The following is a 57,671-nucleotide window of genomic DNA, read 5'->3' as shown; positions in this document are numbered from 1 at the left end:
CTTGGCGTACTCTTTCTCAAAGAGCGTATTCAATTTTCGACCACTATGTGTATCGTGCTTTGCTTAATAGGCTTGGGGGTGATGGTTCAACCGAGCGTGCAAACAACCGATAGCTCAAACCTCCCACTATTTAGCGTGATGATGGCACTGCTCGGAGCGTTTGGCAGCTCTATTGCTTATGTTATTGTCCGTCGATTAAGCCAAACAGAGGACAGTTCAGTAATTATTTTCTACTTCCCATTGATGGCCCTACCTACTTCTATCGTTTTGCTCGGCGATGATTTCGTCTGGCCCAGTCTATTTTTGACCACGATGCTAATTCTAGTCGGTGTTTTCACTCAGATAGGTCAGCATGGTTTAACCAAAGCGATGCAAACTCAGGCTGCGGGTAAAGCTTCGGCCTATTCCTACGTACAAATTGTTTTCTCTGCACTACTTGGTGCCTGGATATTCAATGAAGCACCTTCTAACTGGACCTACTTAGGTGGCTCACTGATTGTTATCGGTGCATTAATTAACGTTTTCGGCCATCAGTTCAAGCCATCATTGCTTCGAGTAAAATAGCTTCAAATCAATACACGGGGTCTATACTTATGTGAGTCAAGACAACCAAAGCGCCCCATGATGAATCTACCAATATGTTTTTGCCTGCTGATTGTGCTAACAGGCCTTAACAAAGCATTAGCGACTACTTCGGAGTTAAGGAATGAACATTTAAGTATTTGCGGAGATTCTATTGACTGGCCTCCCTATACTTACCTAGATGGAGAAGATGTGAAAGGTTTCGATCTAGACGTTCTGAACCACGTTTTGCTACCGCAAAGTATCACATTTAATTTTACCATGACATCATGGAGCCGCTGCCTCAAAGGGGCGAAGAGTGGCGAGTTTCAAATAGCAGTCAGCGCATCGCACTCAGAGGAGCGTGCCAAGCATTACCTATACACCGATTGGTACTACAATATAACGCCATACTACTTATACAAAAAATCTCGATTTCCAAAAGGTCTATCCATCGATGATGTTGCAGAGCTAGACCAATACAAGGTGTGCGGCATTCATGGCTATAACTACGGCGACTTCCAACTTAAACAAGTTGAACAGTACACACACAGCATGCACGAGCTCATCACAGAACTGAAACAGCAGCGATGCGATGTGATCCTATCATGGAATGAGATACTCGATGGAATTCAAAGCGTTTGGGGCATCAATTACGTCAGCGAAGACATTGAGTCTAAGCCCATTCCAAATATGGCTAAGCATAAATTTCACATGCTGATTTCGAAACAGTATGAACATGCTTTGTCGCTTAAGAATCTCCTCGATAAAGGCTTAAAAAAATTCCAAACCAATTGAACTGGACGCAGAAGCGAAAGATATAGGCGAGTTTTCGTCAACCATGGTCTCTGTTGTGGTATCACAGCGACATCAGATGGTCTTACGTAAACAAGGCAATCGGGCAGCCTATATTTGCTGCCCAGACTTATTTTATCTACAGTAATCGCCTTCTCAACCCCGCTTTTTCAAGGATACGGGTTGAAATCTCTTCCACCGACAGTGATGAGGTATTGATGTAAGGAATGGCTTCACGTCGGAATAACGCCTCAACGCTCTCCAATTCATTGATGCACTGCTCGGTGCTGGCATATTCACTGCCCGCCAAGCGGTTCTCTCGAATTTCGGTCAACCTTTCAGGATCAATCGTCAGGCCAAACAGTTTATGACGATGGATTTCGAATTCTGGTAATAGTCTTAGGCGACGAATGTCTTCTTCAATGAATGGGTAATTCACGACTCTTAGGCCAAATTGCATCGCCATATAAAGACTGGTTGGTGTTTTGCCGCTTCGAGAAACACCCAGCAATATAATATCGGCTTCGTCCATGCCCTTGAGCGTAATGCCATCATCATGCGCCAAGGTGTATTCAATCGCCGCGATACGATCAAAATAAGTATCTGAATCTTTGCTCACACTACGAGAACGCTGTAGTTTGGGTTTGGGCTCAAGCTGAATGTCATCTTTGACTTGTTGGACAATACTCGCCAGCACATCATAACTAAACGCGGGCGCTGTCAATAGTTTCTGCTTGATCTCTGGGATAACGATGGAAAAAAACACTAAAGGCTTCACACCAGTGTCTTGATACGATAGTTCAATCTCCTTCAGCAGATCCGCTAATTTGTCTTCACTTTCAACAAACGGAAACGTTTTCTCGTTGGTGTTCAACGGAAATTGGCCCAAAACAACATGGCCTAATGTCTCACATGTGATGGCTGTTCCGTCAGAAACATAGAATACATCACGACTTTGAATATCAATTTGCATGTTTTATTTAAACTTTAAAATTCTTTTGAGTAGGATGGGCAACATAATATCGATAATAAAACCCGGCTGACAATTACGCCCCCCACAGCTTTGAAAATTTGTTGAGAATTTTTTTAAGCCTTTGCGTAATCGTTTGCTTTATCCCTACAAAGCTGCAATGTTTCTGGAGAAAGACATGCAAAAGAACACCCTCTGGTTCAATAGCCTATCCATGGAAGATGTCGACAAGGTCGGCGGTAAAAACGCTTCACTTGGAGAAATGGTTTCAAATCTATCGAATGCTGGCGTTTCAGTACCGAATGGTTTTGCTACTACTTCTTACGCGTTTAACCAATTCCTTGATTATGAAGGTCTGGATGAACGAATCCACCAACTGCTCGATGAACTAGACGTTGAGGATGTAGAAGCTCTGCGCAAGACAGGTGCCACCATCCGTCAATGGGTTTTAGAAGCTCCCTTCCCTGCTGACCTAGAGCAGGATATTCGTAGCGATTACCAACAACTGATTGAAGGTAATACAGAACTTTCCGTCGCCGTTCGATCTTCAGCAACTGCTGAAGATTTGCCGGATGCCTCATTCGCGGGCCAGCAAGAAACATTTCTTAATGTAAAAGGTATCGATGCTGTACTTGAAGCAACGAAACACGTTTACGCTTCTCTGTTTAACGACCGCGCTATCTCCTATCGTGTGCACCAAGGTTTTGACCACCGTGGTATCTCGCTGTCTGCGGGTATCCAACGCATGGTGCGTTCGGATAAAGCCTCTTCTGGTGTTATGTTCACGCTAGACACTGAATCTGGCTTTGATCAGGTTGTGTTCATCACTTCCTCTTGGGGTCTAGGGGAAATGGTCGTTCAGGGCGCCGTAAACCCAGACGAGTTCTACGTTCACAAGCCAATGCTTGAAGCGGGTCAGCATCCGATTGTTAAGAAGACGTTCGGCTCTAAACTTATCAAGATGATCTACTCGACCAACCAAGAAATTGGCAAGCAAGTCGACATCATTGATACCTCGACACAAGAGCGTGAACAGTTCTCTCTCAATGACGAAGAGATCAAAGAACTGGCAAAACAAGCGATGATCATCGAAAAGCACTACCAGCGTCCGATGGATATCGAGTGGGCGAAAGATGGTATTGATGGCAAGCTTTACATTGTTCAAGCTCGCCCAGAAACCGTATGTTCTCAAAGCGAACAGAACGTGATTGAGCGTTACGAGCTAAACAACAAAGCAGAAGTTTTGGTTGAAGGCCGTGCTATTGGTCAGCGTATCGGTTCTGGCCCAGTACGTCTGGTTGACTCGCTAGACCAAATGTCTTTGGTTCAAGATGGCGACGTACTAGTTACTGATATGACTGACCCAGATTGGGAACCAGTGATGAAGAAGGCCTCAGCAATCGTTACCAACCGTGGTGGTCGTACTTGCCACGCAGCTATCATCGCACGTGAGCTGGGTATTCCAGCAATCGTTGGTTGTGGCGATGCCACATCAAAGCTGACAGACGGCGCGACCGTGACGGTTTCTTGTTCTGAAGGTGAGGCAGGCTATGTTTATCAGGGTGAACTTGATTTTGAAGTCAAGCGCTCTGCAGTTGACGAACTGCCACTGCTACCGACCAAAGTGATGATGAACGTCGGTAACCCAGATCGAGCCTTCGACTTCGCGCAGATTCCAAATGAAGGTGTTGGCTTGGCTCGTCTGGAATTCATCATCAACAAGATGATTGGTATTCACCCGAAAGCCCTACTGAACTTTGACGCACAAAGTGACGAGCTAAAAGCAGAAATCACTCAGCGCATTCGTGGCTATAAAGATCCTATCGATTTTTACGTCAGCAAGCTGACTGAAGGTATCGCGACTATCGCTGCGGCATTCTGGCCAAAACGCGTCATCGTCCGTATGTCTGATTTTAAGTCCAACGAGTACAGCAATCTAGTTGGTGGCAAAGGTTACGAACCACATGAAGAAAACCCTATGCTGGGCTTCCGTGGTGCGTCACGTTACATCTCACCTGTATTTGAAGACTGCTTTGAACTAGAAACTCAAGCGATTAAGCGTGTTCGCAATCAGATGGGTCTGAAGAACGTTGAAATCATGATCCCATTTGTGCGCACTCCGAGCGAGGCGGCCTCGGTCATCGATCTTCTTGCGAAGTTCGACTTACGCCGCGGCGATCAGGGCCTGAAAGTCATCATGATGTGTGAACTACCATCTAATGCTGTGCTAGCAGACGAATTCCTCAAGTACTTCGACGGTTTCTCAATCGGCTCAAACGATATGACTCAGCTAACACTCGGTCTAGACCGAGATTCAGGCGATGTCGCTCACTTGTTCGACGAGCGCAATCCTGCTGTAAAAGCGATGCTGCAAATGGCTATCGATGCTGCGACTAAAGCCGGTAAATACGTCGGCATTTGCGGTCAGGGCCCATCTGACCATGATGATCTGGCTGAATGGTTAATGGCGCAAGGCATCAGTTCCGTCTCTCTCAATCCGGATACTGTGATTGATACTTGGCTCAAACTTGGGCAGGTAAGTGGCAAATAGTACTGAGCAATAATCGAGCAAAAACCGCCTATTTTGATTGGGCGGTTTTTATTTTCACAATTAAATCACTGGGTATATTTTCTTGATACGCCGAATTGCTCGATTTCGATATTTTTAAGTTCTATCCACTCTAAAACCACTTAACACCCTATCCAACCTAGTGTCTTTAGGACCAAATTTATGGGTCCTAACTCTATTATTCAAAATAAAAACAAACAATACACTTAATTCACGGTTGCAACATTATTTCAATCAAATTAACATCAACAAAACAAAAATCCACCGTTGATTAAAAATAACACATTTAATCATGAATATTTAGCGAATTATATTGAATAGTATTGCAAAGGTATTCGAAAGACAGTAGGCTTGCGCCGGATGATTAAATGCAGATGTATAGTGAATATATATGCCAAGTGGATAGGCCTATCATATTGACTAGTAGTAACACGAGAATTGTAATGCAGAATAACGCTCAATCTATCGAACAGACGAAAGGCAAAGGCAACTTTTGGATGTTCTTTATTCCTTCTTTGCTGGGTCTTTTTCTTTTCATGGCCCCGATCAGCTACGACGGTGATATCACCATTCCAGTCGCAGTACTGGCAAAATCCATACAAGCTGTATTTGGTGATCACCTTGTAGGCATGGTCACTTCTATCATCTTATTTATGGCAGCAACCTCATTGTTATGTCGTATCAAGAATCCTACATTTATTGCTAACAGCCCATTCTTGAACAGCCTGTTTAACCCAAGCCCTCTTTGGTTGGCAGTGCGTGTTATTGGTGGTCTTGCTGTTGCAATGACCTTCTTCCAAGTCGGCCCTGAAGCCGTATGGGAAGAAAATACTGGTGGCCTAGTACTAGAGGGTTTGCTACCAACGCTATTTTCAGTATTTATCTTTGCAGGTTTACTGCTCCCACTGTTACTTAACTTTGGTTTGCTAGAGCTGTTTGGCACGCTGCTAAGTAAAGTGATGCGCCCAGTATTTAACTTACCTGGTCGTAGCGCTATCGACTGTATGGCTTCTTGGCTTGGCGATGGCTCAGTCGGTATCCTGCTAACCAGCAAGCAATACGAAAACAAATTCTACACACAGCGCGAAGCGGCTGTCGTAGGTACAACCTTCTCAGCAGTATCCATTACTTTCAGTTTGGTTGTTCTTGCTCAAGTTGAACTAGAGCACTTGTTCTTGCCTTTCTATGGTGCAATCTGTCTGGCGGGTATTGTGGCAGCGATCATCATTCCTCGCTTGCCTCCTCTAAGCATGAAAAAAGATACTTTCATCGATTGTACTCAGCCCGCAAAAGATGCCGATGCTGTTCCTGCAGGTCATACAAGCGTATCTTGGGGTATGGAGCTGGCACTAGCGAAAGCAAGCCAAGTAAAATCATTTAAGGATGTCTTTGGTGAAGGCGTACGTAACGCGGTAGACATGGTATTTGGTGTGCTGCCTGTAGTTATGGGCTTAGGTACGATTGCTCTAGTGATTGCTGAGTACACGTCGGTGTTTAGCTTCCTAGGTCAACCATTCATCCCATTCCTTGAACTATTAGGCATCCCAGAAGCGGCAGCGGCCTCTGAAACTATCGTGGTTGGTTTTGCTGATATGTTTATCCCAGCGATTCTAGCGTCATCGATTGATAACGAAATGACACGTTTTGTCATCGCTGCTATGTCTGTCACCCAGCTGATTTACATGTCTGAAGTTGGTGCGCTGTTACTTGGCAGCCGTATCCCAGTGAACATCTTTGAACTGTTTGCCATCTTCATTCTGCGTACCTTAATCACACTGCCTGTGATTGCTGGTATTGCTCATCTGATTTTCTAATCTCAGATCGCAAATCAATCTTTTTTCAAAGGCCCTTTCAGGGCCTTTGTTTTATCGGCGAACCTTACGATCCTAAATATCAAATCCTGCTTGGACTATGTGATAAAACCAAGCACACGGTTGAAATGTGGAAACTCCAACAAGTTCCCTATGATAATTGAGTCCTACCAATAGCGCTCAAAGGTGATGTTACCTCCTGTCGCTCGACGGAATTTTTCTAACCCAAAACTTTGCAGAATCTTGGTGGTCTCTTTGATCATTGCTGGGTTTCCGCACAGCATGACAAAACTGTTCTCCTGAGTGAGCTCTGCCTGCGCTCTTTCTTGGATTTCACGCTGATCCAACAGCTGAGGAATGCGGCCATATAGCGTATTTGGGTGCTGCTCTCTCGACACAATAGGCACATAACTCAGGCGACCTTCATATTGATCAACTAACTGCTCAATCAAGTAGCGGTAGACCAAATCTTTCTCATGTCTAACGCCATGCACTAAAACAATTTTTTCATATCCGGGGCGAACATTAATGTCATCGAGTAGCGACAGGAAAGGGCCAATACCCGTCCCCGTTGAAAGCAACCATAAGTCCTGAGTCGATTTAGGAATGGAACTCAAAATCAAATCACCATAGGCGGCAGCGCCTACGTATACCGAGTCTCCCTCTTTCAAGTACTGCAGTTTCGGCGTCAATTTGCCTTCAGGGTTCGAAACAATCAGAAACTCCAGCATATCGCTGCTGTTGAGTGGTGCGTTGACGACTGAATACGCTCGGCTGACCAATTGGCCGTCGTCGTCATACAGGGCCAGTTTAGTAAATTGGCCCGCTTTAAAGGTGAGAGGTGCGCCAGTAAGACGTAAACTGAATAGCTCTGGCGTCCAGTCAGTGCGCTTTTCCACTTTGGCGAGATTAAAACCATCGGGTGCGGTCATTGCAGATCCTCCATCAGGTTACCTCTTTAAAACCTACTCCTCTGATCTTTATAAGTAAAGACGGGCCTTTACTTAGTCATTAAAGATCACATTTTGATAACATTTTTACAAAACCACTTGATTCAGCATTAGAATAAGAGCTCTTTTAAAAACCAATGCAAGGAACACGCATGGAATCGTTACTGAAGGACTTTCCGGTCATCACAAAAATTCCGGTCGCTTGGGGTGAAATGGATGCTCTCCAACACGTCAATAATGTGGTTTACTTTCGCTACTTCGAAACTGCAAGACTCGACTACTTTGAGCACATCAATCTTCTCGTCAACCTAAGCCAAAGTCATATAGGCCCAGTCTTGGGTGAAACAAGCTGCCGCTATAAAATGCCCATTACCTATCCAGATACTCTGATGATAGGGTCTAAAGTCGTCGACATTCAGGAAGACAGATTCACCATGGAGTATCAGGTTGTGAGCAAGAAAGTCGGTAAAGTCAGTACCGTAGGGCGCGCCACCTGTGTGATGTTTGATTTTAAAAACAATTGCAAAGCAAACTTACCTGAGCAAATCAAACAGTCCATTTTAAATTTAGAAGCGACGGCAGAATCCTAATACACCGCTTGACCTTACCCCTGGGGGAAGCTTTATGCTAGCCGAGTTATCGTCATTTTAGGTTACGTATGGGCTTCCCTTCGATTCGTAAATACTGGATTCTATTTATCAGCATGACCGCTATGTTGGTATCCAGTTTTGCTACTAGCGAAACCCTAATGACGTTCGAAATGCTCAGCGATTCCAGTAGCAAGCAGGCTCACTGTGGCATGGCAATGAACATGAGCCCAGCGCTGACAGATTCTTCAATTCCATCAGACCATTGTGAAACCAGCGAAGAGATGGTTCATAACTGTTGTAGCGTGATGTGTGCAACGGTTTTCGCCCCCATTCCCCGAATTGATAAACCTCTACTAATCTCGACTCAGTTGGCTCTGATCCATTCAGATGTCCAAGGTCAGGTCATTACTCGTTTAAGCTCACTCTATCGCCCTCCGATAGCGTAATCCGTTCTCTGTTATCGACTCCCAGCATACTTTGGGAGATGGTTTTTCGTGCCTGTCAGGCACTCGGAAACGGACAATATAGTGAAAATCAAACCAAGGATTCTGGCGCTTTCTGTCAGCGCCGCGGTCTGGTTAGCGCCTGTATCAGCAAGCAACTTGCAAGAGCAGGCTCACCAACCGCAAGTCGTGCTATCACAATTGATCAGCATGGCACTCAACAACGACAGCAATCGAAAGCAATATTTTGCTCAGTCACGAGCTTTGCGCGAGACTGGCGTTGCCAGTGCCACGCTAATGGACCCCAAAATCAAAGTTGGTTTTGGTGGCCTACCTGTCGACAGCTTCAAATTCGACGAAGATCCGATGACGAACATTTCCGTCGGATTGATGCAACAATTTGAGCGTGGCTCAACACTGGAGTTACAACAAAAGAAAAGCAATCAACAAGCGGATGGCGTTGGTTTACAAATCGATGCCCGAGAACTGGAGGTCATTAACAGCATGACCCAACTCTGGCTTGAACTGGGTTATCAGCAGCAGGCGAAAACTATCATGCTGGAAAACCGTCGTTTGCTCAAAGAAATGGAGAGCTTCATTCAGACCAACTATTCGATTGGTAAAAGCGAAGCTCAGGATCTGCTCAATGCTCAGCTTCAAGTCAGCAAACTGGATGAGAAGCTTCAGGCTAATCAGCAGATGCAACAACGTTTAATGGCCCAGCTTTCAGAATGGTTGGGAGCCAATTGGCCTGAACAGATTCAAAACGTTAGTGCATCCAATCAGCTCAACTGGGCCAAGCTCGACCAACAGCTGAACGAGAACCTCGCAAGCTCCGAGTATTACCAGCAGCTCGCCCTGCACCCAATGGTACAAATGGCCAGCCAAACCATATCCACTTCCGAAACTCAGGTTGAAATTGCACAGCAGGCTTACCAACCTCAGTTTGGCGTTGAAGTCATGTACGCCTACCGTCAGGCCAACGGCATGATGGGAGAACCTGCATCAGACTTGGTCAGTGCCTATCTGACCATGGACATTCCCCTGTTCACGGGAAACCGTCAGGACAGAAATCTCGCTGCGGCTCAATATCAGGTCGGCGCGGCCAAGTCCCAGAAAGACACCTTACTGGCTCAGATGAATGCCAAAGTCAACGCCTTGCTTGTCGACCGAACCAATTTAGTCCAACGACTAGAACGGTATCAGTCCACCCTTCTTCCTCAGGCCAACGCACGAATTCGCGCGGTTGAGCGAGGTTATCAGAACAACACGTCTCAGTTTAATGATGTCATTACGGCCTCTGCCGATGAACTTGCTCTGCAACTCGAACAGCAACGTCTGATTGCAGATTTAAACATTGTGAACAGCAACTTAGCTGCCCTACTGGACGGTTTTGATTATCAAGTTGAGCCAGTCACTTTGGCTCAAGGCGAACAAGAATAAGGTATCTGACATGAAAACATTACAAATCGCTGCTATCGCTCTGTTGGTAGGAGGCGCGCTGGGCTATTCCGCTAATCATTTCCTAGCCGGATCTAGCATGGGAATGGACGCCAAGGCTGAGTCTGGCTCTTCTGATTCTGCTGAACCTCTCTACTGGGTTGCTCCGATGGACCCGAACTACAAGCGAGATAAGCCCGGTAAATCACCAATGGGCATGGACTTAATTCCAGTTTACGCCGAAGACATGGCGGGAGAGCAAGATAAACCCGGAACCATTACGATTGATCCGTCGGTAGAAAACAACCTCGGCGTCAAGTCCGAACCCGTTACCCTAGAACCTCTCTCGCCCCGCATTGAAACGGTCGGTTACATCGCGTTTGATGAAAGCCAGCTGTGGCAAACCAACGTACGCGTCGCGGGTTGGGTTGAAAAACTGTTCATCAATGCGATCGGTGAAAAAGTCAACAAAGGCGATGTGTTGTTTACGCTCTATTCACCTGAGTTGGTGAAAGCGCAGGAAGAGCTACTTAATGCCTCTCGAACTGGTCGAACCGGCTTAGTCAAAGGTGCCACTGAACGACTCGTGACACTAGGTGTAGACCGTGCACAAATTAAAGCGATTCTAAAACGCGGTGAAGCGTCACAAACGATTGAAATAAAGGCACCAGCTAACGGTGTGATTGCAAGTTTGAGCATTCGCGAAGGGGGGTATTTGTCACCCGCGCAAGCAGTGATCAGCGCAGGCCCACTGAACAATGTTTGGGTAGACGCAGAAGTGTTCGAACGTCAGGCGCAATGGATTAAAGCTGGCAGTGAAGCCTCGATGACATTGGATGCCATACCGGGCAACAAATGGCAGGGTAAGGTCGACTACGTCTACCCGATTCTTGATCCTAATACTCGTACTCTGCGTGTCAGACTTAAATTCCCTAACCCAGATGGCGAGCTCAAGCCCAATATGTTCGCCAACATTGCTCTTCAACCTGTCAGTGAAGAGTCGGTACTGACTATTCCTAAATCTGCGGTAATACGCTCTGGTGGCATGGCTCGCATCGTTCTGTCACAAGGCCAAGGAAAATACCGCTCTGCTCGCATCGAAACAGGCCGTGAAGCCGGAGATCGGGTTGAGGTTTTGCAGGGCTTAACCCAAGACGATCAAGTGGTGACTTCCGCACACTTTATGCTCGACTCTGAATCCAGCCAGTCTGCCGACCTTGCGCGCATTAATGGTGTTGAACCCGATGAGGAGACCGTTTGGGCGAAAGGGGAGATCACCGATGTTATGGCTGATCATGGCATGTTGACGATCAACCACCAGCCGGTACCTGAATGGGATTGGCCGGGCATGGTCATGAATTTTACTCTCGCTAAAGACGTCGATGCGAATGCCTTCACAACAGGTCAAAGCATAGAGTTTGAAATGCAAAAAACCGAGTCTGGCCAGTACGAAATTGTCGATTACAAAGTCGATCACTCTGTTGTTGCTGGCGAGCTTTGGCTGCAAGGCGATATTTCTATGCTGATGGCCGACTTTGGCATGATCACCTTAAACCACCTCCCTGTCGCGGAGTGGAACTGGCAGGCCGGTGAGATGAATTTCTCGGTTGGTGAGGAAGTGGATCTATCAGGTTTTGAGGAAGGCCAGCGCGTTCGATTTCTAGTTGAACGACAAGGTGCAGATTACCTGCTCAAGCAATTGGCAACGGATGAGGGCTAACGATGATCAATGCAATTATCCGTTGGTCAATCAGTAATAGACTTCTAGTATTGATTGCCACTTTAGCTATTGTTTTTGCTGGCCTTTACAGTGTAAAAAACACACCTGTGGACGCGATTCCTGATTTATCGGATGTTCAGGTGATCATCAAAACCAGCTATCCGGGTCAAGCACCTCAGGTAGTCGAGGATCAGGTCACTTATCCATTAACCACTGCCATGTTGGCTGTACCCGGTGCAGAAACCGTCAGGGGATACTCTTTCTTTGGAGATTCCTATGTCTACATCATCTTTAATGATGACACCGATATGTACTGGGCCCGCTCGCGTGTGCTGGAGTATCTCAGCCAAGTCGCGCCAAACCTACCATCAAACGCTAAACCAACGCTGGGGCCCGATGCCACTGGGGTTGGCTGGGTATACAGCTATGTTCTTCAGGATAAAACCGGACAACACGATTTAGCCCAGTTACGCAGCTTGCAGGATTGGTTCCTCAAATACGAACTGCAAACCGTTGATGGGGTATCGGAAGTCGCCACTGTAGGTGGTATGGTCAAGCAGTATCAGGTCCAGATTGACCCCGCCAAACTGCGTGCTTACAACCTGACATTACAGCAGGTCAACAACGCGATTCAAAACGGTAATCAGGAGACAGGTGCCTCCGTGATTGAGGTCGCTGAAGCCGAACACATGGTGCGCACCACTGGCTACCTGACTAGCATAGAAGATATCCGCTCACTGCCACTTAAGGTAACTGAAAAAGGCACCCCGCTTCTGTTGGGTGATGTCGCGGATATTAGCCTTGGCCCACAAATGCGTCGTGGCATTTCTGAGCTCAACGGTGAAGGGGAAGCCGTTGGTGGCGTGATTGTGATGCGCTTCGGTGAGAATGCCAGTGAAGTGATCGCCAAAACCAAAGCCAAACTGACCGAGCTGCAACGCAGCTTGCCTGACGGCGTCGAAATCGTCCCGACGTATGACCGCTCTACGTTGATCGACTCGGCGGTAGAAAACTTATGGAAGAAACTGGCTGAAGAGTTCATCGTAGTTGCGATTGTCTGTGCTTTGTTCCTGTTCCATATCCGCTCTTCTCTGGTTATCGCTTTGAGCTTACCAGTGGGTATTCTGACTGCGTTTATGATCATGCATTGGCAAGGGATTAACGCCAACATCATGTCATTGGGTGGTATTGCCATCGCCATTGGAGCTATGGTCGACGGCGCAATCGTGATGATAGAAAACGTTCACAAGCACATTGAACGAACTCCGCTCACCGATAAGAATCGCTGGCAAGTCATCGGCAAGGCCGCAGAGGAAGTCGGTGCACCGCTGTTCTTTTCTCTGCTAATCATCACGTTGAGCTTTGTCCCTGTCTTCGCTTTGGAAGGTCAGGAAGGGAAAATGTTTTCGCCACTGGCATTTACCAAAACCTACGCCATGGCGGCCTCTGCTGGCTTAGCGATTACGCTAGTGCCTGTTCTGATGGGCTATTTCATTCGTGGCAAAGTGCTCCCAGAACACAAAAACCCAGTAAACAAAGGGTTAGTCTCGCTTTACAAACCCTTACTCAACCTGAGCCTGAACTACCCTAAAACCATGATCGTCATTGCGATGGGACTTATGGCATCGGCTTACTACCCAACCAGTAAGCTTGGCAGCGAATTCATTCCTCCACTCGATGAGGGTGATTTGATGTACATGCCGACCACCTATCCGGGCATCTCGATTGGTAAAGCACGAGAGCTGTTACAGCAAACCAATAAGTTAATTAAAAGCGTCCCTGAGGTTGAAACGGTATGGGGGAAAATCGGACGCGCCGAAACCGCTACCGACCCCGCACCGCTGACCATGATTGAAACCGTCATACAGCTGAAACCTCGCGAACAATGGCGTGAAGGTGTAACCACCGAATCGCTGCGCAAAGAGTTTGACGATCTAGTGCAGTTCCCCGGGCTAACCAATGCGTGGGTCATGCCAATCAAGACCCGCATCGACATGCTGGCAACTGGCATTAAAACGCCTATTGGGATCAAAATTGCAGGCCCTGACCTTAACGTCATTGAACAAATCGGGGCAGAACTGGAGCCTATTCTCAATCAGGTCAATGGTACGGCGTCTGTTTATGCTGAGCGTGTAGCAGGAGGACGCTACGTCACTATCGATATAAAGCGTCGCTCCGCCGCTCGCTATGGTCTCAATATAAAAGATGTGCAACGCGTAATTTCCACTGCGGTAGGAGGCATGAACGTTGGGGAAACCATAGAAGGGCTGGAACGCTACCCGATTAATGTTCGATACCCACAGGACTACCGTGATTCAGTGGTGAAATTGCAGAACCTACCTCTGGTTACCCCAAATGGCGCTCGTATCGCACTGGCTGATGTTGCTGATATTCGTTACGAAGACGGCCCACCGATGATCAAAACAGAAAACGCTCGACCTAATGGCTGGGTATTCGTTGATATCGATGGACGAGATCTCGGTTCGTACGTTGCAGAAGCACAACAAGTCGTAGCTGATCAGCTCAATCTGCCCGCTGGCTATTCTCTGGCTTGGTCAGGTCAGTATGAATATATGGAACGCGCGAAAGAGCGCTTAAGTGTCGTGGTACCGATTACGCTGGCGATCATTATGCTGCTGCTTTACTTCAGCTTCCGTCGCATTGGCGAAGTGCTGATCATCATGATGACTCTCCCTCTCGCCATGGTGGGTGGCTTATGGCTGATGCATTACCTCAGCTATAACTTCTCGATTGCCGTTGGGGTCGGCTTTATTGCCCTCGCGGGTGTCGCCGTCGAAATTGGCGTCATCATGCTGGTGTATCTCAACCAAGCCTGGCACTACAAAAAGCTGGATGCCCAAGAGCAGAATTACGCCATTACTTCCGATGATCTGTCGATGGCGATACGAGACGGCGCAGGTCTCAGAGTTCGACCTGTGATGATGACCGTTCTGACCGTCATCATAGGTCTTGTGCCAATCATGTACGGCGAAGGTACGGGCTCTGAAGTCATGCAGCGAATCGCCGCCCCTATGATTGGTGGAATGGCATCGGCGCTGCTACTCACGCTTCTGGTATTACCGGCCATTTTCAAATTGTGGAAACAAAGAGAAATCTCACGTCACTCATAACCATAGAACCATGTCCCCGTAGCTCAATGCTTCGGGGCACCCTACTACTTAAGGAAACAATGATGAAAAAAACAATTCTGGCACTTGCACTGACTCTGGCTAGCACTCAAATTCTCGCTCAAATGGATCACTCATCCATGGATCATTCCAAAATGAATATGGAAGGTATGGACCATTCGAAAATGATGGGCGATATGAAGGGGATGGACCACTCACAAATGAACATGGACGAGATGTCCGATGTCGGTATGCCTGCCAAAGGTGCTAAACCGGACAAAGTGGTCCACGTGATCCTAGACGATGATATGAGCATTACATTCAAAAAAGAGGTGGATATAGAACCGAATGACGTAGTTCAGTTTGTGGTCATGAACAAAGGGAAAATCGACCATGAGTTTTCAATAGGCTCAGCACAAGAGCAACTCAAGCACCGTGAGATGATGAAGAAAATGGGCAACCACGCTCATGATTCTGGTAGTACAGTGACGGTTGCTCCGGGCAAAGCCAAGCAGTTACTTTGGCATTTCCATGGTGATAACAAAGTTGAGTTTGCCTGTAACATCCCAGGCCATGCTGAAGCTGGCATGGTCAAATCTTTCGAACTGTAACGTTCCTTGCCTGCCAGCTGTTGCTGGCAGGCCGTTTGACGTGACTAAAATATTTCACCGGATGCGGAAAGTGACCAAGTAATAAATCACCACCTAGTAAGTCAAACATGTTTTGCTATATCAAAGAAAAAGCCACGTATCTTAGACACGTGGCAAAACAAAAAGTGAATGGCAGTGGATTATTCGCTTTTTGTGTTCAATGGCTCCCAAGTTCAGGAGCTAATAGGTAAAGTTTAGACGAAATAGTGCAACTATCTATTCATATGGTTTACTATCAGTATTTTTCAAACTCGCCGCTGTTGTAGTCGCTGATCGCTTGTTCAATTTCTTGCATGCTGTTCATTACAAATGGACCATAATGCACGATGGGCTCGTCAATAGGTTCACCAAGGAGAATCAGTACTCCGCTGCTTTTTGTTGCAACAAAACTCACGGCTTCACCCGTTGATAACAATGCCATCTCACCATGTTGCACGTGCTGTCCATTCAAGCTAATTTCACCCTGATAAACATACAGCATCATGTTAAATTTCAGCGGCGTAAGTAAGTTAATCTGGTGGTTAGTTTCAGCTCGCCAATCGGACACAGATAAAGGGACTCCAGTTTCACTCAACGGTCCTTGCTGAACATGCCCGTCAACCGATACCTCACCCGCTAGAACGCGCAATACTCCGACGCTCTCATCTTGATACTCTGTGATGGTTTCAGGCTGAAAGTCGTGATACTGAGCGGGTTTCATCTTGTCGCGCGCTGGCTGATTTATCCAAATTTGGAAACCATGTAGGTCACCATCTTGCATGATAGGCATCTCACTGTGGATGACTCCACGTCCTGCCGCCATCCATTGAGCGCCACCAGAACGCAATTCACCCACATTCCCCATGTGATCTTTATGTTGGAAGTGACCTTTAAGCATATAGGTCAAAGTTTCAATGCCACGATGAGGGTGGGGGGGAAAGCCGCCTATATAGTCAGAAAGCTGATCGGACTTCAGCTCATCTATCATCAGAAACGGCGAAAGACCTGCGTTGTTAAAACCCGCCACGCGGCTAATTTTGACCCCATCGCCATCGGATGTGGCGTGCGCTGGAATGATTTGACGAATTTCTCGACGTTGACTCATTTTCTTTCTCCTCAAGAGCGATAACTACAGTCTATCGCCCTCAAATCGAATCTTGAGCATAAGAATTCGAGCTATTCATTCAAAATTTTTGAATGTTTGTAAGGCGGCTACCTCTGCCGACCTAATCGACTTAAAAGCCATTTGTGGCTGTATATTAACTATCACGAAACAGCAATGTAACTCTGCCAGTAGCGGTGAAGCGCTGCAATATCTTTAGAGCACAACCATTCCATCGCCCCCTTTAGCTCTTCGTCGTGCCAATGCCACCACTCCATTTCCAATAGCTGCTTAATTTGTTCTTGGCTAAAACGAAACTTGATGTGCTTGGCTGGATTAGATCCAACAACCTCATAGGGTGCCACATCTTTTGTTACCACCGCTCGGCTGGCAATGACCGCGCCATCCCCAATTTTAACCCCAGCCATAATTATGGCCTCAGACCCAATCCACACGTCATTGCCGATGACAGTATCACCTGCTGGCCGAAAGCCATCTTTTGCCTGAGAAAAGTTTGGATCGTCCTGATAAAAGAAAGGAAAAGTGCTTGCCCAGTCAGTACGATGCCCTTGATTTCCAGCCATCATAAACACAGCACCAGATCCAATAGAGCAAAAATTACCAATGATCAACTTATCAACATCATCACGCTCAGCAGAGAGGTACCGGGCACAATCATCAAAACTGTGTTTATGATAATAGCCAGAATAGTAACTGTGCCGGCCAACAATAATATTGGGATTTGTAATTTGTTCCGCAATCGGTTTGCCCGCAAACGGAGAATCGAAATAGTTTTGCATAGTGGAGATACCTGATTGTTTTTCCACCAATTTACACCATCACTAGATATCCCAAAAGCTCTCTTTTCTACCTGAGTAAAATATTACGCAACACTGGCAAGGCACGGCTAAGTAAAATCCAATGGGCAATGTCGGACACAGTCAACTATAGGTAGCTCAGAATTGACTGGATAGGATTGGTTATCGGCTTCAACCAGAGTAAAGTAGCCCAACTTCAGAAAAGGAATTAATAATGAACGCTCAAGCATTTATTGACGCAGGACTAGATTACATCCCCCACATATTCTCAGTGCCACTGGATTACTCAGACCCAGCACAAGGACAGATTGATATCTTTGCGCGTGAAGTGTCTCTCGTTGAAGATAAGAATTCGTCTAAACCGTGGCTGGTTTATTTTCAGGGTGGACCAGGGTTTCCGTCACCCCGCCAAAACGGCAATAACGGGTGGATAAAACGCGCACTGCAAAACTACCGCGTGTTGTTGCTTGATCAACGGGGCACGGGTAACAGCTCGGTTGTTAATCACCAAACATTGGCCCATATACAGCCACAACAACAAGCAGAGTATCTGAGCCATTTTCGCGCAGATAACATAGTGCGAGATGCGGAATTCGTCCGTGAACAGTTCGGTGTCGATAAATGGGCTATCCTAGGCCAGAGCTTTGGTGGTTTCTGCTCTCTGACTTATCTGTCTATGTTCCCAGACAGCTTGTCGCGTAGCTACATCACAGGCGGCGTGCCTTCTGTTTCTCGTCACCCAGACGATGTCTATCGTGCGACGTTTAAGCGCACGATGGAAAAGAACCAAGCCTTTTTTAGCCAGTTCCCGAAAGCTCAGCAGCTATGTCAGCAGATTGCTGATCATCTTTTGCAAAATGAAGAGTTTCTACCCAATGGCCAGCGTTTTACCATTGAACAATTCCAGCAAATTGGAATTAACTTTGGCGTTAGTGATACTTTCCTACCCACGTACTACTTGCTTGAAAACGCATTCATTACAGTGAACGGTAAGCATCAGCTTCGTTATGAATTCCTCAATAGTATGCTGATGGAACAAAACTTCCAGACCAATCCGATTTATGCCATTTTGCACGAGTCTATCTACTGTCAGGGTTTTGCTTCAAAGTGGAGTGCACACCGCGTTCGTCAAGATCATCAGGCGTTTAATTATCAGTCGGGCCAGCCATTTTACTTTACTGGCGAAATGGTATTCCCTTGGATGTTTGACCAATATGTGACGTTAAAACCGCTAAAGCAAGCCGCTGACCTACTAGCAGAAAAGCAGGACTGGTCGCCGTTATATGATGCTGATCAGCTTTCAAACAACAAAGTACCAGTCAGCTGCGCAGTTTACGCCGATGACATGTTTGTTGAAATGGACATCAGCCGCGAAACTCTGGCAATGATGCCCAATGCTAAAGCATGGATAACAAACGAATACGAGCACAACGGTCTTAGAGCTGATGGCGAACGTATTTTCGACAAACTGTTCGAGATGGGTGAACAAACTGCCGCCAATCTCACGCTGGTTTAACGAAATCAAGGCGAACACTGAGATCAATTGTTGGTGTTCGCCCTGTCAAATCGTATAATTTCCTTATTAGTCTGTTATTTCTGGATTCAGAACATGTCTTCAAAATTTATTGAACGAGTTTGGTCTCATGCTTGTGTCACTATGGAAGAAAAGCTCATCTTGCTCGCTCTGGCAGAATTGTCCGATCGCAGCGGTGCAGTGATTACCACCATGGCGGAGTTGCAGGAAATGACCAACGGTTCTGAATCCACGATTGACCATGTCCTTGGCAAACTGGCGGTTGAACAAGCCATTATTTCACTAAGCAAGACGTATACCCGTAAGCAGGGCAACATCAAGTGCAAACTAAACGTTGGCAACCAGCACTCAATTCCTGTGTATGCCACCTCAGAGCCGATTGCCAAAGTGCCACAATTCCATAAAATGCAGGTGAAGCCACTCAATCCATCGGCTTCCACTGGCAAAATGATCAACCTTGCTGAACTGTCACCTAATGTGATCGAGTCGTGGGCAGAAGTCATTATGTTCCGCACTGGTTTCGCCAATCAGACCAACGTCTGGGCAAGCTTTGTGGAAAAAGTTCAGGCCATTGGTCAGCCACTGATGAGTCAGGATGACCTTAATAGTCGCCTTCACGCACATCTGCACACGGAAAAGAGTTACGGACAAGGTAAAGGCTTTAGTAATAAAAAACCTGCAGCAACCAAAATGTCACCCAACCAAGCCTTCAAGAAAAAGATGGCGAACTTCAACTTTGATTTTGACGACTAGGTAAAAGATGAAAGATATCAACGAGATCGCCTCTTCTTGGAAGCAAAAAAGTCAGGATAAGCCCGCTCAAACAACTCAACAGGTTACCAAACCTAACACCCCCGTTGTTCAGCAAACTCAAACTCCTGCAACACCTGCAGCCAGCTCAAACCAAATGCAAGTTAGCAGCGAATTCAATCAGGATTTGAAGGATGTGCTTCGTCCGTACTCCGTAGAGCAACGCAAACACATCATGGGTTTCTTTGGCAAGATGCAGGAGAATTTCTCCACCCAGTTCACTCACATGTACGGCTCAGAGCCGGATGATGAATTTGCGGCGTTTGCCTCTGAGCTTTCGATCGAAGATGTTGAGCGCATTGTTCATCATCTACGTGAGCGTTTGGTAGCAGGTAAAGAGTGGCCGCCCGCGTTGGCCCTGCTTTCTATGCTGAAAGACCTTCCGCTCAACAACGAAATTCTTGAAGCTCGCCATCGAATCCTTATCAAGAAAGATCCGCAAACTCGCGTTGAAAAGTACATCTTTAACCGTAAGAACAGCTACCTGAAATCACTGTCTGAGAAGAATCTTGCCGAAGAATTTAAAGTGCTGTACATCAACGCCTATCAGGAAGTGCAAAACAACCTCGATCTGACACTCGACCAAAGAGAAAAAGACGTTGAGCAGAACGTGCTCAAAGTCGAACCTACGGAAACTGATCGTGAAATTGAGCGTCGAATGAAACAAGGTATAAAGCCGAGTGGAAAAGTCGGAAGTATTCTTTCTCGCATTGATAAACTGCGTGGGGCAAGTGAAAGCGCATCGACTGAAAACACATCGGAAGCCGCCTGGGAAGAAGTGATGGAACCTGCGCAACCAGTTAAACAAGACACGATTGATCGCGAACAGCAAGCTTTGATGAAACAGATTCTACGAGAAACGAACGGCGACAATGAGAACCTTTAATATTCTGAAAAAAGAGCGAGATTTCTTTCTCGCGTCCACTGGACGTTCTCATTGTAAAATCATCATTGACGATTACAGTCGTGACTTGCCGTTAGGTGAAGTTGAGCTGCATGTTGAAGAAGTATCGAACAAATACAAATACTACTCCAACGAAGCTATTTTTAAGCTTACCCTTCCCCTTGAAGAACAAAGCAGCATCGACATTTGCACACTCAGTAGTGGCCGCAAGAATCAATTTCTTTACAAGAAATGTCTGCGACTGGGCGGCAAATGGGAAACAATACTCGGCCAGTGGGTATTTTCCGCGTCAGTGGAAGGTAAAGTGCGTGAACTGGAAAGTATTATTCGTTCTGAAGAACAGTATTTTGAGGTGACATTCAAAGAAACCGTCACTCTGACCAATCAAGAACTGACGTTGTTTGGCTATCCAGTGGTGCTTTCCTCGTCTAGCTCATCGGTCAAAACCATGAAGGGTATCAGGTTACATCGTGGTGATATCGCCGTGATGGGAAATCGAACAGTTGTCGTCGCGGGGACTAAGATCCGACTATTTGTCCCATTGGAGATGAAAAACCACCCTGATTTTCGAGAAGACTATCTCTGTGCGACAGAGGTTGAAAAGAAGCGTAAGCCTAACAAGAAAACGACTTACTCTTGGGAGTAAGATAATTTGCTTCCCTCACTGCAAATCAGAAAAGGGCACTCTGGCCCTTTTCACTGTTACTCTTTACAGAGAGCCATCTCCGTATAAGCTTGCTCGCTCATCAAATCATCCAGAACTTGATTCAATTTGCTTCGGTTGCTCACTGTCTGACCTGCGATAATGATGTGTGCCATACCATTTGCAACCGCAAGATGGTGCTTTCTCCATATGGCTTCAGAAGGTTTGGGGAATACAACGATGGTTGAATTGGCGTTTCGCCAGGCTGGAATATTATGCTGGTTAAGTACCTGAACCGTGTCCTCTGCCAATTCAAGGCAGCTTTGAATTCGTTCTCTTTTTTCTTGTTCGCTGGTACTTCGAATAAACTTCCATAGAAATAAAGGCGTTAAACCATTACGCGAGCCTGTGAGTGTTTTATCTGGCGCAGCAATGTACTCAATCTGATGGCTGATCTTATCGGTGTGCTCTTTCAACGCCAACACCATGCCACATGGAATCGGAGAGCCCAACATTTTATGTCCAGATACTGATATGGAATCAATGCCGTCTTTGAACGAAAATGGGGGTGGGTTGTCCACATAAGGAACAATTAGTCCGTGTAACGCGGCGTCCGCATGGATGTAGTACTGATCGCGACCAAATCCTGCGTTATACAATCGAGCCTGAATCTGCTCTAGATCATCTATCGCTCCGAACATAGTCGTGCCAATATTGGCGAAAATAATCGGTGGTTTATTCCAATTTTCCTTAAGAGCGGATTCAAGCGCGTCATAATCCATCTCACCATTCGCCTGAGACTCTACAACACAGTGCTCAACGTTGAGAAAGCGAACAATCTTCATTACTGAATAGTGGGTATCCTTGGAAAAATACACCACACCGTCAGGAAAGCGTTCGCGTGCCAAATAGCACCCGTACATATTACCTTCAGTGCCACCATTAGTGACATATCCCCAAGCGTTCTCTGTGTTGGTATGAAATAGCCGACAAAAGTACTCAACAACATCCTGCTCAAAGGGAAAGGTATTCATTGGGTAGTTCGACGTTTCCGCCCAGTCACCCACATTATTAATGGAAAACTGGAAGAAAGACCATAGGTCCTGATAGTCGTAATCTGTCGCCACTGGATATCCCAACATCTGATGTTGGCTATCGAGGCATACTTTGTAAAACTCCCTAAGTCTTTGAGTATCATCATAAGAAAGCGGCATGTTCAATCCTTTACGTCCAATTTATCGACGTTTAAATGCCCTTTTCGACAAACAATTACAACAATAAATCGAACGCTAAATTCGGATGTGTGACTGGCGATAGGAAATTACTACATTTAGCTGATGAAACACTAAGAGAACATCCACTTTAAATATTATATATATCAATTATTTGGCATTATAAACATTGACATTTCTACTATTTTTCAATCTCTTACATAATGACTTTGAACAATAGCTGCCAGATAGGTTTCACTCTTATACAGCTTGAAATTCAATGGATTCACTAATTCACCAAACAGCGGTGCGCCTCCACCAAGTAATACTGGAATCGTAGTGATGATCATCTCATCAATCAGGTCTTGCTGAAGGAAGCTCTGTACCGTTTTTCCACCATCAATGTAGAGATTTTTGTAACCCTGACCATTCAATTCCTCCAGTACACTCTCCAGAACACCTTTAACCAAAAAGACCTTGTCTTCGTAACCTTCTGGCACCTTGTCCATTGTATTACTCAATACAAAAACAGGTTTGGAATAAGGCCACTCACCACCAAAGCCTAAAATCACATCCAATGTGTTTCGCCCCATCACGAGCGCATCGATTCGCTTCATGATGGTAGAGAACCCCATATCATGATTATCTGGGTTCGGAACCGAATGTAGCCATTCAAGACCACCTTCTTTATCCGCGATATACCCGTCTAGACTAGTAGCAATAAATACGATGTTAGACATAAAACAGCTCCGATAGTGATAGATAAACGAACTCGACACCATTAATTCTACAGTGTAGAATTAATAAAAATACTATAACGAGATAACAAAATGACTGTCAAGAAGAAACGCGGAAGACCAGCAGGAGAAAAAACTCAATTAGGTGAGGAACGGATTCTTTCGGTTGCAAAATCAATGATGAAAGAACAGGGAAAAATTCCTAGTATACGGGCACTGGCCAGTGAGTTAGATGTCGACGCTATGGCCATCTATCACTATTTCAAAAACAAAGATACGCTGCTGGAAGCCATCACGGTTTCCTTAATTGAAGACATCTATCTGCCGAAAACTAACCAAAACTGGCAACATGAGCTCACGCAGTTAGCAACCAGCTATGTCCAGTTGTTGAAGAGCTATCCAGGATTATTGACCACCTTGCTTAGCATGGAATCTGTCAGCCCAGCGATGGTCTTCGTTGAGCGCTTCAAATCTATTATCGCACCATTGTCTTTGAGCGAGGCAGAGGAGCGTAATGCCATTGACCTTTTGGCGGATTACCTGCACGGGTTTGCTTTAGCCCTTAATTGCAACCCTAACACCGACCTACTCGATGAAAACATGATGACAGGACCACTTTCACTCTATTGCCGCGCTTTAATGTCTGGTCAATAACGCAAGGGCTATGCTGCACAGTGACAAGGTAAGCAGTCACTCATTTCCGATTTCATCCAGTTGATGAATGGCGTACTCAATGGGGAATGATGATCGGCGTCTTGGATGGCAACATAATTGTGCCCGGTGAGAGAAAAGCCCATTGGCGCAATTAACCGCCCCTGCTCGATGTCATGATGTACCAGTGGGTAAGAACCTATAGCAATCCCAAGCCCGTCACTTGCCGCCTGCAAACAAAAATAGAAATGAGCAAAGCTTTGCTGGGATTTTGTTGTGACTCCTGAGAGAGACGAAGCATTTAACCACTCTTGCCACGCTGTTAAACGCGTTTGAGAATGCAGCACCTTAGCATTTTGTATATCACCTTGAATGCTCTCCCAGTATTCTTTGCTACACACTGGACCCGCCCACTCTTCCACCAAAGAAGTTATCTGATAGTGCGACGGGATCGGGAAATCGTCACGACGAATCGCGACATCCAGCCCCGCATTGACCAGATGGATTGGGCCGCCTGCCGTGGATAAGCGAACATCAGTCCCTGTTTGAGAATAGAATTCGTCCAGCTTGGGCATCAGCCAGCGCATGGTAAGCGTGGGTTCACAGGACACTTCCAAAGAGTGAGCATCAAAACTGTTGAGCTTGGCAACACCTGCCGATAAAGCGCCAAACGCCTGCTCGGTATAGCTCTTGAGCAGTTGCCCTTCTTCGGTTAGCACCACATTTCGACCTTGTTTATGAAACAGGCGCTTATCCAAATACTGCTCTAATGTCTTGATTTGCTTACTTACGGCCCCATGCGTCAGATTGAGCTGCTCTGCTGCCTGCGTATAACTGCGGGACGATGCTGCGATGTGGAATGCGTGAAACGCTTTAAGGTGACGCATATGTGAAATTATCTCACAATTCTTTGGCAATAGTTTCGATTATAGAAAGGAGGAAAGCTTCCTACAATAGCTACATCTTATAAACAATATACAAAGGTTCACAATGGAATTTGTTAGTTTAGCCGTACTTGGCTTTTTTATTGTTATTAGCCCCGGGGCAGATTTTGTCTTAGTGTTGAGGAACAGTATTCAACAAGGAAGAGCGGCAGGTGTTTGGACCACCATTGGCATTAGTACCGCGATTACGCTTCACATCGCCTACTCAATTCTAGGTATTGGTTACTTAATTTCACAAAACCTTTTTCTTTTCCAATGCCTAAAATATCTCGGCGCTGCGTATCTGATTTATCTAGGTATAAAAGGATTTTTATCTAGCAGCAACGAATTAGAGCAACAAGCAGGCATGGAAAGCCATCAAGCTCAGTGGCGTTATGCATTGCAAGGCTGGCTTTGTAACGCATTGAACCCAAAAACCATGTTGTTCTTTGTCAGTATCTTTAGTCAAGTCATTTCTCCCAACGGCGAAGAAATGACTCTAGCACTGTTTTACGGTGGCTATATGATTCTGCTCCACGGGCTGTGGTTTAGTTTGGTAGCCGTCCTGCTGACCTCGCCAACCCTTCAAACGCGCTTGCTGAAATTGAAGAAAAAGCTAGAACAAGCCTGCGGCATTGCGCTTGTCTCTTTCGGCGCCTTATTGGCAACCAAAGCATAATAAGAATCAGTCAAGCAGTTGCTTGAGGTGCTCTTCCAACCATAAGAGTGCCGGACCCTTACCTGAACTTTTCAAGGTCGCCACATCCACAGGAGGGCTCCAAGTCTTGTGGTCAATCGAAACACGTAATTCAACCAAGGCACCTGACTTAATAGCAGGATCTACCATGTGAGCGGGCAGATAGGACCAACCTAAGTTGCCGTGCAGAATAGTGTGCTTAATCGAGCTAAAATTGTTTGACCACCACACCTTGGATGCTAACACGGGAAATTGCTGTAAGGTGGCGCCTTGGTTACCACGCGGTAACAACTGACGGTATTTGATGGCATCAGTGATCGTGACCGTATCCAGGTCAGCCAGAGGGTGAGCTGGATGGCAGATCGCTTTAAACGGCAAATGGCCAATAAAGCACGGGTGAATGTCTTGACTAAAATCCAAATCAGTAAACATGATGCCAATGTCTGCCAGACGTGAAGTCAAAGACTCGACGACATCCATACTGGCGGTCGAAATCAGTTCGATCTCTGTTGCCGGAAAGGCCTCCGCAAACTGATGAAGTATCTTCGGTAAACTCGGCACCATGAGCGCATCATCTACAGCAAGGCGAATTAGTTCCTCATCGCCGTTTTCAATCGATTCCACAGAGGCATTCAGCTCTTCCACCTGCAAGACAATCGCTTTGACCTGCTTAAACAATTGACGCCCTTCACGGGTCAGCGTCGGCTTACGCGTCGAACGATCAAATAGCTGAATATTCAGGTCAATCTCTAGATTGTTGATCCCCTGACTCACCGCCGACTGCACTTTGCCCAACTTTCTCGCACTAGCGGAAAAGGAGCCCTGCTCAACGGCTTCAACAAACATCCTTAGTTGCTCAATGTTATACATATCATCATTAGTGATAGTTACTATCTTTATTCAATCATAACTACCGATATTATTTATAGCAAATAATCAGTACATAAGTGAGAGAGAAGCAATGTCACATAAAGAACGCATTCTACATATGGTGCTATTTGAACTGGTTGCCTTGATTGTAATGGCGACGCTAGCAACGCTGATCACTGGAAACGGCGCGGGAAAAATGGCGGGGCTTGCAATCGCACTATCAATGATAGCGATGGGCTGGAACTACATTTACAACTATGGTTACGACAAAGTATTCGGTGCAGACCGCAGTAAGCGAACCGCCAAAGTACGTATTCTGCACGGGCTCGGATTCGAATTGGGCATGATGATCATCTCTTTCCCAGTTCTAATGTGGACACTGCAACTCGGATTCTGGTCAGTGTTAGTCATGGATATTGGCGTGGTGATTTTCTTCGTCCTTTACTCCATCGGCTTCAACTGGGTTTACGACGCGATTCGTCAACGCATTACCACTCAGCGACTGGCTACTTCAGCATAAACGCAGATTCACGGGCTTTGGTTTTATCAAAGCTCGTGGTATTTAGCCGCTATTCGCTTTACACTTCGCTTATTACTCGGCAAATTCACTTCATTAATGCTCACTATTTCAAACACAGTCACGCTTCAGGCATGGGAAATTCAACTTACGGCAATTCGCGCTCAGGGTGCTGGCGGCCAGAATGTGAATAAAGTCTCTTCTGCGATACACCTGCAGTTTGATATAAGGCACTCAACACTTCCTGCGGTGTATAAAGAGCGCTTGCTGGCCTTAAATGATTCACGAATCTCGAAAGAAGGCGTTATCACCATCAAAGCGCAGCAATACCGCACTCAAGAGCAGAACAGAGACGACGCACTTAATCGTCTCGCCGAATTGATTCGCTCCGCTAATGTCGTACAGAAAAAACGCCGCGCGACCAAACCTACAAGAGCTTCGAAAGAAAGACGCCTAAAAGCCAAAGGAATAAAGTCACAAACAAAATCCTTGCGCGGTAAGGTGAGTCACTAAAATATCCTTTGCGCTCCAGCTTGAGATAGTCAATCGACCTAATCTAAGAAAGCGGTATTTGAGATAGAAAGGTAAAGGCTACAAAACAAGGTTTATCCGTCTGCGAGAAAACGTCAATGCAAGTGAAGATCTCTTTCATCAAGATACGAGATTAAACCACAGCTGAAGTACCCTATCTTAGCCGACGACCAGTTTCACATAAGACTCATTCAAGCTTCTCCAGGTGTAATGAATGATCGACGATATAGCCCCGATAGCGCTCTAACGCGCCTTCAGGAATCGCGAACGGCAATCCTCCCCACGACAACTGCGGAACCACTCTTACATAGGGTAAAACACATGCGTCTACAAATTGCTGTTGAGTGTAAGGAAATGATATAAAGTCGGTTTTCCACTGATTAATATTTGCGATCAACTCTTGAACAGAACGGTGTTCCTCACAACCCGTAAGCAACTCTGGGCTAGGCAAGTAATAGGATGTTTTATACCCTGATGCATGAAAATCAGTGAGTGCAGCCGCGTTTTTAGATTCTACAATTAGACGTTGCCTGTCTTCCTTCTGAGTAAAGTAGTGGTTCAGATAGCCTACAATAGTTGGGCTCATTTCAGGCGTTAGATTTTTCAGATCTAACCATAAACGACTGCTTATCGGCACAATATCAACAAGTTGATGGAAGTAGAACGCCATTGATGCGTGTTCAGGATAGTGGTAAATATCCAGCGCCTCTTGGTCCGCATTCCAAACCGCATCAAACTCGAATGCGTGATAATACTTAGCGTATGTTTTTGCCCGCTCAGGACTGTTTGTTCGGTGAGCATAAACATGCTCAGGAATACGATAGCGTTCAAAGAACAAAGATAACGCTAGCGGGTCTTCCACGCCGTATGAATCAGCATCTAACTTGCCTTGTTCCAAAATAGTCACAACGGGTAATTGATCACAGCTTGCTACCAACCCCACTTTCTCGACGACTTTACAGCTGGAATAAACGGCAAAAACCCTGATCGGCCTCAACTTATCGAACGTCAGCAAGATAAGAGCAGATGTAAAAATTAAAACATAAATTAATGAGCGTTGTATCTGCATTGCTGCTGCCCCGGATAATAAAACTCAAATGAAAAGTCACTAGGTAAGGTTTTCGTCACACCCTGCACAGAGTAATAGGTGAATTCACTGGTTGACTCTGGTGGCTCTATTTTCATACCGAGTGTTGATAACAAGACTTCAGGAAAGTAAGCACTGTTAAACAGCAGATGTTGGTTATCCCGGTAACAGTTAATCACCTCGGACATATTTTTTCCTAGCGAGCCAAAGACAAGGTAAGGGACGGCAAGCTCATCTTCGATCCGAATAGGTTGTAGCCCATGCCCTTTGCCAATAACTTCACCATGATCGGAAAAGTAAACCAGTAAGCTGTTGGGTTCATCTTTAAACAACCCAGAAATCAGTGCATCCAGAATCGAGTCTGTGAAATGAACAGAGCTTAAGTAAGCGATTTCAATGGGTGACAGGTCTGAAGCAATAGTGAGTTGCTGCTTGATGGCATCAAAATGAGCTTGAGGCAATGATTCACCATTTCTCATTGAGTAATCAGCGTGCTCGCCAGATAAATGCAGCACAACAAACTGATGCCCATCATCTTTATTTAGCTGCTTTACCACCGCTTTGGCTGCATCAATATCTCGCCAAAGCTGTCCTGGCTCACCAGTATGGATAACATTATCTGAGGAAGTCGCTACTTTAGCGGTGAACGAGTCCCAGCGAGTGTAGAGTGCTTGGGTGGTCACCCAGGTAGTTTGGTATCCCATCATCCGAGCAACATCAACTAAGTTCACATAAGGCAACCCTTGGTACAACATTTGATTCGCCGAAATAAATGAGAACGAACGAGGGACAGATTCTCGAGTATTGGGGGCAGGAGCAAAGACACCATCGACCACAGTGACAAGGTTACTGTCTTCGATATAGCGAGCCTTCAGCTTTGGGCTCGAATTTATCTGACTGCCGTAGAGAGAATAGGATGCTCTTCGTGAAGACTCCCCAATAACAATGACGATATTAGTAGGAATAGTGAGAGAAAAATCAGGCAATACATGCTCTGGCAAATCTTGCCCATAGCTCAAGTGGCTCTGATAACGCTCATAAAAAGCCAAAGCAGCAACTCTGAAAATATTGTACGCGGGCGTGTCCTGATAAAGGTACAAAGTATGGACGTAATCTTCAGTTATCTGCTGTTTGGCTTCAGGGTCAAAGTTCCATTTAAAAACAGGTAAGGCGGTAGCCACAGCCAAAACACTCAACAATAAAGTCATTCGGCGCCATCCCTGAATAGGCAAGTAGGCTTTCCAGAAACAATACAGCCCTATGGCGGTGGATAGAAAGACCGGAACCATGATGTACCAGTTAACGAGTTCAAAATAACCGATAACTTCTTCGCTATGTGTCAGCAGTATTGAGTGGAACGCCCCCGTAGAAACAAGACCTCCCGTCAGAACTAAAGAAACGATGCTGAACAAGCACGATAGAACGAATAGAAGCTTGGTCGCCTTACCCAGCCAGCCTTTAAACGTCATGATCAATAACAGTAGCAGCACGCTCATCAGCGCGAAATAGTAAGTGAATACACTGCTTAACTGCATGGTAAAAACAAGTGGCACGAGAAAAGGAAGTAAACCAACTACGCAGTACAACACAGTAGTTTTATTCATCGCCTTCATAGGCATTCTCCTCTATAACGACTTACGCATTCAATCGATACAGCAGAGAGCATGCCAACTACAAAGTTTTTAAATTACAATGTATTAAGTGGCAAATAGAGTTATTGGGTTAATCTCAAACCTATATTGAGAGAATCATCGCTTTTTGATTCTCATATCAAAAAACACTGTCGAAAACTTAGATATTGAGCTCCCTGCTTAACCAATAGTGTTACTTGTAGAAATTGGATGCCACGGCTCAGCTAGCCGTGGCAAAAGCGTAAAACTATCGCTCTTTTTTACTGTGTTTGCCTTCGAACATCTGATTGATAAACAAGGCTGACAAAATAATGGCGAGCGCTAGCCAAGTATTGCCTTGGACAGACTCATCGGTAAGGAAAACACCAATCAATACACCGACGGCAGGGACCAAATAATTGGTCATGGAAGTGAAAACTGCGCCCGCATTTTTAATACTCATCATATAGAGGTAATACACGACGCCAGCGCATATTACACCTAGGTAAAGCAAAGACATAACTGATGATGTATTCGGGTGAGACTGATTGAGCGGGGCCGTCATCAGGGCGATGACGGTGAGCTGAACACTGGCCATACACAGAACATTACGCGCAACAATAAGTGGGTGCTCACCTTTCACTCGATTAAGTAACAGCAAGGCAACAGCAAAGCAGATAGCAGAGAACACAATCGCTATCGAGCTAACAAGATCGATGCGCCCAGCCCCAGTGGCAAGCTCAGGATAAAACAACACTAACAGCCCGCCGAATCCTACAATCACGCTAATCGCACTGCCTATACTGATTCTTGTACCTCTAATAAATACAGGAGCAAGCAACAATGCGTAGAAAGGCAATGTTCCCATCAATATAGCCGTAATCGAGCTTGATAACTCCTGCTGTGCCCAAGGTACCAAAACAAACGGAATCGCTGCTTCCAGCAGGCCAATTAATGCAAACAGCCCCCATTGCTTGCTCACACTGGTTATACCCGTCATTTTGCATATCAGAGTTAATGTTAGTGCGCCAAGAATAGCGCGGAATGTGCCTATCCATACTGGGTCAAATCCCATTAGAGAATATTTCTGGAACACAAACTGAGAGCCCCAAATAAGACCAATTGTCAGCAGGGTTAAATAGTTTCTAAACATAACGATGGATTACCTAAAATACGTCTTTTTCACTCGATGTGTATCTTGTCGTTGTTGAGTTAAGTTCATCGGCAATATCGCTTACATCGCTTTAAAAGCAATCGCATCTACCTCGATTTTCATCCCATCAAGCGCAAGCCTAGGCACTGGGATCAGTGTACTAGCAGGTAAGCGATCCGAAGGCCAGCGCATAAGCATCTCGTCGCTCCAGACTTGCAGTTTTCTTTCATCGTGATCGACGATTAAAACGGTAATTTTTAAAACATCGCCGAAGCTGAGTGTATGAGCCGTCAAGGCAATCTCCAAGTTAGTTAACACACTCCGCACTTGTTGGCGAAAATCTTCACTCAAGCGGTGCTCGACGCCTTCTCCACCACTTTGGCCCGAGATGTAAACAAGCTGTCCATCAGAGGGAGCAGTGACTGTGTGACAAAAGCCATATGGCGTCGGATTGAATAAATCTGAAGGATTTTGAAACGTGATTGATTTATTTGACATTGTTATCTTCTCAACTTAGTAGGTTCAAATCTCAATCACTGTAAAACCTCAACCAAGATTGAGGTCAAGAGCATTTTTTAGTCGCAAGCAATGTCCGTTCGATACCGCTAAGATGGGGATCCCGATGAACAAACAAAGGCTCTCCTTGTCTACCTCACCAAGTCTGGTTAAAGACTTTATTGCGGCCAAAAATGTTATGTTATAACATAATACACAAGATATTAGGGCACCAGAAAATACACGGTTTGGGTGAGTGTTATGGACACAATCGAGATAATGATTGAACAGGCAGAGAAACGCTGCCGAGCAAATGGAAAGCGGCTCACTTCAAAACGTAAGCAAGTACTCACGGCGCTCCTTCATGCTGATAAAGCGCTGTCTGTTTATGAGTTGATTGACTATGCAAATACTCACTTTGGCCAAACGGTTCAAGCCATGTCTGCTTACCGAATCTTGGAGTTTTTGGAACAAGAGCACTTGGCACATAAGCTCAACGCCTCAAGCAAGTACGTCGCCTGTGCTCATATCCATGACGAGCACGAACATGGCGTCCCCCAGTTTTTGATTTGCCGCCAATGTAACAAGACTCAAGAACAAACTTTAGACCCATCCCTTATTACCAACCTAGAGTCAGATGCCAAGCAAGTCGGATTTAAGGTGTTAACACCGCAACTTGAGATTGATTGTCTGTGCCACGAATGCAGCCAAAGTTCAGATTAACACTCAGTAAACCAGCAAAAGGAGCCAGTTCAACGTTATGACCTCAATACTAATTAAGAATGCTCACATCGTCAGCGACGGTATCGTGAGTCAAATGGATGTGCGTATTGTCGGTCAAAGAATAGAGAGAATAGCAGCAGATATTGTCGCCTCTCCCAGTGACGAAATTGTCGATGCAGAGGGAAGTTACCTACTCCCCGGAATGATCGATGATCAGGTGCATTTTCGAGAACCTGGTCTGACACACAAAGGGTCTATCGGTTCAGAGTCACGAGCAGCAGTCGCTGGCGGTATTACCAGTTACATGGAGATGCCAAACGTCAACCCTTCCACGACCACCATTGAAGCGCTCGAACAGAAATACGCGATTGCAGCCCAGTACTCCTACGCCAATTACGCGTTTTATCTTGGCGCTACCGAGGATAACCTAACTCAAATACAACAGCTGGATCCAACAAAGCACTGTGGCGTAAAAGTGTTTATGGGCGCTTCAACGGGTGACTTGTTGGTCGAGCACCCGCAAGCATTAGAGCGAATCTTCGAGGAATCGCCCACCTTGGTGGTAACACACTGTGAGAGTAGCCCTATCATCGCCCAAAACAGCGAAAAATTACGGCAATCTCATTCGGTATTCTCGATTGAAGACCATCCAGTACTCCGTGATGATGCCGCATGCTTTGCGTCTTCATCATACGCCGTTTCATTAGCTAAAAAGTACCGCACGCAGCTACACGTTCTTCACATCACCACGGAAAAAGAGCTTTCACTATTTGAACCGGGGCCCATTCAACAAAAACACATCACAGCCGAGGCGTGTGTACATCATTTGTGGTTCAGCAATCAGGACTACGCTGAGCGAGGCAACCTGATTAAATGCAATCCAGCGATCAAGTACGGCAGCGACCGAGATGCCTTGATCCAAGCTTTGCACACCAATCGGATTGATATCATCGCTACCGACCATGCACCGCATACCTTGTCAGAAAAACAGGTACCATATGAACAGGCTCCCGCGGGTATGCCATTGGTCCAACATGCCCTACTGAGCTTACTCGATCACGTCGACAGAGGAAGGCTGAGCTTGACTCAGGTGGTCGAGAAAGTATCGCACAATCCAGCACTCAGATACGCGATCAAAGACCGAGGATTTATTCGCGAAGGTTACTACGCCGATTTGGTGCTGGTCGACAGAGACAATTCCACCAGCATCACTCATGACAACAACTTCTATCACTGCGGCTGGAGTCCATTCGCAGGTCACACCTTTTCGTCGAAGATCCAAAGTACTTGGGTGAACGGCAACAAGGTATTCGACGGGAAACAAGTGACTTTTGAGCCATCAATCGCCAGTGCCCTGTCCTTCACACGCTAAAAGCAGTTCCTATCCACTGAGATATTAAAATGTTAAGAAGAAACCCAAACGGGCATATGCCTGTCGTCTCCGAAACGGCATTCATTGACCCAACCGCCATCATCTGTGGCAAAGTGATTATCGAAGACAATGTATTTATTGGCCCATACGCGGTGATACGAGCGGATGAAGTCAACGCCGAGGGAAAGATGGATCCTATTGTCATCAAGCAGGATACCAATATTCAAGACGGCGTTGTTATCCACTCCAAAGCAGGCGCAGCTGTGACCATCGGCGAGCGCTCCTCTATTGCCCACCGCTCTATCATCCACGGCCCTTGTGAGGTTGGCGATGACGTGTTCATCGGTTTCAACTCGGTCGTTTTTAACGCGACGATAGGAAAAGGCTGTGTCATTCGCCACAACTGTGTTGTTGATGGTTTAGATTTGCCTGAGCAATTTCATGTACCACCAATGACCAATATTGGCGCAGGCTTTGATTTAAGTAGCATCTCTAAAGTCCCGCCTGAGTATTCAGCATTTTCAGAGTCCGTTGTATCTGCCAACCACACCCTTGTTAAAGGGTATAGGAGAATGGCAAATGAGCTCTGAACAACCAATCAAAGCGGTTCCGACCAATATCATTACCGGCTTTCTCGGTGCAGGAAAGACCTCCGCAATCCTCAAGTTAATGCAGTACAAACCGGCTGACGAACGCTGGGCTATTCTGGTTAACGAGTTCGGTGAAATAGGTGTCGATGGAAGCTTGTTTCAAGGCCAACATGATCGAACAGAGCAAGTATTTATTCGTGAGGTTCCGGGGGGGTGTATGTGCTGCGCAGCTGGGCTACCCATGCAAATTGCTCTTAACCAACTACTTACCGAAGCCAAGCCTGACCGTCTTCTCATTGAACCGACTGGCCTCGGGCACCCTAAAGAAGTATTGCAAGTGCTCTCTTCTAAACATTATCAAGAAGTACTGTCTTTACAAAAAACACTCACGCTGGTTGATGCGCGACAGCTGTCTGATGAGCGATACACGCACCATGATACATTCAACCAACAGATCGCGATTTCAGACACCATAGTAGGTAACAAAATCGATTTGTACCAAGGCGATGAGAAACAGCAGTTAGGCGCTTATGTAACAAAGCTAGGTGGTTCGGAAAAACGAGTGATTTTCGCCGAATTTGGCAATATTCCTTTTGGTGAATTTGAGGGACCTACTTTAGCCAACGAAAAAGGCAGTCACCATCACTACCATGCTCAATCAAAACCTCTGGCCGCCGATCTACCTATGCCAGAGAGTGGCATCATCAAAGCAGTAAACGAAGGTGAAGGTTTTCGAAGTATTGGCTGGCGCTTCTCACCAGACAAAGTTTTCAGCCGACAGAAATTGGCATTAATGCTACTTGATCTGAACATTGAACGTATGAAGGCTGTATTCATAACCGATATGGGTGTTTTAGGCTACAACATGACGTCAGACGGATTGACCGAAGTGATTCTGGATGATGGTTTTGAAAGCCGCGTAGAGTTTATCTCGGACAACCTTGACGATGCGATTGAAGCCCAATTAATGGCTTGCGTGATAGCCTAAACAACGGAGTCTCAGAGGGTAGGAAATACACCTACCCTATACACAGTCGCTTTACATTTTTACATGTACTTTTTCGGCCAGTGCCATGGCGATATTGCTGGAACAATACGCACTTTCATTGATGAAGTGTGGATAAACCTCCTTCTCTCCTTGCCAATGCACATCATAGCCTAAAAAGGTAGCTAACAGTGGCTCTCCTGGTTCTACGACCTCAAAGTCCCTACCACAAATTGTCGGATGTACGACTGCTAGACGCATTCCATCATGATCCAATGGGAAAGCTACCTCTTCCATGTAGCGAAACGCATCGTATGAAGCACCAGCGATTGCCTTATCTAAGTTGTGCAGTTCAACAAAATCCAATACTGCAGTAAGCATTTGTTTCATTAACTCTAGTGTTTTATACATCAGAGAACCATGTGCTTGAGCCCCTACTTCTATCATGATCCCATATTGCCCTACAGAGCATAAATAAGGTTGCTCAGACCATGGTTTTCGGTCTTCAAACAACACATTCGCTTTCGGCATGCGCTGTTTAATGTAAGCTCCCATCCGAGTATAGAACGGGTCATTGGACAACAAGATCAATGTTGCTCCCATATTGCTAGTCGTATTATGTAAGTCAACGATCAACTGGTTTTCAACCCGAGCATATTCTCTTCGGAAGGAAACCGCTAGTTTCGCTTCTCGTGACTCCTCGACTAAAGCAGCGCTAACAAACTGACGATTGAGATCAACTTCTATGAAACGAACATTTCTCTTCACTGCTTCTGGATTACCGACCACGCTTTTTACTTCAAAGGAAGAGCGCTCAACAGAGTAACTACCAGCTTTGATCAATTTCTGAAGGTATAGCCCCGTCAACTCGTTTCCATGAGTGCCGGCAACAACGAGCACTTGATTCACTTTCTGCACAAATAGGTTCCCCAACAAAAATATTACGTTATAACATAACATTAATTTTTCGTTCTTTGGAGGTCAAAGATCTGGGATTTGAAAGTGGTAGCCATTTGTCGACATCTAGTCAGCCTGACCTTTGTTGATAAATATATGACTTTTCATAAATTCCCGTAAGCGGACACTATCCAATCTACGGGAATGTTGCTGACACAGAAAAGGCCAGTACCGTGGCCTTTTCTGTGTGTATTTATCTTGACTCTAGTGGATAAGAGCGGTAACTCCACATCCCGTAAGTTCTCAAAGCGTCTCGGTAGATACCAAGTAGCTCACTGTCGCTCACCTTGGCCAATTCCTTTATCGGCTTATCTGGATAACCAACAGTATCAAACGTGATGCCTTGTGGGCCTGTTTGCCAGCTTGCGACTTCAAACAACGTTTGCCCACGTCGAACATGGCTCGCAGAGCTGATAATAGTGGCGTGTTTAATACCGTGGCGAGCCAGTGCGTAACTGCTGTACAAAGCATTGCCAACTGTGCTGGTTGCGTAGTTTTCTTCAATGATACGATCGCTACGCACACCTTTTGCAATCAACCAGTCAGCCATGAGTTTACCTTCCGTTTTATGATTTTTTGGCACACCTCCCGTCAGCACGATCAAAGCATCAGGGTTAGCTTTAGCCATGGCTAACGTCGTTTCTAAGCGCTCAACTAATATATTATGCATCGATCCATCTGGATTGAGCGCATACCCCAAAGTGACAATCGCACCTTTATCATCCAACAGCCCTTTGTCCGCCACCTCTTTCAGTGGTGTTGCCAACACGCGATCAACGGTTTCAAAAATACGAGCCAAGTCTGCTGCTTTACCTACATTCAAAGATTTCAACTTATCCATATGCTTGTTTGACTCGACATCATTACCTTTAAAGCGTTGCCAAACCGCAAGGTACGCGTGCAAATCAACATCGTCTGGTGCGACCGACAGTGCTTGCTCGAAAAGCACTATCGCTCTATCAACATTCTTGTTGTAGATTTGCGCATTTGCCGCTGAAATAAGCAAATCTGTACGATAAGGCTCGAGTTCATAAGCTTCCAGAAGACGGTTAGTCACTATTTCCATATTGCTTGGCATTTTTGCAGTAAAGCCAGCATGAGAGATACGTGACGGCGATTTAAATGCAGTGACCGCATCAGCCAACAATTGATCCACCACCTGGCGTTTCGTTATGAACTGAGCGTAGTTAGTGGCAGCTTGAACAGTCGTATCGTTAGCGGCAAGAGAATAAGGGGCTGTCGTTAGCACGCCACCAAGAGCAAGGGCAATGATGTACTTTTTCATGTAGAGGTCCTGATGTTGTTGTATTCGACCTGTGTCGATTGATTTTTTCGCAGTGTAAATTTACTCTCTGGAAAAACCGTGAACCAAGACTCATTTCATGCGCATAACATTGATAGAGCTTTTAAAAAGCGAATTAAAATCACAAATCAACATAAAAAAGCCATTCTAAATACTAATAATTTCAAGCCATCAAATAACCTACCTAAACTACTCAAAGAGTGTTGATGCAGTAATTCAATCCTCTCTGATTGCCCCAAGGAAAGACGGCCGTTACACGATTCTTGCCCGACGGGATGCAATGAGCATGTCGCTCAGCTGAATATAAGACAAAAGTGTGATACTGAAAGGGTAAACTGCATGCAGAACAAACACCGATTCGTACCTAATGCTGATATTCGTAATCTGCCTATAGAGCGCCAAAATAACCAGGGCTGCAACCCATGCATATAGGACCAGAATTTCTACTAGCTGCCATCCGCCAGAAAATCAAAAATGAGGGGCTGTGTTATGGCGAATTGTCTGACAAAACCGGCGTGCCCCTCTCAACCATAAAGCGACATTTGCACAATCCTGCTCTGGGTTTGGATAAGATCCTGATGTACACCAACCACCTTAATAGTGATTTGATGGAACTGACGCAATTGGCGGTTCAACTCCAACGAGACAACGAGCAGTTTCTCTCTGATGAACAAAATGCCCTCTTTGTTGAACACCCTTACCTTCTCGACTTTATCTACCTCATCACCTCACGCAATCAAACACCGCAGCAAATTGCCGAGCAGTATCAACTCTCAGATACCAGCCTGAGATTCTATCTAAGCATTGCTGAAATCCTTGGATATATGGAAGCAAATGGCGACAAGATCGTGTATCGCTCTGGTCGCCGTTTTATCATGGAAGAAGGCACTGCGCTCGATACCTTATTTAAGCGACGCTTCGAAACGATCTCGATGGAAGACTCCACAATTTCTCAGGTTTGTCAGGCACGAGTGCGTTTGACGCAAGAACAAAGTCTCAAACTGGAACAGGAGCTGGACCGCAAAGTCAGTGAGATGCACGCGGCAAATTGCGCCAACGAAGAAGGCGAGTTCACCAATGTCCTATTTCGAATGACACCTGGTCAACAGATCTATTTCTCTGACGGATTGCCAGAAATAAATGGAGAGCTGCTTAAACAAGTGTCTAAAAAATTCCGTAGCCGCTAGGATCAGAAAACATGAACAATTACTATCATCCACTTTCTATGACTCTGGATTCATTATTGGATTTATTTTTGCTCATCATCGTTTCGTAAGACCATCAGTCGATTGTTTATTCCAACCGAAAGATCGCTTTTCTTGTAACAGTCCCCTTATAAAATGGGGAGTTACTTGTCTTAAAAAACATACCCTACACTGGTAATATTGATCTAACAAATAACTCAGAAAAACCAATATTATCGACGGCTATATTGGTTTGGAATCTTCAAATTATGAAATCTCTCGCTATTTTAATCGCCACTTTTTCCCTAACAGGCTGTATCACCACACCACAATTTGAACAAGACATTACAGGTCAATGGCAATGTTCAGCAGACGCAACTTTCGAACTCGCTAACCTCAGGTACAGTGATCGTGTCCATTACTATAACAATGGGTTCTATGAAAAGGACTCTGTGGTGAAAGTCACCAATTTGAATACTGACATCACTTATGACATTAATGTAACCAGCAGCGGAAAGTGGATAAAGCGTAACACTTCATTGCTCGAGGTGATTAATAATCTAGAGACCACTTTTTCAGACAATACACCCGAAGAGTTTCAGGAAGTTTTCACTAATACACTTTCCCCGACAGTGACACAAAAGTGGAAATTGAGCGCAGTGAATGAAAATAACATTTCAATGACGACGGAATCGGGAGACCAACTTTTTTGTCAGAAAGGTTGACGGAAAAGAGTAAATAAACTGAGTATTTACTCTTTTCACCTGAGGCGAGGAGACTCATTACTGAACAATAAAGGTTTGAGTCGCTTCGTCCGCACTCACATTTCCACTATTCACTCCGGTTACCTGAACGACATAGTCTCCAGTCCACCAACTTGTCGCGTTAATATTTCCAGTAGACCAAGTTCCGTCCGATTCTACTGTCACCACTTCATCATGCTTTGTACTACTTAAAAAACTCCGATTCACTTTAACTCTTAGCGTGCCATTGTTTTCCATCCCTTTAGACTGCCCAGTAATGTAAAATTCGCTCACTTCACCGGAATCGATAACATTCTCACCGTTTACTGAGTCGATTTCGATCAATGGCTTAACAAAAAATGCTTCTTCATACACTTGCCCTGCGCTATTGCCTGAAGAATTTTCAAAGTTGTTTAAGACCAAAGCTTCGGTCGCTCTACCCGCAGTCAAAGCAATCTCGCGATTTGTTTGTCCTGTCCATTGTTCCGACAGTTCACTGTCCAAGGTCACTTTAGTAAAGGTCATAGGTACACCAGCAAAGCTTCCCGACAGCCCTTTTACAGGATTATCGAAGTTAACGGTGACACTCACTGCATTGTTATGCTCAGGCTCAGATGGCGAGAGAGATTCCACTCCCGTTACGCTAGCAACAATATACACGCTATCTTCTCTAACAGGATCCGCAGCACCACCTTGTTGGTTCGTACCCGTCACTTCAACACTTACTAACCCTAATGGCCAATCAGACATATTGTGACCGTGTGGTTCTGTTGTCCAACTTCCTGCCTCAGAAATGGGCACTGTCTGCTGCCAATGAAAAGCCGTATTTTCTTGTGAGGTTACTGTAACAGTGATCATTTCCGTATCCCCTGAGAAGCCAACACCAGTGCCATGAATCACAACATGCTCCGCTTCTTGAGAATTAATTTCATTGTTACCTTCTACTGGCTCAAGATACAGTACTGGTTTCACTCCGGTTGCAGTCTCTTTGAAGTCGACAGCAGTATTCCCTGACAGATCCTCGTAGCCTGCGTTCACTCTCGCTACAATCGTGTCTTCATTTGACGACAGGGTGATAGGTGTCTCTGTACTGCCCACCCATTGCTTGGCGGGGGTGTGACCAGAAAAAGCCACAGCCACGCCACCTACATTCGCTGTCACACCTGTCACGAGCTCAGTAAAGTTCACTGTAATTGTCACACTCTGGCCGTCCTCAGGGGCCTCTGGGTCAAAGGCAATCTCCCCCATTATCCCTGGTGGCGTCACATCCGCATAGTCAATAGTAGAGGGTGCAGTCTCCGCTACCTGACCATTCTGGTTATGCCCTGTTACCGTCAGGTTAATATCACCACTTGGCCAGTTGCGGATATTTTGCTCTGAAGTACTCCATCCACCATTTTCTGAAACGTCAACGGTTTCACTAAAATGATATGTGCTTGGGTCTGAATCGAGACTTGCCACAACCGATACTTGATCGCCAGCTTTAAACCCTCGTGCAAATCCAGAAATCACTACCTGACTTGATTCCTCTTCGTCAATCGGCCCACCTCGCGGTGTCATCTCAATCACTGGTTTCACAGGTACTTCACTGGAACTCGATGTACCGTGATTGCCTTGCACATCCTGATACTGCGTTACAGTCACGGTTTTGAACATCTCATTGGCGTTCACAATGACCACATCTGACGTGACACCTTCCCAAATAGTGCTCTCATTACCTTGAGAGGTAAAATTCACATCGACACCGTCCACATTTGCGACGACATTCTTCACGCGCTCGCTAAATGTCAGGTTAACGGACACGACACGGTTGTCTTCGATAGGCACACCTGAGTTAACAGTAATACGGCTCACGTCTGGCGCGATATCATCCTCTAGAGCCACGTCCTGAGACACTAAAGTCGCCGCGTGCCCACCGCTATTTGAACCATTGACCGTGATCGTTAAGGTTCCGCTTTCCCATGATGAGATATCCTCAGGCGCAGTTTTCCATGCTCCCCCGCTCACTGTCACAGTCCCACTGAATGTCTCACCGAGAGGGCTATTATTGGAAACCGACACGCTCAATTGAGCACCATTTTCAAATCCTCGTGCCGTTCCTGAAACCACAAAGGCCCTCGCCTCGCTCGTCGATAAATCCAGAATTTCCGGCATTAGAATAATGGGCTTTACGTCAAGCGTCTTCTCATAGCGAGCACCTAAATTCGGTGTACTCGCCGTATCTTGGTAATTTGAAACGACTAGCTTTGATGTAGAGACATTACTTGGAAGGATAAGTGCAGGACTCGTCCCGACCCAGATTTTAGACACACCTTCATCAGGCTGGTTAAAGGTAATGGCTTGTCCATTTAGGACAACCTCTGGTTGTCTCACCCGCTCGCTAAAAGCCAGTGTCACGGTCGCGATTTCGCCATCAACCAGCATTTCTTCTGAAGCAGTGGTTAGTAACCTTGTCGCAGAGCCAGACATTGATATTTGAGATTGGAGAACTTGAGGAGCAATACTATCCACGTAGCTTGAATCCTTTTCTTGAGCCACGTACTGAGATTCTTCGCTATTTCTACCAATGACCTCAATAGTAAAACTCGACTCTTCCCAAGTTGACATATCTTGATTAGAAGTAGCCCAAGTACCATCTTGATTTACTGTGATCCCTGTCAATTCAAACTTATCAATGTTGGGACGCTTTTCTGAAACCACGTTTACAGACAACTGACTGTCCCTTAAAAAGCCTTTCGTTGAACCACTAAAACTAATGTTTTTAACGTCATCTACTGTGCTGTCAACGACATTATCATCCGTCACGTTATCGATAGTGATCGTCGGTGTAATAATGATATCTTCAGAAAATGCCTCGCCAGCATTATTGAGCTCATCATGGTAACGACTCACCACTAAAGGTTTCGAATTCTCATCAGGATTGAGTGAAACCACATCCGACGTCGTCCCCGTCCAAGATAGCTTGTATTCTTGAGACTCACCAAAATCGATATCTATATCACTAAATGTTGCGGCGACCGATGTGACTGGTTTGTCGAATTGCAAGGTCACCGTGACACTGTCTGCCTCAGTTGGGTGCTCAGGCGTTAAGGTAGTAAGGCTGCCAATAGGTGGTTCGTTATCCACATAATAAGTCGACGCAACATAAGGGCCTTGACCATTTCCTATACCATCTTCCACCTTAGCGATGATTTCAAAGTGTTCAGCGTCTACGAACTCTGGATCTAGGGAGTCAATCGTGAAGGCATAGACTTTTTTATAATCTGTTGATTTATCACGATTAAGAACAAACTCTATCTCCGCCAACGTCTTTTTTTTTGAGCCATCCACCCAATAGGCAGACAGTACCGTTTTCTCCTCATTAACCGTTGCGATATCTTCAATAGTGACTTCTGATTGGACACTGCCAGCAATGTTGTAATCAGTATCATTGCCGACTTGTGTGAATGATCCATGGGCCTGTTCATGATTCGGGACGACACTAACCGTGGGAGCCTGCTGGTCAATACTGCCACCTTGATCACTAAAGATATTCCCACCACCAAAGGTAGGGTTTGCGGTTGCGAAATGGTCCGCTTGATCAAGGGCTTCTTTAGATTCCACACCATGTAGGTCATGTGCCACATCATAGTAGCCTTGAGCGAGTTCTTCACGGTATGAATCGGAAGAGAGAGAATAATGACCAATAGTAATTTGACCACTTTCGCCGATACCATTTGCCAAACCATCATGTTCTAAGTCTTGATAGAAGGCTGACGCGTACTCCACGGTACTCGAATTCGCTGCAGAGTTGTCTTCTGCCATTTGAGTTAAGCTTTCGAGTAAGAAACGGTAGATAAATGGGTCGGTTAAAGGGTCAGGGACAGAGCTTTCCAGCATCTTGTTAGTCGCGTACTTAGTTGAAATAGGATCGAAGCCAAGCATTGAGTGGTCTTGTGTTGCGAGTGCGTCCTTCACTTCAGCTAAGATTCTCTCCGCATTTTCTAACGTTTTCTCACCAGACGTTAGGTTGTCCCACTGACTATCGAACAAACCTGTGTGATAGCTAGAGAATTCTGTAATGTAAAGCGTTGTCTTATCTGCCCCAGAAAAATAGGCGCCTATATTTTCCGTCGGTAGAATATTAACATCAGTTTGTGTATCTAAACTCCACTGGAAGTAATGTGTAGGGTCATCACTTCCAAGTGAAACCTTAAAGAAATGATAATTTTTTGATTCGTAAGCTATGGTGCAACTGGCTTCATCATTGGCCCCATTGACAGCCTTAGTACGGCAGGTGCCCAAGGTATTAAAGTCACCCCTACTTTCATTTAGGCCTAGAAGTCTCACAGGTGCATCAATGAAGGGCGAAACAATGGTTACTTCTGGTTTATCAAACGTGGTTTTGAAATATACTTCGTGAGAAATACTTTCATTACCGGAAGGATCGATCGCTGAGAGAACCAATTTTTGTGAATCAGAAGAAGTGGCATTAACAAATGAAGTATCTAGCACTTCCTTCACGAAAGGAATGTAGTATTTCATTTCAATCACTTTTTCATCGGTTCCAAAATTCAACTCTTCGAAGGGTATACCTTTGTTTTCTTCACTGACGGCATCACTTGCAATTTGCGTCGTCTGGCCATATTGCAAGTAAGAGCCGCTGTCACTTTTCTTACGGTAATACGTCACTTTGAACGTTAAATCGTCTGCTGAAGAGCTATAGGATCCACCTTCGGATGAATCCATTATCGTTGCAGTCACATAGGGCACAGAATGATCGAGTAACGTTTGTTCGCTGAATTGAGTAAAATCAAGCCCAGAAACGGTGGCGTCTAAACCATCCGCTGCAAATTTGTAGTCTATTTTGAGATACTTAGTCGCGGTATCTACCGATGACTCCGTGTATGTCGTATCTGTATACTTGTCAACAAGGTTATCTCCGTTTTGGTTTTCGTAGTTGAACTCCTCGTTTGGAAAACTCAATGTAAGTATTGGTGGGACACTATCTTTGTATAGAGTGAATACTGACTTACCTTGATTACCATGGATATCTTCTGCTGTAATTGTGAAATTTGCACTGTCACCAAACGACCGAGTATCGTAAGCATTTGTCGTGAATTTACACCAGACATTATCCCCACTATTTATCGGCTCACACGTATTTGGAATCGCCTCACCACCAGAGAGAGAGACAAAGGCAGATTTTTGTTTAAGGGAATCAGGGTGCTCTTTAACTATCCCTGTTAGAATATATGTTGTCGCTGAAGCATTAATTGTTTCTGAAGAAGTCACCTCAATGACTGGCGCAACATTATCCCACTCGAATGGGACTTCAACGCCGACATCGTTTTGGTTTTCAAGCACATCAGCAGTCTTTACTAGGAGGTGGGCTTCTGTAACACGACTTTCAACACCCAGAGAATCTAATACTTCCGTATTGACGTAAACTTTGAGTCGAGTTTCCCTTGGCCCCTCTACAAAGTCACTCTTATCGGTCCAACACAGCTCAGCCTCCCTTGAGTATGAAGCATCACAAGACGCCTCCAGCCACTCGCCACTCTCTAAGTGATACTTTAATTGGGATTTTGCAGACTGGACACCTACCTTATCTTTCAGTACAACTTCAATCGACTCTGTGCCCGTAAGAACACTATCTCCCTCCCTTTTTGCTGTCGGAGCATCTTTGTCAATGTCAATCCATTCTCGTGATGGAATCGCGCCTTCATCACTATCATTAGTGCCCAATGAGTTAAGGTTTTCAGCCAGCTTCATATAATCGGAAACGGGTGTCTTGGAGATATTCAGAGCTGGGTTACTAACTACAATCAAAACATGCTCAGCCATACTGTTAGTGTAAAAATCCGAACTTAGTTCATGTGCACCAAAGTTTAGTTTCTGAGGAAAGGCTCCTTGATCGTCAAGTTCATAACCATTGAGCATCCCATCAGCAGCAATGTCTCTATATCCTAAATCTGCCAAATTCATCGATGTATATACACTGGATCCGGTGCCATCTTCATTAATATAATCGAATGAGTATGACGAGTAGGCCGTTAACAACGCTCCATATTTGTGGCCATCTGTCGCCGTGGTGTTATGGCCACCTGTTGTAATATCTATTGGTTTGACCGAGTTTACGTTAAACCCATACATGTTATTAATTGTCTCGAGTGCCTCATCGATCGCGGTAGCAGCCTTTTTCCCCCTACTTATATTGAATTCAGCAAGACCAGAAACTAAATATGTTAAAGGTGTTATCATAACCGCTTGATTACTGCCCTCCACATAGTTAATAACGCTAGTCATCTTTATCGACTTATTTTCACTGACGCGAATGACTTTATTTGTTAATGGATCTAAGTAGCCTCCACCTTCCGCAACAATGTAAAGAGGCATGGACGAAGCATCAACTTCAATTGAATAGGCTCCGGTTGAGTTGGTTGTCGATGTACCAAGCTTGCGTCCTACTTTTCCGCTTTGATATTCATATACGGTCACCAAAGCCTGCGAAACAGGTGCATCAAAAACAATTCCAGAAATCGTTGCATGCTCTCGAGATCTTGGTGATGAATCACCACCACCCCCACCACCGCAAGAGCTCAGCAATAAAATAGTGAAGATCGTCAGAAAAAGCTTAATGATGTATTTATATCTCAAAATGATGCCGATGTGATGTTACCCAAAAGTAGCTAAAGTATATTTTCAGCTTGAATAATCACAACGTGGCAAAATGACTAGATATAATAGAATTAAGATCGACGAATTATATTAAAATAGCAAAAAAAAGATTTATATGTCAGTAAATTTAACTATTAGCATAGTAGAAATGATGGCTATTAAAAATTTATAAAAAAAGATAACTATGATTTTTTTCAAAAAATAGATAGAGATAACAACAAAGCATAAAAAAATAATATAACACAAACAAAATCAATCACAAAACAAATTAATAAATATTGGTTTTTATATTAAAATAGTGAATAACATTCCGTTGGATAATATATAATAAGAAAACAAAATTAATTTGCATGCTATACATGAAACACATGAAAGCACAGTCTATTTTGATAAATACACTCTGCTAAAACTTAATTTCACCACTATTTCTGGTCTTTTCCAGCTCCACACTTTTGATTACAAATATAGAGTTCTTATAGCGGCGAAGTTGACGCTCATGACCGCTCTGCAAGTCATTAATAGAAAGAGCGCATATCGTTTAGAATATGCGCCCTTGAATAGAGGTAGGTTGTCAGTAATTACTCAGTCGGTGCAATGGTGACTGGCTTAAAGGTTGCAACTGCGTTGCCGCCTGCCCCTGGACGGTCAACATAGGTAGTGTTTTGCATCAAGGTGTAATACGTATCGACGTAGTCATCGTCGTTGGTCAGTAAGCCATCTGGAATCACATCAATGATTTTACCAGTAATTTGGGCAATGATAGCATAGCCTTGTACTTCCGGATCGGGAATCATTTTCAGAATATCTTCAGCCGCTTTAACCAATAGCTTGGCAAGCTCTTTATAGTCAGTACCATCATCTTGCTCCATCAGAATCATGTCGACAGCGCCCCAACGGTAACGTGGCCAAAGTATCATAGTTTGCCCTGGGTAGTAATCTTGACCATCGTAGTCAAGGTAAGGCATTTCGACTAAATCAATTTCCGGTTCAACTCGACTTGGATCAACACCTGTAATAATGGCGTAAATCTCAGCTTTTCCTGATATCCAGGGTTCTTGATCATCATTCAAGCGAATTTTAGTTAGCTGAGTGGTATTTAGAGGCTCAACGTTAGCAGCCGCAACCGAACGGCTCATTTTACTCATCTTGGCTACAGGTTTTGGTGCAGATTCATTGGTTGTTAGCTCAGTATCCTGACCTAAGCGTTTCATTTCTGCCTGCATGGCCATCAAACCAGCTCGCAGTTCTTCTGCACCATTGCTGTCAACGACTAAGACCGGTACGTCTGGCATGTCATAAACGTCCAGTTGATGTACCTGACCATAAACATCATACGCTTCAATGTACTGCCAGTTAGAGTCGTCACCTGAGGGTTCAAAAGCAAACAGCGGGCTTTCACCCTCTTTCCAGTTTTTAACCATTGAAGCGTCTGCGATACGTAGCTCCATGATTGAATCGCTGTACTCACTGATGCCTTTCATTGCTCGGTAACTACGGTCGGCTTTTTGCATTTTCTGACTAAACGCTGAATATGGCTGAGCAGACTGAAGTGTGTCCAGAGGTGCGGATAGGTGTTCTTCGCTAATCTGTGACTTGATAGAGGATTCAAGATCAGCATAGCGGGCACTGATCTGTAATGCGATAGATTGTTTCTGTTGTGCAATCGCCTCAGCCTTGGATTGAGCATCTGTTGTGTCTACAACATTCTGCGCATTCGACTGGAAGCCAACCACTGCCGTTGCAAGCATAATGCTAATAGATAGGTTTGGTCTCATAAAAATGATCCTTATTTTAATTTTTATCCTGATGTAGAGCTTTAGCCCTACACATAAAAACCTATCATCAATATCAATAAGTGGAAGTAAAACGATTGCTTTTTGTTTGATTTTTCAGCTCAAGATCACTTTTTGACCAAATTGTATGATATTTAATCTTATATGCATTGGAATATCCAAATTAATAATCCAGTCATTAGTTAATTTATAATATTATTAGCTAAAAGAGCACCTTAGGTGCTCTTTTAAGTTCTAATAGGTGGCGTAAAGTTCGACTTCTCCACCTTGCTGTTCAGCACTCAACGTAAAGTGGACGTAGCCAGCCTCCTCTACCTCAAACTGGACAAACTCATTGCTATCACTCTGCTGCCCAGACACATCAAAGCTCTCTCTTGTTGCCCAAGAATGTTGACCGACAAACACATCTACGTTACTTGGAGTTTCGTCTGCTGCAGTTATCCAAAGCCGAACTGTTGCAGGTCTCTCAACATACATACCCACATAACGTGTTTGCTTTACCTTTAACTGCATTGGTTCGTTCGCTGACATCAGTTTTGGCGTCAGGTCATCTTGCTCAATGTTCGGGGAGCGAGTGACTGTTTTACTTGTTACCCTTACGGATTCAAATGATTCGCGGGCTGTTAAGCTGAAATAGTAGCGCCCCGGTGCAACGTAGCCATTTTCTTGGGGTTGAATCTTGATTGCCTCGTTACTTCCGCGTTGAAAGTCGGAAAGCTGATACTCATAGTAATGCGCAACACTTTGGTAGCTGGCATACAAGTCAGCATCACCATCACCTTCAATCGAAACAGAGAATTCTGTCACTTCAGAGGGGATATCGATGTAAAACAGATGCTCTTCGTAGGCGTTAGCGCTATAGTCTTGGGCGTGGTTTGCGCCAAAACTCACTATTTTTGCTGAGTCTTGTGGCGATGGGTCCGACTCTCCGTCACCGTTGTGCGAACCAGAATCAGTAGATGAGACTGTTTCTAACCACAGTGCAAACTCGGTATTGAACTCAACACCCAAGCGCTTCGCTTGTTCACTCCAAGCCGCGTAGTCTCCTTTTCTTGCAAATTCTAGTAAACGAGCCATGTGCTGAGGGTGTTCTTCCAACATAAATCTAACCCCTAGATAACCCCAGCGGTAGATGCGGTTAGTGTCGTCTTCGTAGGTAGTTTCAATCACTTCACTCAAAGACATCGGCTGATGTTCAATCAAATCCACCGCCGCTTGGTAATCTTGACGGTAATGCATATACTCTGCGAACCCTTCCAGCCACCAGACCATATGACCACTGCTTAAGGTATCACTAAAATCACCATAGAGATTGAAACGACCATCTAAATAGTGAATGTACTCGTGCTCAAGATTTAAGATGGCCAGTTCATCACCGGCATCGTAACGGTAGGCTAAAAAGCGCGCCACATTTTCCGGTTTGGATGGATCGCCCTCTAGATACTGACCACCATTGTCCGTGCTATTACCGAACAGGAAATGAGAGTAAGCGACATAAGCATCGTTGTCCTTCCAGACCACCACTTCGACATCATCATTGTGATCGTCATTGACTGGAGCCCAACCAGAGTTCACGACCTGATGAAAATCTGCTTCAACCGCTGACAGAACTTCACACGCCTTTTCAGACTGTTGCTCTGATAAGTTTTGCGAACGAATAATCGCGGCCCCCTGACATTGATAGCGGTACGGAAGAACGCTAAGCTCAAGCTTCGACTTACTTTGTTCAAGCTTTAACTTTTTGCCTTCTTCTGGCGCATAAAACAAGATCATCTCCGCAGCAGCGATCCATAATCGTTCACCTTCAGTGCCAATTGCATTACGTGCTAAAATCCGTTTCATAAACGCCATCACCTGGCTACGTAGCTTCTCATCTCTACTCGCCAATAGCCGACCAGATTCACGTACAGCGTTGTAGATAAGAAATTCTGCGTCGGTACCCAGTGCCCAGCGATTCTGATCAACAAACGTTTCTAGCCTCACAAGATACTCTTGGTGAGCAGCAACATCCGCATAAAAATAGTCGCGCGCTACGTGACCATTCATCGCTCTGAACAGGTTGTTCAATCCATCCACATACTGTAGTTGTTGGCTATTTTGACGATTGAAGCTTTCAAGTAAGTCAAGCATGGCTGGCATTGCGCTAGGTAATTGTTTCACGCTGTCGACCATGATGCTCATCGCAGACATTGCACGTACCTGTTCGCGTCCAGTCGCTTGAGCATATTGGCTGCTTAAGAACTGAGCTGAGATTTGGGCAAGCTCACGACTCAACTGTTCAGAATAGTACCCATAGTTTGATTGAGTTGAGTAACGCGCAAAGTACGCCGCTTTGATCAACTCACCAAGGTTGGCAATTCGCTTTGCCTGCTGCTCATCCCCATCATACTGTGTGACTTCGTCTAGCAAGACACGCTGTACTTGCTTTATTGAAGTCTCGCTGTAAATCCCCAATGCTGCGTCTTCAGGTGCATTGAACCAGGAAGAATAACAAGACGAATCGGCGACTTTGACTTGTTCCACCCAATCAGAGGAGCGCGAAAGTAACTCGTACTCACACTCAGGGGCGGCAAGGGCATTGAAACTGAGTCCTGCCAATAGCAGAGCGCTAGCAATTTTCTGGGGAATAAACAAACGTTGATTGTGCTTCATACGCAACACCTTACTTATGGTAATTATTTGGGGCTGCGTTATATCAACTATTTATCAATCGTATAAGACCAATTTATGAACAATTTAGAGACTGGTTCCGATAATGCCTTAGATTAAATTGTCGCAAACGATTAAATAAAACACTTATTTAACAACTATTTATATGTAAAAAAGTGTGTACGAAACTCGCTAATCTGCTGCTCAACGTACTGCTGCCACTCATGATCAGACATTGCCGACCCCGCTGTTGAACGTTGTTGGTCAAGTGATTGTTTGAGATCAGACAACTGGCTTTGATAGCTTTTAACTTGTACCTCCTGACTGGCAACTTGTTGCTCTCGTTGAGCAATGGATGCCGACTGTTCCGCATTCAGGTACTTGGCAGACAGTTGTGCTTTTGCTTGATCCTTTTGCAGCTGCGTAAACGTGCTTGGTATCAGACTTACTCCTTTTTCATAACGTGCTGCGCCGCTATCTAAAGACAGCGACTCTACATTGTGTTGCCATTGTTCTAGTAATGCTTCGTAGCTTTCAACGTAACTCACAGCGCTATCAGTCGCTAAACTCTGGGACGCCAAACTAAAGTCATAGAGCGCATATTCTTCCGCAAACATAACGTTTGCCAGCTCGCCCCAGATCAACAATGCCTGCCGCTTTATTTCTGCAATTCGATCAGATAACGAGTGGTATTGATTGAGCTCCAACTCTCCCATCACATTTTGCCACTGTGCTTTCAATTGAGGATAACGAGCAAGGAGATGATACCTAGCATCCGATAGCTCAGCTTTGAGCTCATTCAGTACCTGTTCACAATCATTACGCCATTGGCACTCTTGCCAAAAAGATTCCAACGCCTCAACCAACGATTTCCCTGTGTTTTTCGCAACAGAGCTTGACAGTATCTCTCGACTGGGTTGAATAGGACTTTCGGTGTGTCCTCTATCTTCTACAACCGTTCGATAGCGATTCTCGTTAGAAGCGATAGATTGAGCAGAACCTTCTCTTTCAATCACCGTCCCGGCACTGGCAATCTCATCCTCTGGCCAGAGAAAGATGCCTGCAACAATGGCAAGCATCATCAGTATATAACGATAGACCACTACTTAATCACCGCAGAAACAGGGAAATGATCCGATAAGTTGTAGTGCTTCCACAGACGCTCATCTGTGCTACGCGGTACATCAACACGGTTATCGTTGAATGATTTCACCGAATACTCATCACTCACCATAACGTAATCAAGATATTCAACATTCTCACCACCTGACATCGCTTTGCCGGCAAAACCATTAATGCGTGGGTCGAAAGTCGACTCGGTATACCCTGAGTATTGCGGTTCAATGGCACTGAGATTTGCAATCATCTGTTGATAATCACCCGGAAATTTACGCTTGTTCACATTGAAATCACCGCTATAAACCACTGTTTCACTTGTCGGAATATTGAGCGAAGTGGCAAGTTCACGGATCTGTTTGAACTGACGCTGACGATAATCACGCGCGGTGTCTGTATCGAACGACGCTGTATGCGTTGCAAACACGTGATAAGCCTTACCACCTTTAATCACTTCTGCGTAGTTGACACCTTTGTCTGCGAAGCAATCTGTGCCGGTACAATCAGGGAATACATACTGGGCTTGATTGACGATTGGGTAACGGCTGACGATAGTCACACCACCGTCGTAAATGTTGATACCATCTTTATCTAACATCTTGGTTTGGTAAGGATACTCTTTTGCCAATTCGCGTAGAAACTCCTCTCGACCGCTAGCAAACACCTCTTGCAAAGCCAAAACGTCGTAACCTTTGACGTATTCAGGGATCAGTGCGTAGCGGTCACCAATATGTGAAGCAATAACAGGCAACGCCCAAATATTGTAAGTCATTAACTTCAGGGTGTTTTCATCCGGCTCAACAGCTTCATCGACTTTGGCAGGTGTGATGGTGTAGTAAAGGTCATCATAACGAGCGGTATTCGCGGACTTGAACGCCAACTCCGCTTGCCGATCACCAAATGCGGCCGTATTAAAGCGGTGTACATTACGGTCATCTTTTAGAGCCAGTTCAACATCAGATGAAGAGACTCCATATTCAATGGTTGAGTTATACCAATGCCCTTCCATCACTTGGTTTAGCACAACACTTTCGCCCACGGGGTTGGCAACCACCGTATTGAATTGGTATGTTTTGCCCGATTTGACCCCTTCCCAACGATTAAAACTGAGCACTTGCTTAGTCTCCCATGGCCCAAGCGTTTCTATGTGTTGCTTCCATTCTTCGCCGTATTCAAGTAAATCGGTGCCATCATGGCTCACCTGAATAGTCAGAGACTGGTCTGAGTTATTGGTTAAATATACATCTGTGTCCGCTAAAACGGGAAGCGCCATCAGAGACGCTAACAAGAGATTCCACTGCTTAAGATTCATGTTTTGTTCCTTAGTTTTTGTTTGAAGGCTAGAACTTAAAGCAAACAAGTTGCATATTTGTTATAAATATATGAAAAGATAAAAATCACGTAAGTTGATGAAAATATGTGATGAAAAGTTTATTTTTTGATCAAATATTGTTTAAAATTTAACATTTGGCTACGTCTTACTAGACTCTATTTAGATCAATAAACTTATCAGTAGAGATGAGATAGCCTCGGCACATTCTCCAGATGTTTTTGACGATGAGTGACGCTAAAATCCAACGAAAAATTTCCCAATTCTCCCCTATAGAGGAGGCGTTAGGTTATTTCGAGATTGGTGACGAGCCAGCTTTTATAAGCCAGTATCGAACGCCTCTAGTGAAGCGGTTTAACGGCTACTTATTGATGGTAAAACCTAAAGATTGGTTTGCAGCGCAGCGTAGCCGTCTGGATCCTTATTCCCGCTCCGCATGTCGAGGGGGCACCACTTGTCAGCGACGTTAATCCCTCAGTGAAGCTAACAACAAAAGCTCAGCGAATGCTGAGCTTTGTTCGAAGTCACGACCTACTGACGGCAACCTGATGTATTGAAATCAACCACCAGTGCTGCATTGCTGAACTCTCCAGAAACTTTCAAGTACCCCCAGTAATTTGCCTGACCATTAAGAGTGATACATTCCGAGTTTCCTGAATTATCAGACCATCCATGAAGGTTGGAGCCTTCATCATTTGGCCAGCCAAAGTTACTGTACTCAAGTTTGAGATCACCCGTACCATGCGCCGATGTAATCGACATCGACTGATATTCATTAACCCCTTCGATACTCAGCCATATTGGTGACTGAGACGCCAAACATATGGGCTTTCCGGCAGTCAATCGGCCACCACTGACTTTCGGGCGAACTGCACAATCGGTAGGCAAAGAATCGTTGTCACCTTGGCTGCGAATATTGATCAATGCGCTGGTATTGGCCGTCAGACCATCATTATCTGTGACCGTTAAGCGGACCGAATAACTCCCCTCACTACTGTATTGGTGCGTCGGATTGGCCTCTGAACTGGTCGCGCCGTCACCGAATTCCCAGAAGTAACTCGAGATTTGACCGTTGGAGTCTGAGCTATCTTTACTGCTGAATGAAATGGATTCACCTACTTGTCCCTCACTGTTGACCGATATTATCGCTGTTGGTGGCTGTAGTTCCGAACCACCATTCACCAACTCTTGCTGCCATTGTTCAAACTCACTTTGGTAAGCTGTAGACCAGCCATTGATGACGGTTTTATATTGCGACCAGTTGCCTTTACGCGTTTCCACCAACATCTGATTTACATCATCCATATGGCGCTCAAACATGAAGCGGACTGCCAGATACCCCCAACGATAGATTCTGTCGACATCAAAACCGTCATACGTTGTCTCAAAAATCTCATTCAACGTATAAGTTGAGCCGTCTTTGATCGTATCTATGGCTTTCTGATTGTTGTCTTCGTTGGCGATATACTCCGCTATACCTTCACTCCACCACACAACCTTTTCAGTTGGATGACCAAAATCGCCATACATATCAAATCGACCGTCCAAATAGTGGACGTACTCGTGTTCTAGGTTCCAAACAAAATGATCAGGATTAGCATAGGAGGCTTCATAAGCAATAAAGTTAGGCACGTTGCCTTGCTTGGAAGGATCACCTTCGAGGTACATACCGCCGTTGTTGGTATCAATACCAAAAATCGGTCCGGCGTATTTGCCGTAGTCATTGCTGCTGTCGAAGATGTTCACTTGCAACTGAGTATTGTAGTCATCAGCTACTGGTTGGTTACCCGTTTCTAAACGCTGATGGAAGTAACCTTCCTCATAACCCATTTTTTCACAGGCTGATTGGTGTTGAACCTCTGTCATATTCTGGGACAATATACGAACCGATGGGCCACAGGTGTAGCTTTGTGACAGCACTAACGACTTCAATTCTGTTTTGAAGTTACATATGCCCAGTTCTGTACAACCTGAGTAGTATGAAGCAGTATCCGCCGTTCCCAGCCACACCGAATCACCAAAGCCATACATTTCATACTGATCAAAGATCTGCTTCACCTTAGCTTTGACATTGGCTTCAATAATCGTATTTTGATAACGCGTTAATCGACCAAGTTCACGGCCTGCATTTGCCGTCATAAACTCATCATCACGTCCAATTGAGTTTCGGTTTAACGCAAAACTCGATAACGCAATCACTAGATCAGTCTGCTCGCCGATTTTCGCCTTATACTCATCATTCCAGCTGCCACCAAACAACACGGTGAAGATGCTGTTTACTGCATTACGCATGTACCAGCTCTGCGCGTAGTCTGCATTCCAACGGTTGAGCCATTGCGTGACAACATCGATGTAATGATGTTCTAGGCTGGCGCTGTCCATCGTAATGATCACTTCCGCTAACACTTTACCGTGAGCATCACTGTTGTCGTAAAAATGACTGTTAGCAACAAACGCATCTACCGCCGCTTTCACTGCAGGACGTACCAATGTGTTGAAGCTGATCTTGTCGTTGTAAAATTCCGCGTAATACCCTGCACGTAGATAGAGGAACAATGCTTCAAGTTCATCGTTTCCTCCACCCTGATAGCTCTTAGCTAAAGTAGTGGTATGTTTGGCCACGTTGAACATGTTGCCAGATTCAAACGTTATCTCCTGAATACGGCTTTCAGCAGAGAACAGCTCATTAACACAGCTAGCACCTTGAGTCGTGATGGTGTTAATCAGGCTAGTGCTATTTGATGTCGCGAACGCTTCGACGTCACATGCTACGTCGGCTTCATCCGCCGCAATCATGTTAAACGCTTTGATTGTAGGTTGAGGCTTTTTCGGGGTGAGTTTCGTTGGGGAGTATTCAAGGTGTTGATCTTCTACACCATGGTGATGTTCATGATTGTATTCTGCATCGAGTTCGACAACTTGTGGTACGGGGGCACTGATGGCGTAGGCATTCGCACTAAGTAAAACACTAGCCACTGCCACTGTTATTTGTTTAAGTTCCATCTTTTTTTCTTCTGTCTGTCGTTAAGTAGGAGCACCTCACGGCGAAGTGCCATATGCAATCGGTCACCCGATCACTACTCACTCTAAACAGAGAAAAACGCCTGTAGTAAGAAAAATATAAACAACGGATTATTGGGTCTCAGTTTCTGATCTTACTAGTTTCAGAAATCCGATCTCAATGATATTTTCTGGTAGAGGTTCAATTTTATGCTACGCAGGTGACAACGTTTGTAAGTAGTAGAAGCCTCTGCGAATCTATACAAAAAAGCCACCGATTACGGGTGGCTTTCTTATTACTCGTCGTCTGCTTTCGGGGCAACTTTCTTTTTAGGAATAAAGATAGAATCACCTACTGCGACATTCTGATAAAAACCTTTATCACGCTGAGCAGGCTTCTTCGCTGTTTTCTTCACTTGTGGTTTAGTGTTCTTGACGACTTTCTTCTTACCACGGTAATCCGGCTTACGTGGTTTGATTCCTTTGAATTTACCTTTTAAACCTTCCAGTTCCGAGAACGTAAGGTCTTGCTGGAGATAAGCTTCAACACGCTTAAAGCTATCCCAGTCTTTCGGGCCCACCAAAGACACTGCGTCGCCTTTATTACCAGCACGGCCAGTTCGACCAACACGGTGAACGTACTCTTCGGTGTGCTTAGGCATATCAAAATTGACAACATGTGTGACGTTGGCAATATCCAAACCACGAGAAGCGACATCGGTTGTGACCAGAATTTTGAACACTGCACGCTCAAACTGGCTCATGATGGTGTTACGCTGGGTCTGGTTCAGGTTACCACTCAGAGCAATGGCTTTCAGCTTCTTCTCGTTAAGTTTGTCCGTTAGGCGCTCCGTGTCTACGCGAGTCGCAGTAAAGATTATCAATTGCTTATATTCAGCTTCTTCCAGAATGCGATCCAGAATCGCTTCTTTGTGATCAAGATGGTCACACAAATAGAACTTCTGCGTGATGTCTTTATGCTCTTCATTAGAAACACCAATCGCGATACGTTTTGGAGCATCTAGCATTTCAAAAGCGATCTCATTCACTTCGGCGTGATCAAGGGTTGCCGAGAACATCAGAGTTTGACGACGGCGGTGCTTAGCAGCGTTATGAATACGACGTAGCTCAGGTGCAAAGCCCAGATCAAGCATACGGTCCGCTTCATCAAGTATAAGCGTCTCTAGTCCGTCTAGGTAAAGCGAGCGGTGATCAAGGTGGTCCGCCAAACGACCCGGTGTAGCAACAATAAATTTCGGGTAGCGACGTAACGCTTTCACCTGATCATTAAAGTTTTCACCACCTACAATCAAAGTCGCGTCATAAGACAAGCCACCCAACATAGAACGCAACTCACCGTATACTTG

46 protein-coding genes (2 of these 46 cut by a window edge) are annotated in these 57,671 nt (G+C 45.2%); 25 read left to right on the top strand and 21 right to left on the bottom strand.

Annotated features, from left to right (window positions below; genetic code table 11):
* Both OH455_RS06370 and OH455_RS06365 read left to right on the top strand, forming a co-directional pair.
* On the top strand, positions 1-564 hold the 3' portion of the coding sequence (locus OH455_RS06370; RefSeq protein WP_269980879.1) for a DMT family transporter. 294 nt of this gene lie to the left of the window's left edge; the window shows 564 of its 858 coding nt (coding positions 295-858); the start codon falls outside the window, past its left edge; its stop codon occupies positions 562-564.
* A 57-nt stretch (positions 565-621) separates the two neighbouring features.
* Entirely contained in the window at positions 622-1,359 is a 738-nt protein-coding gene (locus OH455_RS06365) for a substrate-binding periplasmic protein (RefSeq protein ID WP_333482720.1), read from the top strand.
* A 136-nt stretch (positions 1,360-1,495) separates the two neighbouring features.
* Here the strand turns inward: OH455_RS06365 and ppsR are convergent, their stop codons facing one another.
* Positions 1,496-2,329 carry a posphoenolpyruvate synthetase regulatory kinase/phosphorylase PpsR gene (gene ppsR, locus OH455_RS06360; protein WP_045975930.1) on the bottom strand — a complete coding sequence of 278 codons (834 nt, stop codon included), beginning with the start codon at positions 2,327-2,329 and terminating at the stop codon, positions 1,496-1,498.
* Positions 2,330-2,504: 175 nt separating this feature from the next.
* Here ppsR and ppsA point away from each other — a divergent pair, with 175 nt between their 5' ends.
* Positions 2,505-4,877 carry a phosphoenolpyruvate synthase gene (ppsA, locus tag OH455_RS06355; RefSeq protein WP_269980769.1) on the top strand — a complete coding sequence of 791 codons (2,373 nt, stop codon included), beginning with the start codon at positions 2,505-2,507 and terminating at the stop codon, positions 4,875-4,877.
* A gap of 461 nt (positions 4,878-5,338) precedes the next feature.
* Entirely contained in the window at positions 5,339-6,709 is a 1,371-nt protein-coding gene (locus OH455_RS06350; protein WP_269980768.1) for a YjiH family protein, read from the top strand.
* A gap of 164 nt (positions 6,710-6,873) precedes the next feature.
* Here OH455_RS06350 and OH455_RS06345 read toward each other — a convergent pair whose 3' ends face one another.
* On the bottom strand, positions 6,874-7,638 hold the full coding sequence (locus OH455_RS06345) for a ferredoxin--NADP reductase (RefSeq protein ID WP_269980767.1): 765 nt from the start codon (positions 7,636-7,638) through the stop codon (positions 6,874-6,876).
* Between the two features lie 170 nt (positions 7,639-7,808).
* On the opposite strand from OH455_RS06345, the gene OH455_RS06340 reads away from it, so the two are divergent.
* The 6 genes from OH455_RS06340 (at position 7,809) to copI (ending at position 15,588) form a co-directional block, all read left to right on the top strand.
* Positions 7,809-8,246 carry an acyl-CoA thioesterase gene (locus OH455_RS06340; protein ID WP_045975926.1) on the top strand — a complete coding sequence of 146 codons (438 nt, stop codon included), beginning with the start codon at positions 7,809-7,811 and terminating at the stop codon, positions 8,244-8,246.
* A gap of 68 nt (positions 8,247-8,314) precedes the next feature.
* Positions 8,315-8,692, top strand: coding sequence for a hypothetical protein (locus OH455_RS06335; RefSeq protein ID WP_269980766.1), 378 nt, complete (start codon positions 8,315-8,317; stop codon positions 8,690-8,692).
* An 81-nt stretch (positions 8,693-8,773) separates the two neighbouring features.
* Positions 8,774-10,132 carry a TolC family protein gene (locus OH455_RS06330; RefSeq protein ID WP_269980765.1) on the top strand — a complete coding sequence of 453 codons (1,359 nt, stop codon included), beginning with the start codon at positions 8,774-8,776 and terminating at the stop codon, positions 10,130-10,132.
* A 10-nt stretch (positions 10,133-10,142) separates the two neighbouring features.
* A complete protein-coding gene (locus OH455_RS06325) occupies positions 10,143-11,849 on the top strand; it encodes an efflux RND transporter periplasmic adaptor subunit (RefSeq protein ID WP_269980764.1) in 1,707 nt (568 codons plus the stop codon).
* 2 nt (positions 11,850-11,851) lie between these two features.
* Complete coding sequence (locus OH455_RS06320) at positions 11,852-14,980, top strand: efflux RND transporter permease subunit (RefSeq protein ID WP_269980763.1); 3,129 nt, start codon at positions 11,852-11,854, stop codon at positions 14,978-14,980.
* A 62-nt stretch (positions 14,981-15,042) separates the two neighbouring features.
* Positions 15,043-15,588 carry a copper-resistant cuproprotein CopI gene (copI, locus tag OH455_RS06315; protein WP_269980762.1) on the top strand — a complete coding sequence of 182 codons (546 nt, stop codon included), beginning with the start codon at positions 15,043-15,045 and terminating at the stop codon, positions 15,586-15,588.
* Positions 15,589-15,862: 274 nt separating this feature from the next.
* Here copI and OH455_RS06310 read toward each other — a convergent pair whose 3' ends face one another.
* Both OH455_RS06310 and catB read right to left on the bottom strand, forming a co-directional pair.
* Positions 15,863-16,711, bottom strand: coding sequence for a pirin family protein (locus OH455_RS06310; RefSeq protein WP_269980761.1), 849 nt, complete (start codon positions 16,709-16,711; stop codon positions 15,863-15,865).
* Positions 16,712-16,872: 161 nt separating this feature from the next.
* Positions 16,873-17,508 carry a type B chloramphenicol O-acetyltransferase gene (gene catB / locus OH455_RS06305; protein ID WP_269980877.1) on the bottom strand — a complete coding sequence of 212 codons (636 nt, stop codon included), beginning with the start codon at positions 17,506-17,508 and terminating at the stop codon, positions 16,873-16,875.
* Between the two features lie 232 nt (positions 17,509-17,740).
* Between catB and OH455_RS06300 the strand changes: the two genes are divergently transcribed.
* The 4 genes from OH455_RS06300 (at position 17,741) to OH455_RS06285 (ending at position 21,420) form a co-directional block, all read left to right on the top strand.
* Positions 17,741-19,042 carry an alpha/beta fold hydrolase gene (locus OH455_RS06300; protein WP_269980760.1) on the top strand — a complete coding sequence of 434 codons (1,302 nt, stop codon included), beginning with the start codon at positions 17,741-17,743 and terminating at the stop codon, positions 19,040-19,042.
* A gap of 93 nt (positions 19,043-19,135) precedes the next feature.
* Positions 19,136-19,813, top strand: coding sequence for a hypothetical protein (locus tag OH455_RS06295; protein WP_269980759.1), 678 nt, complete (start codon positions 19,136-19,138; stop codon positions 19,811-19,813).
* A 7-nt stretch (positions 19,814-19,820) separates the two neighbouring features.
* Entirely contained in the window at positions 19,821-20,756 is a 936-nt protein-coding gene (locus tag OH455_RS06290) for a hypothetical protein (RefSeq protein ID WP_269980758.1), read from the top strand.
* A complete protein-coding gene (locus OH455_RS06285; protein WP_269980757.1) occupies positions 20,743-21,420 on the top strand; it encodes a hypothetical protein in 678 nt (225 codons plus the stop codon). Before OH455_RS06290 ends, OH455_RS06285 begins: the two co-directional genes overlap by 14 nt.
* 56 nt (positions 21,421-21,476) lie before the next feature.
* On the opposite strand, the gene OH455_RS06280 is transcribed toward OH455_RS06285, so the two are convergent.
* Positions 21,477-22,631, bottom strand: coding sequence for a histidine decarboxylase (locus OH455_RS06280; RefSeq protein ID WP_269980756.1), 1,155 nt, complete (start codon positions 22,629-22,631; stop codon positions 21,477-21,479).
* A 206-nt stretch (positions 22,632-22,837) separates the two neighbouring features.
* Complete coding sequence (locus OH455_RS06275; RefSeq protein WP_269980755.1) at positions 22,838-23,368, bottom strand: dihydrofolate reductase family protein; 531 nt, start codon at positions 23,366-23,368, stop codon at positions 22,838-22,840.
* A gap of 90 nt (positions 23,369-23,458) precedes the next feature.
* On the opposite strand from OH455_RS06275, the gene OH455_RS06270 reads away from it, so the two are divergent.
* A complete protein-coding gene (locus OH455_RS06270; RefSeq protein WP_269980754.1) occupies positions 23,459-24,019 on the top strand; it encodes a TetR/AcrR family transcriptional regulator in 561 nt (186 codons plus the stop codon).
* Between the two features lie 8 nt (positions 24,020-24,027).
* Here the strand turns inward: OH455_RS06270 and OH455_RS06265 are convergent, their stop codons facing one another.
* Positions 24,028-24,903 (bottom strand): LysR family transcriptional regulator, encoded by an 876-nt coding sequence (locus OH455_RS06265; protein ID WP_269980753.1) that lies wholly within the window; start codon positions 24,901-24,903, stop codon positions 24,028-24,030.
* Between the two features lie 103 nt (positions 24,904-25,006).
* Here OH455_RS06265 and OH455_RS06260 point away from each other — a divergent pair, with 103 nt between their 5' ends.
* The gene (locus tag OH455_RS06260; protein WP_269980752.1) at positions 25,007-25,618 is read left to right on the top strand and encodes a LysE family translocator; all 612 of its coding nucleotides are present in this window, start codon (positions 25,007-25,009) and stop codon (positions 25,616-25,618) included.
* A 6-nt stretch (positions 25,619-25,624) separates the two neighbouring features.
* Here OH455_RS06260 and OH455_RS06255 read toward each other — a convergent pair whose 3' ends face one another.
* A complete protein-coding gene (locus tag OH455_RS06255) occupies positions 25,625-26,506 on the bottom strand; it encodes a LysR family transcriptional regulator (protein WP_269980751.1) in 882 nt (293 codons plus the stop codon).
* A gap of 91 nt (positions 26,507-26,597) precedes the next feature.
* On the opposite strand from OH455_RS06255, the gene OH455_RS06250 reads away from it, so the two are divergent.
* Together OH455_RS06250 and arfB are read left to right on the top strand one after the other, a co-directional pair.
* Positions 26,598-27,026 (top strand): PACE efflux transporter, encoded by a 429-nt coding sequence (locus OH455_RS06250; protein WP_045975910.1) that lies wholly within the window; start codon positions 26,598-26,600, stop codon positions 27,024-27,026.
* Positions 27,027-27,122: 96 nt separating this feature from the next.
* Entirely contained in the window at positions 27,123-27,536 is a 414-nt protein-coding gene (gene arfB / locus OH455_RS06245; RefSeq protein ID WP_269980750.1) for an alternative ribosome rescue aminoacyl-tRNA hydrolase ArfB, read from the top strand.
* A gap of 205 nt (positions 27,537-27,741) precedes the next feature.
* On the opposite strand, the gene OH455_RS06240 is transcribed toward arfB, so the two are convergent.
* The 4 genes from OH455_RS06240 to OH455_RS06225 all read right to left on the bottom strand — a co-directional run bounded on the left by OH455_RS06240 (position 27,742) and on the right by OH455_RS06225 (position 31,902).
* Positions 27,742-28,623, bottom strand: a complete 882-nt coding sequence (locus OH455_RS06240) for a hypothetical protein (protein WP_269980749.1) — start codon at positions 28,621-28,623, stop codon at positions 27,742-27,744.
* On the bottom strand, positions 28,602-30,254 hold the full coding sequence (locus OH455_RS06235) for a phosphoethanolamine transferase (RefSeq protein ID WP_269980748.1): 1,653 nt from the start codon (positions 30,252-30,254) through the stop codon (positions 28,602-28,604). The genes OH455_RS06240 and OH455_RS06235 overlap by 22 nt, the downstream gene beginning before the upstream one ends.
* 265 nt (positions 30,255-30,519) lie before the next feature.
* Positions 30,520-31,404 carry a DMT family transporter gene (locus tag OH455_RS06230; protein ID WP_269980747.1) on the bottom strand — a complete coding sequence of 295 codons (885 nt, stop codon included), beginning with the start codon at positions 31,402-31,404 and terminating at the stop codon, positions 30,520-30,522.
* Positions 31,405-31,485: 81 nt separating this feature from the next.
* Positions 31,486-31,902 (bottom strand): RidA family protein, encoded by a 417-nt coding sequence (locus tag OH455_RS06225; protein WP_269980746.1) that lies wholly within the window; start codon positions 31,900-31,902, stop codon positions 31,486-31,488.
* 258 nt (positions 31,903-32,160) lie between these two features.
* Here OH455_RS06225 and OH455_RS06220 point away from each other — a divergent pair, with 258 nt between their 5' ends.
* From OH455_RS06220 to OH455_RS06205, 4 genes are read left to right on the top strand one after another with little or no spacing between them, the layout of a single operon-like run.
* A complete protein-coding gene (locus OH455_RS06220; RefSeq protein WP_269980745.1) occupies positions 32,161-32,622 on the top strand; it encodes a Fur family transcriptional regulator in 462 nt (153 codons plus the stop codon).
* 37 nt (positions 32,623-32,659) lie between these two features.
* On the top strand, positions 32,660-33,994 hold the full coding sequence (locus OH455_RS06215) for a dihydroorotase (RefSeq protein WP_269980744.1): 1,335 nt from the start codon (positions 32,660-32,662) through the stop codon (positions 33,992-33,994).
* Positions 33,995-34,023: 29 nt separating this feature from the next.
* The gene (locus OH455_RS06210; protein ID WP_045975901.1) at positions 34,024-34,584 is read left to right on the top strand and encodes a DapH/DapD/GlmU-related protein; all 561 of its coding nucleotides are present in this window, start codon (positions 34,024-34,026) and stop codon (positions 34,582-34,584) included.
* Entirely contained in the window at positions 34,574-35,572 is a 999-nt protein-coding gene (locus tag OH455_RS06205; protein ID WP_269980743.1) for a CobW family GTP-binding protein, read from the top strand. Before OH455_RS06210 ends, OH455_RS06205 begins: the two co-directional genes overlap by 11 nt.
* Positions 35,573-35,623: 51 nt before the next feature.
* On the opposite strand, the gene OH455_RS06200 is transcribed toward OH455_RS06205, so the two are convergent.
* Positions 35,624-36,487 carry an aspartoacylase gene (locus OH455_RS06200; protein WP_269980742.1) on the bottom strand — a complete coding sequence of 288 codons (864 nt, stop codon included), beginning with the start codon at positions 36,485-36,487 and terminating at the stop codon, positions 35,624-35,626.
* 232 nt (positions 36,488-36,719) lie between these two features.
* The gene (locus tag OH455_RS06195) at positions 36,720-37,811 is read right to left on the bottom strand and encodes a YdcF family protein (protein ID WP_269980741.1); all 1,092 of its coding nucleotides are present in this window, start codon (positions 37,809-37,811) and stop codon (positions 36,720-36,722) included.
* Between the two features lie 440 nt (positions 37,812-38,251).
* On the opposite strand from OH455_RS06195, the gene OH455_RS06190 reads away from it, so the two are divergent.
* Together OH455_RS06190 and OH455_RS06185 are read left to right on the top strand one after the other, a co-directional pair.
* Entirely contained in the window at positions 38,252-39,016 is a 765-nt protein-coding gene (locus tag OH455_RS06190) for a hypothetical protein (RefSeq protein ID WP_045975898.1), read from the top strand.
* 266 nt (positions 39,017-39,282) lie between these two features.
* Positions 39,283-39,738, top strand: coding sequence for a hypothetical protein (locus OH455_RS06185; RefSeq protein ID WP_269980740.1), 456 nt, complete (start codon positions 39,283-39,285; stop codon positions 39,736-39,738).
* A 57-nt stretch (positions 39,739-39,795) separates the two neighbouring features.
* On the opposite strand, the gene OH455_RS06180 is transcribed toward OH455_RS06185, so the two are convergent.
* From OH455_RS06180 to OH455_RS06160, 5 genes are all read right to left on the bottom strand, one after another.
* Positions 39,796-46,395: a tandem large repeat gene (locus OH455_RS06180; protein ID WP_269980739.1), complete on the bottom strand. Its 6,600-nt coding sequence runs from the start codon at positions 46,393-46,395 to the stop codon at positions 39,796-39,798.
* A gap of 599 nt (positions 46,396-46,994) precedes the next feature.
* Positions 46,995-48,191: a DUF3103 domain-containing protein gene (locus OH455_RS06175; RefSeq protein ID WP_269980738.1), complete on the bottom strand. Its 1,197-nt coding sequence runs from the start codon at positions 48,189-48,191 to the stop codon at positions 46,995-46,997.
* A gap of 252 nt (positions 48,192-48,443) precedes the next feature.
* Entirely contained in the window at positions 48,444-50,861 is a 2,418-nt protein-coding gene (locus tag OH455_RS06170; RefSeq protein WP_269980737.1) for a M9 family metallopeptidase, read from the bottom strand.
* 155 nt (positions 50,862-51,016) lie between these two features.
* Positions 51,017-51,961: a chromosome segregation ATPase gene (locus tag OH455_RS06165; RefSeq protein WP_269980736.1), complete on the bottom strand. Its 945-nt coding sequence runs from the start codon at positions 51,959-51,961 to the stop codon at positions 51,017-51,019.
* On the bottom strand, positions 51,961-53,286 hold the full coding sequence (locus OH455_RS06160; protein ID WP_269980735.1) for a sphingomyelin phosphodiesterase: 1,326 nt from the start codon (positions 53,284-53,286) through the stop codon (positions 51,961-51,963). Before OH455_RS06160 ends, OH455_RS06165 begins: the two co-directional genes overlap by 1 nt.
* A 245-nt stretch (positions 53,287-53,531) precedes the next feature.
* On the opposite strand from OH455_RS06160, the gene OH455_RS06155 reads away from it, so the two are divergent.
* Positions 53,532-53,774 carry a nitrogen fixation protein NifW gene (locus tag OH455_RS06155; protein WP_269980734.1) on the top strand — a complete coding sequence of 81 codons (243 nt, stop codon included), beginning with the start codon at positions 53,532-53,534 and terminating at the stop codon, positions 53,772-53,774.
* A 61-nt stretch (positions 53,775-53,835) separates the two neighbouring features.
* Here the strand turns inward: OH455_RS06155 and OH455_RS06150 are convergent, their stop codons facing one another.
* Positions 53,836-56,307 (bottom strand): collagenase, encoded by a 2,472-nt coding sequence (locus OH455_RS06150; protein ID WP_269980733.1) that lies wholly within the window; start codon positions 56,305-56,307, stop codon positions 53,836-53,838.
* A 293-nt stretch (positions 56,308-56,600) separates the two neighbouring features.
* Positions 56,601-57,671, bottom strand: the 3' portion of a protein-coding gene (locus tag OH455_RS06145; protein WP_269980876.1) for a DEAD/DEAH box helicase. The gene runs 273 nt beyond the window's last position; 1,071 of the gene's 1,344 nt are visible here — the last part of the coding sequence; its start codon lies beyond the right edge, outside the window; the stop codon is at positions 56,601-56,603.

The sequence above is a fragment of the Vibrio sp. T11.5 genome (assembly GCF_027587155.1).
GTDB classification, from domain to species: Bacteria; Pseudomonadota; Gammaproteobacteria; order Enterobacterales; family Vibrionaceae; genus Vibrio; species Vibrio neptunius.
This window is presented reverse-complemented; position numbering and strand designations above follow the sequence as displayed.

Coding starts and splice junctions, on each gene's coding strand:
- OH455_RS06285 (WP_269980757.1), top strand. CDS start 20,743: ATGAGAACCTTTAATATTCTGAAAAAAGAGCGAGATTTCTTTCTCGCG.
- OH455_RS06290 (WP_269980758.1), top strand. CDS start 19,821: ATGAAAGATATCAACGAGATCGCCTCTTCTTGGAAGCAAAAAAGTCAG.
- OH455_RS06215 (WP_269980744.1), top strand. CDS start 32,660: ATGACCTCAATACTAATTAAGAATGCTCACATCGTCAGCGACGGTATC.
- OH455_RS06195 (WP_269980741.1), bottom strand. CDS start 37,811: ATGAAAAAGTACATCATTGCCCTTGCTCTTGGTGGCGTGCTAACGACA.
- OH455_RS06175 (WP_269980738.1), bottom strand. CDS start 48,191: ATGAGACCAAACCTATCTATTAGCATTATGCTTGCAACGGCAGTGGTT.
- OH455_RS06280 (WP_269980756.1), bottom strand. CDS start 22,631: ATGCCGCTTTCTTATGATGATACTCAAAGACTTAGGGAGTTTTACAAA.
- OH455_RS06320 (WP_269980763.1), top strand. CDS start 11,852: ATGATCAATGCAATTATCCGTTGGTCAATCAGTAATAGACTTCTAGTA.
- OH455_RS06365 (WP_333482720.1), top strand. CDS start 622: ATGATGAATCTACCAATATGTTTTTGCCTGCTGATTGTGCTAACAGGC.
- ppsA (WP_269980769.1), top strand. CDS start 2,505: ATGCAAAAGAACACCCTCTGGTTCAATAGCCTATCCATGGAAGATGTC.
- OH455_RS06235 (WP_269980748.1), bottom strand. CDS start 30,254: ATGAAGGCGATGAATAAAACTACTGTGTTGTACTGCGTAGTTGGTTTA.
- OH455_RS06295 (WP_269980759.1), top strand. CDS start 19,136: ATGTCTTCAAAATTTATTGAACGAGTTTGGTCTCATGCTTGTGTCACT.
- OH455_RS06275 (WP_269980755.1), bottom strand. CDS start 23,368: ATGTCTAACATCGTATTTATTGCTACTAGTCTAGACGGGTATATCGCG.
- OH455_RS06250 (WP_045975910.1), top strand. CDS start 26,598: ATGTCACATAAAGAACGCATTCTACATATGGTGCTATTTGAACTGGTT.
- OH455_RS06300 (WP_269980760.1), top strand. CDS start 17,741: ATGAACGCTCAAGCATTTATTGACGCAGGACTAGATTACATCCCCCAC.
- OH455_RS06335 (WP_269980766.1), top strand. CDS start 8,315: ATGGGCTTCCCTTCGATTCGTAAATACTGGATTCTATTTATCAGCATG.
- OH455_RS06205 (WP_269980743.1), top strand. CDS start 34,574: ATGAGCTCTGAACAACCAATCAAAGCGGTTCCGACCAATATCATTACC.
- OH455_RS06260 (WP_269980752.1), top strand. CDS start 25,007: ATGGAATTTGTTAGTTTAGCCGTACTTGGCTTTTTTATTGTTATTAGC.
- OH455_RS06350 (WP_269980768.1), top strand. CDS start 5,339: ATGCAGAATAACGCTCAATCTATCGAACAGACGAAAGGCAAAGGCAAC.
- OH455_RS06270 (WP_269980754.1), top strand. CDS start 23,459: ATGACTGTCAAGAAGAAACGCGGAAGACCAGCAGGAGAAAAAACTCAA.
- OH455_RS06185 (WP_269980740.1), top strand. CDS start 39,283: ATGAAATCTCTCGCTATTTTAATCGCCACTTTTTCCCTAACAGGCTGT.
- OH455_RS06150 (WP_269980733.1), bottom strand. CDS start 56,307: ATGGAACTTAAACAAATAACAGTGGCAGTGGCTAGTGTTTTACTTAGT.
- OH455_RS06190 (WP_045975898.1), top strand. CDS start 38,252: ATGCATATAGGACCAGAATTTCTACTAGCTGCCATCCGCCAGAAAATC.
- ppsR (WP_045975930.1), bottom strand. CDS start 2,329: ATGCAAATTGATATTCAAAGTCGTGATGTATTCTATGTTTCTGACGGA.
- OH455_RS06265 (WP_269980753.1), bottom strand. CDS start 24,903: ATGCGTCACCTTAAAGCGTTTCACGCATTCCACATCGCAGCATCGTCC.
- OH455_RS06170 (WP_269980737.1), bottom strand. CDS start 50,861: ATGAAGCACAATCAACGTTTGTTTATTCCCCAGAAAATTGCTAGCGCT.
- OH455_RS06310 (WP_269980761.1), bottom strand. CDS start 16,711: ATGAGTCAACGTCGAGAAATTCGTCAAATCATTCCAGCGCACGCCACA.
- OH455_RS06345 (WP_269980767.1), bottom strand. CDS start 7,638: ATGACCGCACCCGATGGTTTTAATCTCGCCAAAGTGGAAAAGCGCACT.
- OH455_RS06255 (WP_269980751.1), bottom strand. CDS start 26,506: ATGTATAACATTGAGCAACTAAGGATGTTTGTTGAAGCCGTTGAGCAG.
- OH455_RS06340 (WP_045975926.1), top strand. CDS start 7,809: ATGGAATCGTTACTGAAGGACTTTCCGGTCATCACAAAAATTCCGGTC.
- OH455_RS06240 (WP_269980749.1), bottom strand. CDS start 28,623: ATGCAGATACAACGCTCATTAATTTATGTTTTAATTTTTACATCTGCT.
- copI (WP_269980762.1), top strand. CDS start 15,043: ATGAAAAAAACAATTCTGGCACTTGCACTGACTCTGGCTAGCACTCAA.
- OH455_RS06210 (WP_045975901.1), top strand. CDS start 34,024: ATGTTAAGAAGAAACCCAAACGGGCATATGCCTGTCGTCTCCGAAACG.
- OH455_RS06225 (WP_269980746.1), bottom strand. CDS start 31,902: ATGTCAAATAAATCAATCACGTTTCAAAATCCTTCAGATTTATTCAAT.
- OH455_RS06325 (WP_269980764.1), top strand. CDS start 10,143: ATGAAAACATTACAAATCGCTGCTATCGCTCTGTTGGTAGGAGGCGCG.
- OH455_RS06230 (WP_269980747.1), bottom strand. CDS start 31,404: ATGTTTAGAAACTATTTAACCCTGCTGACAATTGGTCTTATTTGGGGC.
- arfB (WP_269980750.1), top strand. CDS start 27,123: ATGCTCACTATTTCAAACACAGTCACGCTTCAGGCATGGGAAATTCAA.
- OH455_RS06220 (WP_269980745.1), top strand. CDS start 32,161: ATGGACACAATCGAGATAATGATTGAACAGGCAGAGAAACGCTGCCGA.
- OH455_RS06155 (WP_269980734.1), top strand. CDS start 53,532: ATGAGTGACGCTAAAATCCAACGAAAAATTTCCCAATTCTCCCCTATA.
- OH455_RS06160 (WP_269980735.1), bottom strand. CDS start 53,286: ATGAATCTTAAGCAGTGGAATCTCTTGTTAGCGTCTCTGATGGCGCTT.
- catB (WP_269980877.1), bottom strand. CDS start 17,508: ATGCAAAACTATTTCGATTCTCCGTTTGCGGGCAAACCGATTGCGGAA.